At 46.5% G+C, this 57671-nt stretch carries 48 protein-coding genes (2 of these 48 running past the window's edge); 19 read left to right on the top strand and 29 right to left on the bottom strand.

Translation table 11 applies throughout. The annotated features are described in order from the left end of the window. The 7 genes from tolQ to Q335_RS0104305 all read left to right on the top strand — a co-directional run. Positions 1 to 600: the 3' portion of a protein TolQ gene (tolQ, locus tag Q335_RS0104340; protein ID WP_028357592.1), read on the top strand. It extends 84 nt beyond the left edge of the window; the window shows 600 of its 684 coding nt (coding positions 85–684); its start codon lies off the left edge, out of view; its stop codon occupies positions 598 to 600. Position 601: 1 nt separating this feature from the next. Beyond that, complete coding sequence (gene tolR / locus Q335_RS0104335) at positions 602 to 1039, top strand: protein TolR (protein ID WP_028357591.1); 438 nt, start codon at positions 602 to 604, stop codon at positions 1037 to 1039. A 2-nt stretch (positions 1040 to 1041) separates the two neighbouring features. Then, complete coding sequence (gene tolA, locus Q335_RS09205; RefSeq protein WP_051532292.1) at positions 1042 to 2121, top strand: cell envelope integrity protein TolA; 1080 nt, start codon at positions 1042 to 1044, stop codon at positions 2119 to 2121. 51 nt (positions 2122 to 2172) lie between these two features. Then, complete coding sequence (gene tolB, locus Q335_RS0104325; protein ID WP_245588278.1) at positions 2173 to 3459, top strand: Tol-Pal system beta propeller repeat protein TolB; 1287 nt, start codon at positions 2173 to 2175, stop codon at positions 3457 to 3459. Between the two features lie 20 nt (positions 3460 to 3479). Next, a complete protein-coding gene (gene pal / locus Q335_RS0104320; RefSeq protein ID WP_028357589.1) occupies positions 3480 to 3974 on the top strand; it encodes a peptidoglycan-associated lipoprotein Pal in 495 nt (164 codons plus the stop codon). 191 nt (positions 3975 to 4165) lie between these two features. Beyond that, positions 4166 to 4828 (top strand): tol-pal system protein YbgF, encoded by a 663-nt coding sequence (gene ybgF / locus Q335_RS0104310; RefSeq protein WP_028357588.1) that lies wholly within the window; start codon positions 4166 to 4168, stop codon positions 4826 to 4828. Between the two features lie 21 nt (positions 4829 to 4849). After that, positions 4850 to 5674 carry an alpha/beta fold hydrolase gene (locus Q335_RS0104305; RefSeq protein ID WP_038369379.1) on the top strand — a complete coding sequence of 275 codons (825 nt, stop codon included), beginning with the start codon at positions 4850 to 4852 and terminating at the stop codon, positions 5672 to 5674. A 124-nt stretch (positions 5675 to 5798) separates the two neighbouring features. Here Q335_RS0104305 and Q335_RS10195 read toward each other — a convergent pair whose 3' ends face one another. Further along, positions 5799 to 5972 carry a hypothetical protein gene (locus Q335_RS10195; protein ID WP_156929887.1) on the bottom strand — a complete coding sequence of 58 codons (174 nt, stop codon included), beginning with the start codon at positions 5970 to 5972 and terminating at the stop codon, positions 5799 to 5801. 74 nt (positions 5973 to 6046) lie between these two features. Then, the gene (locus Q335_RS0104295) at positions 6047 to 6283 is read right to left on the bottom strand and encodes a hypothetical protein (RefSeq protein ID WP_028357586.1); all 237 of its coding nucleotides are present in this window, start codon (positions 6281 to 6283) and stop codon (positions 6047 to 6049) included. A 303-nt stretch (positions 6284 to 6586) separates the two neighbouring features. Between Q335_RS0104295 and Q335_RS0104290 the strand changes: the two genes are divergently transcribed. Further along, a complete protein-coding gene (locus Q335_RS0104290) occupies positions 6587 to 8044 on the top strand; it encodes a DASS family sodium-coupled anion symporter (RefSeq protein WP_028357585.1) in 1458 nt (485 codons plus the stop codon). Between the two features lie 357 nt (positions 8045 to 8401). On the opposite strand, the gene Q335_RS10010 is transcribed toward Q335_RS0104290, so the two are convergent. Next, the gene (locus Q335_RS10010) at positions 8402 to 9007 is read right to left on the bottom strand and encodes a copper chaperone PCu(A)C (RefSeq protein WP_051532291.1); all 606 of its coding nucleotides are present in this window, start codon (positions 9005 to 9007) and stop codon (positions 8402 to 8404) included. A 332-nt stretch (positions 9008 to 9339) separates the two neighbouring features. Here Q335_RS10010 and Q335_RS09195 point away from each other — a divergent pair, with 332 nt between their 5' ends. Then, on the top strand, positions 9340 to 10425 hold the full coding sequence (locus Q335_RS09195) for a metallophosphoesterase (RefSeq protein WP_051532290.1): 1086 nt from the start codon (positions 9340 to 9342) through the stop codon (positions 10423 to 10425). 59 nt (positions 10426 to 10484) lie between these two features. Here Q335_RS09195 and Q335_RS09190 read toward each other — a convergent pair whose 3' ends face one another. The 5 genes from Q335_RS09190 to Q335_RS0104255 are packed head-to-tail and all read right to left on the bottom strand — an operon-like array spanning position 10485 to position 17010. After that, a complete protein-coding gene (locus Q335_RS09190) occupies positions 10485 to 11534 on the bottom strand; it encodes a glycosyltransferase family 2 protein (protein WP_084493539.1) in 1050 nt (349 codons plus the stop codon). Beyond that, positions 11531 to 11905: a GtrA family protein gene (locus Q335_RS0104270; RefSeq protein WP_245588277.1), complete on the bottom strand. Its 375-nt coding sequence runs from the start codon at positions 11903 to 11905 to the stop codon at positions 11531 to 11533. Before Q335_RS0104270 ends, Q335_RS09190 begins: the two co-directional genes overlap by 4 nt. A gap of 25 nt (positions 11906 to 11930) precedes the next feature. Continuing rightward, positions 11931 to 13865, bottom strand: coding sequence for an acyltransferase family protein (locus tag Q335_RS0104265; RefSeq protein WP_028357583.1), 1935 nt, complete (start codon positions 13863 to 13865; stop codon positions 11931 to 11933). 16 nt (positions 13866 to 13881) lie between these two features. Continuing rightward, positions 13882 to 15810, bottom strand: a complete 1929-nt coding sequence (locus Q335_RS0104260; protein WP_028357582.1) for an acyltransferase family protein — start codon at positions 15808 to 15810, stop codon at positions 13882 to 13884. A 12-nt stretch (positions 15811 to 15822) separates the two neighbouring features. Then, on the bottom strand, positions 15823 to 17010 hold the full coding sequence (locus Q335_RS0104255) for an acyltransferase family protein (RefSeq protein ID WP_051532289.1): 1188 nt from the start codon (positions 17008 to 17010) through the stop codon (positions 15823 to 15825). Between the two features lie 583 nt (positions 17011 to 17593). On the opposite strand from Q335_RS0104255, the gene glf reads away from it, so the two are divergent. Next, entirely contained in the window at positions 17594 to 18748 is a 1155-nt protein-coding gene (gene glf, locus Q335_RS0104250; protein ID WP_028357580.1) for a UDP-galactopyranose mutase, read from the top strand. A 7-nt stretch (positions 18749 to 18755) separates the two neighbouring features. After that, positions 18756 to 20033, top strand: a complete 1278-nt coding sequence (locus Q335_RS09185; RefSeq protein ID WP_051532288.1) for a polysaccharide pyruvyl transferase family protein — start codon at positions 18756 to 18758, stop codon at positions 20031 to 20033. Positions 20034 to 20101: 68 nt separating this feature from the next. Here the strand turns inward: Q335_RS09185 and Q335_RS10005 are convergent, their stop codons facing one another. The 13 genes from Q335_RS10005 to rfbC form a co-directional block, all read right to left on the bottom strand. Then, positions 20102 to 21508 carry a glycosyltransferase gene (locus Q335_RS10005; RefSeq protein WP_051532287.1) on the bottom strand — a complete coding sequence of 469 codons (1407 nt, stop codon included), beginning with the start codon at positions 21506 to 21508 and terminating at the stop codon, positions 20102 to 20104. A gap of 12 nt (positions 21509 to 21520) precedes the next feature. Then, the gene (locus Q335_RS0104235; protein WP_028357579.1) at positions 21521 to 22720 is read right to left on the bottom strand and encodes a glycosyltransferase family 2 protein; all 1200 of its coding nucleotides are present in this window, start codon (positions 22718 to 22720) and stop codon (positions 21521 to 21523) included. 312 nt (positions 22721 to 23032) lie between these two features. Further along, a complete protein-coding gene (locus tag Q335_RS0104225; protein WP_038369377.1) occupies positions 23033 to 25114 on the bottom strand; it encodes a glycosyltransferase in 2082 nt (693 codons plus the stop codon). A gap of 104 nt (positions 25115 to 25218) precedes the next feature. Further along, positions 25219 to 26535 carry a DUF6056 family protein gene (locus Q335_RS0104220; protein WP_028357576.1) on the bottom strand — a complete coding sequence of 439 codons (1317 nt, stop codon included), beginning with the start codon at positions 26533 to 26535 and terminating at the stop codon, positions 25219 to 25221. A gap of 51 nt (positions 26536 to 26586) precedes the next feature. Continuing rightward, positions 26587 to 27645: an acyltransferase gene (locus tag Q335_RS0104215; protein WP_028357575.1), complete on the bottom strand. Its 1059-nt coding sequence runs from the start codon at positions 27643 to 27645 to the stop codon at positions 26587 to 26589. 9 nt (positions 27646 to 27654) lie between these two features. After that, positions 27655 to 28683: an acyltransferase family protein gene (locus tag Q335_RS0104210; RefSeq protein ID WP_028357574.1), complete on the bottom strand. Its 1029-nt coding sequence runs from the start codon at positions 28681 to 28683 to the stop codon at positions 27655 to 27657. Between the two features lie 56 nt (positions 28684 to 28739). Then, positions 28740 to 29561, bottom strand: a complete 822-nt coding sequence (locus tag Q335_RS09175; RefSeq protein WP_084493538.1) for an ABC transporter ATP-binding protein — start codon at positions 29559 to 29561, stop codon at positions 28740 to 28742. A 4-nt stretch (positions 29562 to 29565) separates the two neighbouring features. Next, positions 29566 to 30354 carry an ABC transporter permease gene (locus Q335_RS0104200; protein WP_038369375.1) on the bottom strand — a complete coding sequence of 263 codons (789 nt, stop codon included), beginning with the start codon at positions 30352 to 30354 and terminating at the stop codon, positions 29566 to 29568. 153 nt (positions 30355 to 30507) lie between these two features. Then, positions 30508 to 31401, bottom strand: a complete 894-nt coding sequence (locus tag Q335_RS0104195; protein ID WP_211248243.1) for a glycosyltransferase — start codon at positions 31399 to 31401, stop codon at positions 30508 to 30510. Positions 31402 to 31432: 31 nt separating this feature from the next. After that, on the bottom strand, positions 31433 to 33454 hold the full coding sequence (locus tag Q335_RS0104190) for a rhamnan synthesis F family protein (RefSeq protein WP_169733495.1): 2022 nt from the start codon (positions 33452 to 33454) through the stop codon (positions 31433 to 31435). 54 nt (positions 33455 to 33508) lie between these two features. Next, positions 33509 to 35335 carry a glycosyltransferase family 2 protein gene (locus tag Q335_RS09170; protein WP_051532286.1) on the bottom strand — a complete coding sequence of 609 codons (1827 nt, stop codon included), beginning with the start codon at positions 35333 to 35335 and terminating at the stop codon, positions 33509 to 33511. 12 nt (positions 35336 to 35347) lie between these two features. Beyond that, a complete protein-coding gene (rfbD, locus tag Q335_RS0104180) occupies positions 35348 to 36220 on the bottom strand; it encodes a dTDP-4-dehydrorhamnose reductase (RefSeq protein ID WP_028357570.1) in 873 nt (290 codons plus the stop codon). A gap of 36 nt (positions 36221 to 36256) precedes the next feature. Next, positions 36257 to 36796, bottom strand: a complete 540-nt coding sequence (rfbC, locus tag Q335_RS0104175) for a dTDP-4-dehydrorhamnose 3,5-epimerase (RefSeq protein ID WP_028357569.1) — start codon at positions 36794 to 36796, stop codon at positions 36257 to 36259. A 188-nt stretch (positions 36797 to 36984) separates the two neighbouring features. Here rfbC and rfbB point away from each other — a divergent pair, with 188 nt between their 5' ends. Next, entirely contained in the window at positions 36985 to 38052 is a 1068-nt protein-coding gene (gene rfbB, locus Q335_RS0104170; protein WP_028357568.1) for a dTDP-glucose 4,6-dehydratase, read from the top strand. Between the two features lie 43 nt (positions 38053 to 38095). Beyond that, the gene (gene rfbA, locus Q335_RS0104165; RefSeq protein WP_028357567.1) at positions 38096 to 38968 is read left to right on the top strand and encodes a glucose-1-phosphate thymidylyltransferase RfbA; all 873 of its coding nucleotides are present in this window, start codon (positions 38096 to 38098) and stop codon (positions 38966 to 38968) included. 97 nt (positions 38969 to 39065) lie between these two features. On the opposite strand, the gene Q335_RS0104160 is transcribed toward rfbA, so the two are convergent. The 3 genes from Q335_RS0104160 to Q335_RS0104150 form a co-directional block, all read right to left on the bottom strand. Beyond that, positions 39066 to 40214 (bottom strand): glycosyltransferase family 4 protein, encoded by a 1149-nt coding sequence (locus Q335_RS0104160; RefSeq protein ID WP_038369372.1) that lies wholly within the window; start codon positions 40212 to 40214, stop codon positions 39066 to 39068. An 83-nt stretch (positions 40215 to 40297) separates the two neighbouring features. Then, positions 40298 to 41578: a sugar transferase gene (locus Q335_RS0104155; RefSeq protein WP_028357565.1), complete on the bottom strand. Its 1281-nt coding sequence runs from the start codon at positions 41576 to 41578 to the stop codon at positions 40298 to 40300. A gap of 23 nt (positions 41579 to 41601) precedes the next feature. Then, the gene (locus Q335_RS0104150; RefSeq protein ID WP_028357564.1) at positions 41602 to 42987 is read right to left on the bottom strand and encodes an O-antigen ligase family protein; all 1386 of its coding nucleotides are present in this window, start codon (positions 42985 to 42987) and stop codon (positions 41602 to 41604) included. Positions 42988 to 43087: 100 nt separating this feature from the next. Here Q335_RS0104150 and mnmM point away from each other — a divergent pair, with 100 nt between their 5' ends. Then, positions 43088 to 43672 carry a tRNA 5-(aminomethyl)-2-thiouridylate-methyltransferase MnmM gene (gene mnmM / locus Q335_RS0104145; protein WP_038369371.1) on the top strand — a complete coding sequence of 195 codons (585 nt, stop codon included), beginning with the start codon at positions 43088 to 43090 and terminating at the stop codon, positions 43670 to 43672. 74 nt (positions 43673 to 43746) lie between these two features. Here the strand turns inward: mnmM and ubiM are convergent, their stop codons facing one another. The 5 genes from ubiM to Q335_RS0104120 form a co-directional block, all read right to left on the bottom strand. Next, a complete protein-coding gene (gene ubiM / locus Q335_RS0104140; protein ID WP_028357562.1) occupies positions 43747 to 44937 on the bottom strand; it encodes a 5-demethoxyubiquinol-8 5-hydroxylase UbiM in 1191 nt (396 codons plus the stop codon). A 182-nt stretch (positions 44938 to 45119) separates the two neighbouring features. Beyond that, the gene (locus Q335_RS0104135) at positions 45120 to 47192 is read right to left on the bottom strand and encodes a UvrD-helicase domain-containing protein (RefSeq protein WP_028357561.1); all 2073 of its coding nucleotides are present in this window, start codon (positions 47190 to 47192) and stop codon (positions 45120 to 45122) included. A gap of 15 nt (positions 47193 to 47207) precedes the next feature. Then, the gene (locus Q335_RS0104130; RefSeq protein WP_051532285.1) at positions 47208 to 49379 is read right to left on the bottom strand and encodes a primosomal protein N'; all 2172 of its coding nucleotides are present in this window, start codon (positions 49377 to 49379) and stop codon (positions 47208 to 47210) included. Between the two features lie 5 nt (positions 49380 to 49384). Further along, positions 49385 to 50455, bottom strand: coding sequence for a uroporphyrinogen decarboxylase (gene hemE, locus Q335_RS0104125; protein WP_028357559.1), 1071 nt, complete (start codon positions 50453 to 50455; stop codon positions 49385 to 49387). Between the two features lie 282 nt (positions 50456 to 50737). Beyond that, on the bottom strand, positions 50738 to 51502 hold the full coding sequence (locus tag Q335_RS0104120) for a helix-turn-helix domain-containing protein (protein ID WP_028357558.1): 765 nt from the start codon (positions 51500 to 51502) through the stop codon (positions 50738 to 50740). Between the two features lie 697 nt (positions 51503 to 52199). On the opposite strand from Q335_RS0104120, the gene Q335_RS09165 reads away from it, so the two are divergent. From Q335_RS09165 to Q335_RS0104095, 5 genes are all read left to right on the top strand, one after another. Beyond that, positions 52200 to 53885, top strand: a complete 1686-nt coding sequence (locus Q335_RS09165; RefSeq protein WP_084493537.1) for a DEAD/DEAH box helicase — start codon at positions 52200 to 52202, stop codon at positions 53883 to 53885. Between the two features lie 186 nt (positions 53886 to 54071). Then, complete coding sequence (rpe, locus tag Q335_RS0104110; RefSeq protein WP_028357557.1) at positions 54072 to 54767, top strand: ribulose-phosphate 3-epimerase; 696 nt, start codon at positions 54072 to 54074, stop codon at positions 54765 to 54767. A gap of 29 nt (positions 54768 to 54796) precedes the next feature. After that, the gene (locus tag Q335_RS0104105) at positions 54797 to 55489 is read left to right on the top strand and encodes a phosphoglycolate phosphatase (RefSeq protein WP_028357556.1); all 693 of its coding nucleotides are present in this window, start codon (positions 54797 to 54799) and stop codon (positions 55487 to 55489) included. Positions 55490 to 55812: 323 nt separating this feature from the next. Beyond that, entirely contained in the window at positions 55813 to 57342 is a 1530-nt protein-coding gene (locus tag Q335_RS0104100; RefSeq protein WP_028357555.1) for an anthranilate synthase component I family protein, read from the top strand. 10 nt (positions 57343 to 57352) lie between these two features. Continuing rightward, positions 57353 to 57671 carry the 5' portion of an anthranilate synthase component II gene (locus Q335_RS0104095; RefSeq protein ID WP_028357554.1) on the top strand. 245 nt of this gene lie beyond the right edge of the window, so 319 of the gene's 564 nt are visible here — the first part of the coding sequence; it begins with the start codon at positions 57353 to 57355; its stop codon lies beyond the right edge, outside the window.

The raw sequence follows: 57671 nt of genomic DNA, 5'->3' as shown, positions 1-57671 counted from the left end.
CTGATCATCATGTCGATTGTGTCATGGGCGATTATCATCAGCAAATACATCATGATTAATCGCAATTATCAACAAACCAAGGCGTTTGAAGAGGAGTTCTGGAACAGTAACGATCTCGCTAGCTTATATCATCAAGTCTCTAAACAAGCCGATACCAGTGGTCCAGCCGCACGTGTCTTTAGTGCGGGGATGAATGAATTTCTTAAAGCTCACCGAAACAATGCCAGCGATGCTGAGTCACTCATTCACAATCCGAATCGTGCCATGAAAGCCACCTATCAACGTGAGCTCGATAGCATGGACCATCGTTTAAACTTCTTGGCCTCTACCGGTTCTGTCAGTCCTTACATCGGTTTGCTAGGTACAGTTTGGGGGATTATGCACTCCTTTATTGGCCTTAGCACTAACACGCAAGCGACCTTAGCGGCCGTGGCGCCGGGCATTGCCGAGGCCTTGATCGCCACAGCGATTGGTTTGTTCGCCGCGATTCCTGCCGTTTTAGGTTATAACTATTTCTCTAACCGCACCGATCAATTGGCGGGTCGCATCGATAGTTTCATGGACGAATTCATCAATATCCTGCAACGTCAGGTGCACTAATATGGCAATTTCTCGCAGAGGCGGTCGTCGTCAACGTCGCCAAAAAAACGAAATGAACGTCGTGCCCTACATCGATGTCATGTTGGTGTTATTAGTCATTTTTATGGTCACGGCTCCTATGATCACCCCTGGTTTGGTCAATCTACCATCGGTGGGACAATCGGCCGAAGTGCCTGCCACTCCTGTCGAAATTCAAATTCGCGAAAATGGTGAGCTTGCGGTACGCTTACGTGCCGCTGGCCAGGACTTCAACGAAATCTCCAAAGATGATGTAGTTAACCAGGTCAAACAACTAGCCCCCGATCCTAACACCCCCGTGGTACTTGCCGCCGATGGTAAAGTCCCCTACGAGGATGTCATGAAAGTAATGGACCAATTACGGGCTGCTGGTTTGAGCCGTCTCGGTCTTTTAGTTAATCAAAAAACCGATAATAAATAGTAATGTCCAACTACGAAAATCCTAACGAATACTACGAACGCCAAGATACGCGTAAGGGCTTAATCGGTACCCTTATTCTGCATGGCTGTCTCGTGCTAGCCATTGTGGTTGGCTATTTATGGGAGCCTGAGCAGGCGGCAGGCCCCATTCAGTTAGAGTTATGGGCAGAAGGTACCGAACAAGTTGTTAAGCCGCCTCCAGAAACACGTTCACCTGACCCCGCCCCAGAAGATACGGTGGCAGAAGAGTCTGATGAACCTGAGCCAACGCCTGCCGAAGAAGCCCCCGCTGCGACTCCGGATGCGGGTGGTGCGCCTCCTAAAAGTGACAATACATCGCCATCCGTCGCCGAACAAAAAGACGCCGACATAGCGTTGCAAAAAAAACAAAAAGCCGAACAAGAAAAACGTGAGGCTGAATTAGCACGCCAGGAGGCACTCAAGGCCGAAGCTCGCAAAAAAGCCCAAGAGGCGGCCAAAGCCAAAAAAGAAGCCGAAGCCAAGGCCGCTAAGGAAGCCGAGGAGCAAGCCAAAAAAGAAGCCGCCGCCAAGGCCGCGGCGGACGCTCGAGCCAAGAAATTAGCCCAAGAAAAGGCGAAGAAAGAAGCCGAAGCGAAGGCCAAAAAAGAGGCTGAAGAAAAAGCCAAGAAAGAGGCTGCAGCCAAAGCCAAAGCCGCGGCGGATGCCAAAAAAGCAGCTGAAACCAAGTCTAAAGCCAATACCAAGGGTGATAGCTTACGCGGTGCGATGCGAGGTGATATCAATAGTATTGCCGGCATCAAAGGCGGTCAAAACGATCGCAACCAACGCGGTGGTGGTGGCGGTAGCTCGGCCTATATTCGTGCGGTTCAGGCTTGCGTCGAACCACGACTCACCTTTAGGGGCGTGCAGCGTCTTAACTTGAACTACGAAGTCAAACTTGACGCTTCAATGCGCCCAATTAGTGCCAAAATTACCCGACGTTCGACGAACCCTGCCTTTGATAAGGCGGTACAAGCGGCCTTACTTAAATGTAACCCGTATCCACCGAACCCTCCGGGCGGTTCACGGACAATTAACGGTACCTTCCGCTTCCCTAAATAACAGTACAATTGCTAAAGTCATCAATACATTTTGCCTCTTAAGGAGAATTACATGGCAGCCATACACTCTTCGCTAATGCGCTTGGCAGCACCAACGCCCCTCAAAAAAATCGCTGCGGGGCTGGCCACCGCCACTATTTTAGGTCTTATCGGCTCACTACAAGCGGCACATGCCGACATTAATGTACCCTTAAGTGCGGGTCAGAGCAGCAACAAAATGCCAATTGCAGTGAGTGATTTTAGTGGTAGTAACGGCGTCAAGGCCGCCGACATTATTGCGGCTGATCTTGAGCGTTCTGGTATTTTTGAAGTCGAGCGCGTGCGTCAAGATTTTGCGACAGATTCTAATGGCGCCCCTAATTGGTCCGCCATTAGCGAAGCTGGCGTGAGTGCGCCAATAGCCATTGGTAGTGTTAACGGCAACCAAATCACTTATACCTTGGCCGATCCAGCACAACAAGCCAAGGTCGACAATAAATCCGTCTCTGAAAGCAATCAACGACGCCAAGCGCATCGCATTGCTGATGCTATTTTTGAGAGCCAAACAGGCGTACGCGGTGTCTTTTCTACGAAGATCGCCTATGCAGGTGGCAATCAATTAGTCGTCGCCGATGCCGATGGTGAAAATAAACAAGTCGTGGCGAGCAGTAAGTCGTCAATTATTTCACCCGCCTGGTCCCCAGACGGCAGCAAAATCGCTTATGTCGCTTTTGATGAAGGTAAACCTGTTGTTTATATACAAAACCTAGCGACGGGTCAGCGCAGTGTGGCGGCTAACTTCAAGGGTAACAATAGTGCTCCCGCATTTTCACCCGATGGTTCACGTTTAGCCGTCGCACTTAGTCGTGATAATTTGTCGAATATTTACACCATTCCCGCAAATGGTGGTACAAATGCAACACAAATTACCAACAGTCCCCAAATTGACACAGAGCCTTCATTTTTCCCAAATGGCAGCGGAATTGTCTTTACTTCTGACCGTGGCGGTAGTGCACAAATCTACAGAACGGGTCTAAATGGTGGTTCAGCCAGCCGAATTACCTTTAATGGTAAGCAAAATGTTTCTGGAAAAGTTTCCCCAGATGGTTCAAAACTGGTATATTCTAGTTTAAGGGGAGGTTCTTACTCAATTGCCATCTCAGGCATTGGTACTGGCTCGGATCAAGTCTTGACTTCGGGTCCTAACGACCTTTCCCCAAGTTTTGCTCCTAATGGGATGCAAATTTTATATGTCTCAAGCAGCGGCTTAGGCTTGGTAAATGCTGATGGATCTTTTCAAACCTCAATTCCAGCATCAGGCGGTCTAGTCAGCGCGGCTTGGGGGCCATTTGTTGATTAAACTTTTAAAAAGGAAATACTATGAGTTCTCGCATCGCGAAAACCTTGGCATTGGCTGCTATAGCTGCTTCTTTAGCTGCATGTAGCTCTACTAACGAAGACGCTGCAAACACTCAAGGCGTAAATACTGGCGCTGTTAACCAAGGTCAAGTTATGGATCCATTCAATCCTAACAGCCCGTTAGCTCAAAATCGTTCTGTCTACTTCGCTTTCGATAGCTACACTGTAGAAGCTCAATATCAACCACTTGTTCAAATGCACGCTCAATACTTGAGCAGCAACGGTCAACAACGCGTTCGCATCGAAGGTAACACCGATGCTCGCGGTAGTGCTGAATACAACTTGGCTCTAGGTCAACGTCGTTCAGTTGCTGTGGCTCAACAACTTGTTCAACAAGGTGTTAACCAAGCTCAAATCGAAGCCGTTTCTTTCGGTAAAGAACGTCCAAAAGCGCACGGTACTTCTGAAGAAGCCTACGCTGAAAACCGCCGCGCAGACATCAATTACATTCGCTAATTTGTAAGTCGTTACGGCCTCACAAAAAGCCACAGCATTTCGATGTTGTGGCTTTTTTTTAACATTGATTTTAGTGTTGCTCATAAAGCAATTCCAAAAAGCACTAAGCAAACTGTTAAAATGCAAAGAATATTTTTTATTTTTTGCTACTGCCACTCTCGTGGGCATTTTTGCCAAAAAGGAACACTCACATGCTTAAGCATAAAGTCTCATTCTTAGCTGTATCAGCCGCTATGTTGTTGGGTATGAGCCAACAGGCCCTGGCTGCTGAAGACGAAGACGCACGACGCGCCGTTTTAGAATTACGCTCACAACTCAAAATGGCGAATCAATCACGCATGGAGTTGTCCAACCAAATCAGATCCTTACAAGACGATGTTGCCAAGCTAACAGGCCAAGTACAAGCCCTTTCGCACGCGGCTAAGCAACAGGCACGTCCCGCAGACACAGAGGCAGAACCTAATCCACAAGTCGGTGACCCCGACCAACAAGATGATTACGACGCGGCACTCGATTTATTCCGCCAAGGCAATTACTCAGAATCTGCGCAAGCCTTGCATGAGTTTGTGTCACGCTATCCTAATACCCCTTTAACCTCTAGTGCCATGTTTTATGAAGGCAGTAGTCGCTATGCGAGCAGAGACTTTGGGGGCGCTATCAATACCCTTAATCAAATGATCTCCCGCTATCCCAAAGACGAAAAAGCAGGCGATGCTATGCTGGTGATTGCCGGTAGCCAACTCGAACAAAACGATATAGCGGCCTCCAAAACGACCCTCAAAAACATCATCGCTAAATATCCTAATAGCCCGGCTTCAGACACTGCGCAAGAACGCCTAAAAATGTACAAATAACGCTTAAGGCTCGACGTTTTTATGCCCGCTACAGACGATTTTCCCATTCAATATATCACCCTACCCCAAGGCGTAGAATACGCTTATATTGACCAAGGACAGGGTGAGGTCTTACTTCTTATTCATGGCTCCATGGTAGACCATCGTTTTTGGCGTTGGCAAATCCCAGCGCTCAGCCAGCATTATCGCGTGATTGCGCCCAGCTTACGCCACTATTGGCCCATTCCTATGGAAGTCAATAGCGCTGATTTTTCTAGTGAGCAGCATGCCAAAGATATGGCTGAGCTCTTGCGGGCCTTAGGAATCTCTAAGGCTCATGTTCTTGGACACTCTAGAGCTGGTGGCGTTGCTGTCAAAGTGGCACACTTGGCGCCTGAACTCACCAAATCATTAATTTTGGCTGACCCAAGTATTCGTACTCCCGACGAAGTCAAGCAAATCAAAGATTGGTTACAGCATTCTTGGGACCTAATTCAGACTCAAGGGCTCGAATCAGGCCTGGCGAATTTTATTGATAATGTAAGTGGCAAAGACACCTGGGATAGAATGGTAGAGTGGTTTAAGCAAATGGTGCGTGACAATGCTCATACACTGGCCATGCAACGCCTCGAAGAGCCTACGCTCTTTAAGGAAGACAAACTCAAAGCCATTGCAAAGCGTTGTCCAATCAGCCTGATTGGCGGGGGTATCAGCCCTGATCCTTATCCCGAAATCCTTCAAGCGCTACAGAACCTTATCCCAGAGGCTACGCTGAATTTTGTTGATAAGGCAACCCATGGGATGAATTTGTCTCACCCCAATAAATTTAATCAGTTAGTACTTGAGCATTTACAAAAATACGCCTGAAGTACGCTAGCTTTGGCACAAAAAACCGCTGATTTACCTGAGTCATTAGTATTATCTGCTTAGATCAGATTACCCCCCGCAGCTCCCCTAAACGCCGAGGCATCAAACGCAGACCTCAGCTCGTTTAAAACCCGCGTTCATAGAGGTAATCATTAAGGGCTTTTCTGAATTCATGTGGTTTTTCGAGTCCATAAATACTCACTTGGCTATTAATGGTAATCCCACCATAGTCGATGATACTACCCATGAGTGATTGATAAACATTGACACTGAACACCCTTCTGAGATCATAATCCATAGTATGATCAAACTCCCCCACTGCACTAAAAATAACCCGTCGATTAGTAAAGAGCAGCGCCCGGGTATTTGTGCTTAGGTAGGCCGAACCCCAAAAAAAAGGCCTAGCACGGCAATCACCACCCAAAATATCCAACCCTCCATTAGGTCATGAAAATCTGCTGTAAATATGCTAATTAGCAATTGAGCAATGCATATCGCGAATAAACACATACCGATGGTAAATCGCCAAAAGTAGGCAACAGGTGTAAATTTAGCCTTATAAATAACCTCTTCACCACGCATTAATTGATCCTCTAAATCGCTTGACATGGCTCCTCTCCCTAAATAGTGATTTAGCCCCATTAACCGTACATATACTGATCTGCACTGGCTATCAGTGCCGATTACACCCGTCGCACAATCAACTCTACGAGTGACTCCCAACAGCACGGGCCATACGAGCTCCCAACCCGCTTAAGCCAATAACGTAAGTTTTTGTAACTTTCTTAAGTTATTCAATATTATTGATTTATGCAAGAGAAAATATACAAAAAATGATTAAGTTAGTAGAAACCCTGTGCTATATTTTAAAATGATAGTTACTTAGATTTACAATTTCTAAAGGAGCATGTGATGGGGTTTAAACCAATTCCCGCAGCGATAGCTGTCGTCATTGGTCTAGTCATTTGGTTCGCCATTCCTATCCCTGAAGGGGTATCGCCTCAGGCATGGCACTTGCTAGCGATGTTTGTGGCGGTGATTGCCGCCATTATCGGTAAAGCGATGCCAATTGGTGCGATCGGTATTATTGCCATTATGTTAGTGGCAATCACCGGCGTGACTTCTGACAAGCCTAGCCAGGCCATGAATGATGCCTTAAGTAGCCTTTCTAACCCTTTGATTTGGTTGATTGGTGTAGCCGTCATGATTTCTCACGGTTTGAGTAAAACAGGCCTAGGCACACGACTTAGCTACATGACCATTGCCATTTGGGGTAAAACTACCTTGGGTCTTGGTTACTCATTAGCCTTTGCAGAATTGGTTCTCGCCCCTGTGACACCAAGTAATACTGCACGTGGCGGTGGCACGATTCACCCTATCATGAAGTCCATTGCGAATAATTTTGAGTCGCATCCAAACGACGACAGTCGTAACAAAATCGGTAAATATCTAGCCTTGGTGAACTACCAAGCCAACCCGATTTCTTCTGCCATGTTTATTACTGCCACAGCGCCTAACCCGCTAGTGGTGAATTTGATTGCCGATGCCACGGGTAGTCAAATTCATCTCAGTTGGCTGACTTGGGCCACGGCCATGTTCATCCCGGGCGTCATTGCCATGGCGCTCATGCCATTAATCATTTATTTGTACCAAAAACCCGAAATCAAAAAAACGCCGAACGCCAGCATTATGGCCAAGCAAGGTTTGCAGGAAATGGGGCCTATTAAACGCGATGAATGGGTCATGATTGGCGTATTTGCGCTCATGCTTTTCCTCTGGGCAGATATTCCTGCCATGATTTTTGGTGATGCCTACAAGGTCAACCCAACGGCCACGGCTTTCTTGGGCCTGAGCCTTTTATTACTCTTTGGGGTCTTAACTTGGGATGATGTTCTCAAACAAAAAAGTGCGTGGGATACCATTATCTGGTTCGGTGCCCTTGTGATGCTTGCTACCCTGCTCAATAAATCGGGGATTCTCGGCGTGGCCACTGATCAACTCACCAAATCCATTACCGGTATGGGTCTCGGTTGGATGTCTAGTTGTTTAATCTTGTTATTGATCTACTTGTACAGCCATTATATGTTTGCCAGTACCACGGCTCATATTACCGCGATGTTCACCATGTTCTACAGCGCTGGTGTGTTCTTACAAGCACCGCCCTACTTCTGGGCCTTGCTCATGGCAGCCGCGTCTAGTCTCATGATGTCAATCACCCATTACGCCACAGGGACAGCGCCGATTGTCTATAACTCTGGCTACACCACCCTCGGTGAATGGTGGAAAACCGGTTTTATTGTCAGTGTATCCAACCTCTTAATCTTTGTCTTTATCGGTGGTCTTTGGTGGAAAATCCTCGGCTACTGGTAGACAGTTAAGTTCAAAACGGCGCCCGATGGCGCCGTTTTTTTTGCCTTATAAGGCAGGCTAGGGACTCAACCTTTGTGACTTCAATAGCGTTACTAGACGCCTGTTTGATGTTTGTCTTTGTCCACTTGAAATTTACAGCTATCGGCTTTGTGCTGACATTAAGCGCCATTCGAAGGTTTGTCACATTGGGTTCGTGTGTAGTTGGCGTTGGCAAAAACAAAAACCCAGTCCTGCAAAGGGACTGGGTTTATCTGAGTATCTGCACTCAAAGAAGTGTCGCCTTAAACGCTTGAAACAAATAAAACGAATAAAGCGACGGTAGACAATTTAAGGCGACTTAAAATGCCAGAGAATGCCTTAGTATTTCAGAGCCCGATTAGAGTTGATTTTGCACTCACTCGTGAGTACGGTATCGTCGGCAAATTTAAATTTGGCTTTGACATGTTGACCCGCTTTTAAAGTCGCTTGCGGTTTAAACAACATTAAATGATAACTGCCTGGTTTAAAGCTTAGCGTTTGCTTAGGTTTGACGACGGCTTTTTCGACCATCTTCATGGAGGCTGTGTTATTTTCAGAGACGGTTTGGTGCATCATCGATGTGGCAAAACCATCAATTTGTGCGGCAATCAAAGCCCTATCTTTAGTGTCCTGATTGTGCAACTCAAAAAAGCCAGCCGATGGGATATCTTTGGGCATTAAGCGCACCCAACATTGATCTACGGCCACGTGACTTGCGGGCTTTTCGGTACCGGTAAATTTATTCGCTGCCTCTGCATTCGCGTGCATATCATGCATATGATGATGCATATGTTCGGCATGGTCGTGTTCAGCATGCGCTGACGTGGCTTCGGCCTGGTGATGATGCTCATGAGCCACATGGTCGTGGGCCTGTACTTGGCTAGCGAAGGCTAAACTAAAAGCAGCAAGAGCCGCAGCGCTTGCTTGAGTCATTGTAAATTTCATGGGAACCCCTGTAAAAACTTATCGATTTGATTATAGAGCTTAAGCTACACACTGCGAGCAGAATTTTTGTAAAAATCTTGACCCGTCCTACGCATTTGATTAGACACAAAACATCATGACACTCAATTAACTATGAGCACAGCGACAAGATTGGGTAATCGTAACCATTGATCATCTACAGCCCACAATTTCGTGCTACATACATCAACTACTTGCTTTTAGTAGCTAACTTGAATGACTAACCATCCGCGCGCTGGCGTGAGCATCGTAGTGATTTTGTCACATAATTTACCGTATACTAATCTATTAAAAATATAAAAAAAGGAGTCTGCATGCGCTTAATTCAAGCTTTGCCAGAGGGGCCTCTTGATATTGTGGGCGACATCCACGGTGAGTATCAGGCCTTACTCAATTTATTACAACAATTAGGTTACGATAAGGATGGCAAGCATGCGCAGCAGCGCACCCTAGTCTTTATTGGTGATATGTTCGATCGGGGCCCCCAATGCCCACAAGTGTTTGAGCATATTAGGCATCTTATCGATCAGGGGCATGCTCAAGCCATTCTCGGCAATCACGAACTCAATGTGTTACGGCACGACCCCAAAGACGGCACAGGTTGGTTTTTTGAACAACGCGTGCAATCAGATACCCCTAAGTATGCGCCTTTTGAGCGGGCATCTGCAGCACAACGTCAAGCCATTAACGAATGGCTCAACCAGCGGCCGATAGCCTTAGAACGCGAGGATTTACGCATTGTGCATGCCGCCTGGATTCCCAAGGCGATTGAGGCGCTCAGAGACGAGCCCATAGGTCAGATTGTGTCTGTCTATGACCAATGGATGAAGGTGGTCGAACAAAAACAAAACGAGCCCGATCTGCTTGCTCGTTTGCAACAAGAAAAAAAAGACTGGCCGCATAGCATAGAAGATATCACTGTCACTCCGCCGTATTCACCCGCGCGAGCGCAGACACAGGTGCTTAAGCAAAGTATGAATCCGATTAATTCTTGCTTATCAGGTTTAGAAGCCGAAATCCAAACGCCATTTTATGTGAGTGGTAAGTGGCGATTTACCGATCGATTAGCGTGGTGGGATCACTATGACGACAAGGTACCTGTCTTAATCGGTCACTATTGGCGTCATTGTCGCCCAGTACCACCCACCCCTTTTAATAGAAAAACGCGCGATATTTTTAAGGGCATTAGTCCCTTTGCGTGGCACGGTAAACACCATAATGTGTTTTGTATTGATTATTCAGTCGGTGGGCGATGGATTGAGCGCAAAGAAAATTGGCCGCTAGGTAGTTATTTTAGGCTAGCCGCCATGCAATGGCCTGAAAAACGCTTGGTGTTTGAAGATGGCGTGGTGATCGACACCCATCCGCAGCAGGCCAAGGCCGAAGAGTCCATTGGCTAGGATCCACTTGATGATCATAAGCTCTATATTTAATTGCTTAACCGCCACAGAGGTATTTACTACTCTGCCTTAGGTGCATTGACTACTGACACGGGACGAGCTTGTGTAGTCGTCCCTGCCCCCTCAGAGTGGCTAGATCTTTGTTCTACAGTGGTTTGAGGGGCGGCGCCAGCTTGCGCTTGCTTAGCAACCGTCAGTGTTTTAAGCACATAACGTGGTCGATGTTTGGTTTCTAAGTAAATACGACCAATATACTCACCCAGCACACCAATACCGATTAATTGCACTCCACCCAAAAATAAAATAGAGACTAAAAGTGAAGGATAACCCGGCACGGGGTTGCCCCAGAGTAATTTGCCAAGAATTAAATAAAATCCATACAAGAAGGACAGTCCAGCCACCACCGCGCCAATATACGTCCAAATCCGCAAAGGCGCTGTCGAAAAACTTGTAAAGCCTTCGAGGGCAAGATTCCATAACTTCCAGCCATTGAATTTAGAATGGCCTGCAGATCGCTCATGTCGGTTGTATTCGACAACAGCAACCTTACCCCCTACCCAGGATAACAGGCCTTTCATAAAAAGATTGCGTTCGGGCATTTGCTTGAGCTGTTCGACCACAGGGCGCGACAGCAATCTAAAGTCGCCGACATTCTCTTCAATTTTGGGCTGACTTATTTTATTGTGCAAGCGATAAAAACCGACGGCCGTCATGCGCTTTAAAAAACTATCCGAATGGCGATCCGTGCGTTTAGCCAAGACCACATCCGCGCCCTCATCTTGCCATTTGGTAATGAGGCGTGGAATCACCTCAATCGGATCCTGCAAATCGACATCTATTGGGATGACCGCCTCACCCGTCGCATGCTCAAGCCCTGCAAATAAGGCCGCTTCCTTGCCAAAATTACGACTGAAATGTAAGCCCATCACGAGCGGATCCGCTTGTGCGATTAACTCAATAGTGGCCTCTGTTTGATCCTTACTCCCATCATTGATAAAGACAATCTCGATGTCATAAGCCTTGAGAGCGGCATAATTTCGTACCGCCTGGTAAAACAGAGGAATCGCCTCCTGCTCGTTATAGACTGGAACAATCAAAGATATCTTCATTGTTCATCCCGCTCCTTGAACACTAAATAATTGGAGTATAAATAGCCCAATACCAAACTCAACGCCGAGAAAATAACCAAGGTCAATATCGGCGCCAGCTGCCATCTATCGGCGAGCCAACCTGTGACATAGCTCAAGCCACCCATAAATAAAGTAAAGGCCAAATAGCGAGCCATAGACAGTTGCGCCTTAAAAGTAAAACGTGCATTCAGCACAAAGGAAAGACTGACTGCCACCAAAAAAGCCCATAAATTGGCACAAGCTTGTGACAAATGAAAAACCCATGTCAATACCGCAAACACTAACCAATGGCTAAGCGTATTGAGAATCCCTACCGCTGCATACTTAATAAATTTTCTATCTATGCGCACCTACGTCTCCAAGTGAGCTCGCCTTTTAATTAAAAATAGCATCGATAAAACGGGCGTGATCCTTGACCCAGGCCGGATTTAAATGAGAACCATCTTTGTATACAGGCATCCCTTTGTCAGTCGTCACTTGACAGCGGCCGTCTGGACTGCAAATTTGCGCAAAAGCATCGAGCAAGATCGCTCCTGTATTTTGAATGACCTGTTTCGTCATCACATAAGCAGCAATTTCCTTGGCTTCTATTTGCAACGTCGAATTCGCATTAAAGTCGGTATTGTGTAATTTAAAGCGATTAATTTTTTTGAAAGAAGCTGGCTCAAACCCCGAATCTTGAGGCTGATCTAAAACAAAGTATACCTGCTTGCCTGCCTTTTTGAGTTGGGTAATTTTGTCACTCAACCACTGCAACACCAGCGTCTTACCTAAATCGGTATTCAGCGCAATCGTCTGTCCCGCTTGTTGGATATAAGCATCCTCCATATCAAAAAATATATTGATGGCCCCCGCAATCACGACTTTCTGATACTGCGCTTGTTGTGCCATCTCATAGGCTTTTTGGATAATGGGGCGCGGTCGCTGCGTTTGAGCATCGAGCACAGTCTGTACCGGCAAGGCGCCGCAGCTAAGCACCATCGTGACCCCCGGCAGGTCAGCGTCGCTTTGTAATTGTTGATATAAGCGAGGCGCATATTGCGCGGCATGAGAATCCCCCAAGAAAAGGATTGTCTGCGCACGTTCTGGCGCCAACTCATAAACCCCATCACAGGTTCGCTTGAAATGCTCTTTAAAAAACGACCATTCATTTTTGGCAGGGCTCTGAAATTTATTGAGACGTGGCGACCAAGCCCCTTGCCACATCAACAACCCTAGACTTAAGGCCATGACTAAGCCGCTCACGAGCCAAGGTACGGAATGCGTAGAAGACGTACGCAATGGTCTTTCGAGATAAGAAAAGACCAGATGTGCCAACGCAAAGGCCAGCAAAATACAGATGATAAGCGTGAGATAGCTTGGATGACTAAAGGCAATGCGGGCATAAGACAGTAGAGGCCAATGAAAAAGATAGAGCGGATAACTGATGAGACCGCACCAAACCATAAAGCGATTACACAAGCACCACCGAGCTAAGCGGCCCTGATGACCCGCACTTAGCAAGAGTAAAGTCGCCAGTACAGGCAGAAGCGCCCAAACCCCTGGAAAATGCTGTGAATCAATCAACAGACTCGAGACGATAATAAGCGCCAAGGCGATCGCCACACAACTATTATTAAAACGCTCAATACGCCATTGATATTTAAATTGCAACAACGCCAGGCTAGCGCCAGACAATAATTCCCAGGCTCGACTCAAGGGATGATAATAGGCTGCACTCAGGTCGCTTTGCAGCAAATACACGCTATAGGCAAAGGATAGCAGCCACAGCAATGCAAATAGAGTCCAGAGCGACCAATGCTTTTTGAAGCCCAACCAGAGCAGCACTGGCCAGACAATATAAAATTGCTCTTCGATGGCCAAGCTCCACAAATGCAAACTTGGCTTGAAATGGGCGGCCACATCAAAGTAGCCGACCTCTTGCCATAGCGCAAAATTCTCTATAAATAGCGCTGAAGCAGCGATGTGCTTGCCAAGACGTTGAAATTCTGGGGTGTACAGCACATACCAACCAAGAGCCACCATGAGCCCCATGGCCACTATTAAGGCTGGAAATAGGCGCCGAATACGCCGTTTATAAAAGGTCGTGAGCCGATAACGACCGTTCTGATTGTCTTTGAGTAAGATAGCTGTGATTAAATAACCAGAAATCACAAAAAAAATATCGACACCAATAAAGCCCGCGGGTAGGACCTTCGGGAAAGCATGCGTCATGATGACCAATAAGACCGCAATCGCCCGCAGGCCATCGATATCAGCACGATAGACCTTATGTGGGTGTAAATTTTTGGCTTGAGCGATTAAATCCACTCCGCTGCCCTACTTTTTATTCAAAAATCTTATCAAGAAAACGTGCATTGTCTTTGACCCACTCGGGATTGAAATGGTTATTGTCACGATATACAGGCCGACCATCGATATCGGAAACCGAGCATTCAGCGTCTTTACATAAATAACGATAAGGGTCAATAATGATCGCTGGTGTATTGGAAATAGCCTGCAACATGGCCTGATGAAGACTGATTTGCGGGCCACTAATATGAACTCTAGAGTGATTACTAAAGTCAATATTATCCATATGAAAACGGTTCATCCCCTTAAAGGAGGCTGGATCAAATCCTCTACCAATGGGTTGATCGAGCACAAAATACACTTCTTTACCTAATTGATGCAGGCGCTCGATTTCGTCCATCAGCCATTTAATACTTAGGACTTGACCCGCACGACTTTGTAACTCGATGCCGTCAGCGCCATCTGGGTACAAATAGTGCTTATTCAAAAAAGCCATATTCCACGCGCCCGCAATCACGATTTTTTTGAAAGGGCCCTGCTCAGCGACTTGGTATGCCGCTTCGATCAGATCGTTTTGTTTTTGCTGAGGTCCTTCGAGCACTGGCGCCACCGGCAAGGCATCGATACCAACAGCCAGGGTCAGACCAATGGCTTGGTGTTGCTTCGCTAGCTCATGCAATCGCGTAGTGTATTGAGCCATATGCGAGTCACCAATAAAAAGTATTTGCTCAGGACTTTCGGCATTCATTTCATAGAAGCCCTGCGAATTCTTTTGGAAGCTTTTTTGTAAAAACGCCCATTCGTGAGTGGTAGGTACATGTAATTGATTGAGCCGTGGTGCGATCCATTGCAAACTGATCGCACCAGCTACCAGCATCAACACCAGCGCGCCGGCACTGAAGGGTCTAATGATCGGACGTTGCTTAAGTCGAAGCGGCTTTTCGAGTAAGTAATGAATCAAATGGCCAATAAATAACGACCATAATAAGCAAATCAAAATAGTGATAAAACGTACACGGTCGATCGCAATATGGGCAAAGCTAAATAAGACCCAGTGCACCAGAAATACGGGATAACTGATAGCGCCTAGCCATCGCATCACAGGATTTTGTAAAAACCATCGCGACAAAAAGCCCTGATGGGCAAAGGTTAGTAAGAGCAAGGTGCCGAGCACAGGGATGAGCATCCAAAAACCCGGCAGATTGCGATCCGTATTGATAAAAATAAGAGCAATCACCAGGCACAAAAATCCCAAAAACGTCCCTAGATTGTTGAAACGTTGTGGCAGTTGCTTGTAATGAGCGACGCCGCAGGCCAAGACGGCCCCCGCGAAGATTTCCCAGACACGCCCAAACGGCAATAAGAAATTAAAGGTGGGATTATCATAAGCGCCATAGATATTTAATGCAAAAGACGCCAATACTAGACAAATACAAAACCAAGCAAAAGGCCATTTCAGGCGCTGACTGAGCTTAAACAGCCAGGGTAAAACGAGTAAGAACTGCACCCCTACGGCCATACTCCATAAGTGGATGGTCGGCTTTAGGTCTGTCGCCTGAAAATAATTGAGCTCAAAGGCCTGATAAAAATTCTCAATAAAAAACAAGCTGGCGACTACATGTTTACCAAGTCGTATAAATTCCTCGGTAAACATGACATACCAGGCTAATAGCAAGACCAACAATAAGACAACGGTATAAGCGGGCAGGATGCGCTTGATACGATTCGAATAAAAACGCTTAACAGAGAGCTCTTGATTGCGGCTATCTTTGAGCAACATCAACGTGCTTAAGTATCCAGACACCACAAAAAATAGATCTACCCCCACCAAACCGCCAGGCAAAAGCTGTGGATACGCCGTAAAGAACAACAACATAACAATCGCTAAGGCTCGGATACCTTCGATATCGGCGCGATAGGTCAGTTGTGTTTTTTTGCGACTGGTTTCTAGATAAAAAGACATAAAAAGACGCTCTTAAAAAGATTTGCTCGTGTTATCGGCGCGATTGACACGATTAGCAAATTTATTGGCCCATTTTATCGCTGGTTGATCGACCCAGCGTTCATAGACAATGGACAGACCAAAACAAATTGCCAGCGTCAAGATTACCAAAAAGACAAAATCAAGCGCGCCAATATGATCAAAATGCGGCATGACGACAGTCTTTATGCCTTTAACAATGACAAAGTGCAATAAATACAAAGAAAAAGATATCCGTCCTAAGAACTGCAAGAATCGCAAATCAAAAAAACGTTGGGCTAAGGTCGAGCCCAAGATAGAAGCAAATACCAACATGGCGCCAGGCAGAACGATAAAGGCCCATTGCGGTTCATGTGGATTGAAATGAAAAAGCTGTAAATAACTATAAATACCTTGATAAACAGACTCACCCTCAGTTCGTACCATAGGGGTAGAAACCAAAAACATGCCCAAGGCAAACCATATAAAACGCCAGATCGGAGACATAGTAAAGCCATGACGATGGATATAAATGTCACTCAAGATCAAGCCAAAAATAAATAAGCCATACAAACCGTAAAAATGTGATAACTCACCATCTTTACGTAGATAAAAGAAGAGCAGCACAATACTATAAAAAATAAAACGGTGCTTTTGTTTGCCAAAAAAAGCTAATAAAGCAAATACCAGAAAGGAGCCATACATCTCATAAGAGATCGACCACAACACGATATTAGCCACTGGCTTGTGCTCAAACGGCGCAAAATACACGCCCTGCTTAATCGCCTTAAATAGCTTGAGTTCGAACTCAGTGCCATAAAAAACGTCCAAGCCTTTAAAGACCAAAAAGGTAAAAATCATGGAGCCTAGCACCGGCAAAATCAAGCGTGGATAACGCTTAATGCTTGCCACGAATAAGTCGTTGTAATTTTGGCTTTTGATGAATTTACGCGATAACACAAAACCGCTAAGAATAAAGAAAATACAGACGGGGACAAAGCCGTTATAAATGATATTGAGCGGCGACCAAGCGACAAAGCGTCGCACGCTGCCCCAAAAAGTCTCTATATCTGTGAAACGTAAATCTGGCTTAAAGTCGGTAATCATGTGTTCGAACACAACGATTAAACAGCACAGACCGCGCAAGCCTTCGAGATAGGTAATTTTGGCTTTATTTGCAGGCAAACGGGAGGCATTATTCATGAATTAGCATACCTAATGGCGCTGCGCCTATTGCGTGTCAGAATGGGCGCAGCCTATTGAATTTATTCTTGGGGGTATACGTATTTATAGACTGACTAGAGCAAAGACATTAGCAAGCCTCTGGCTTTAGGGGTTACACAATCGCTTGGCCACTGCCAGCAACCGAAGCGGTTTTTTGGTGAACGAACATAAGCGGGCCCCTACTCCAGAGCCGCCAATCAAGACATTCGCGCCAACTATGAATGCCAAGGCAAAAAACGTTAGTGCGAGCGCGCCCACTGGATGTGAGATATGAGCCCCCAGCGATTGTCATAAATACATAGATCCTAAGGTGCTATATTAACAAACCCTTGCCTCAAAAAAAAAGATACAGATCACTCTAAGCGCTAATTTTTGCACGATAGTAAACGTGCTCGACGCCCGAGTAACGCCACTTCTGAGACGGTTTGTTGAGTATTGTAGGATAATGTAAATCCTATATCTAATGGGCAGTGCAATCGTTATAATGAACTCATTTAAGGGCTGATGGTGGCGTTAACCATTAGCGGTATGGTTTGTTAATTTTGTCTTTAATCACGGTTTTATGAAGAATATTTTAATTGTGGGCGCTGGTTTTTCTGGTGCCGTTATCGCTAGAGAATTAGCCGAAGCCGGCCATCGTGTGAAATGTTTAGATGCACGTGCACATATTGCAGGTAACTGCCATAGTGAGCGTGACGCCGATAGTCAGGTGATGGTGCATGTATATGGACCGCATATTTTCCATACAGATAATACCCAAGTGTGGGAGTATATTAATCGCTACGGAGAAATGATGCCTTATGTCAATCGCGTAAAAAGCACCGTCAATGGCCAGGTCTTCTCTTTGCCAATTAATTTGCACACCATTAATCAATTCTTCCACAAAACATGCTCGCCAGAAGAAGCCAAACAACTGATTGCCGAAAAAAGCGACCAAAGCATTACAGAGCCTAAATCCTTTGAGGAACAAGCACTTAAGTTTGTGGGCAAGGAGCTTTATGAGGCTTTCTTTAAGGGTTATACCCTCAAACAATGGGGTATGAGTCCAAGCAAATTGCCAGCTTCTATTCTGAAACGCTTACCAGTGCGTTTTAATTATGACGACAATTACTTTAATCACAAATATCAAGGGATGCCTAAGGATGGTTACACCAAAATTGTCGAAAATATTCTTAAGCACCCCAATATCACAGTAGAGCTCGGCACAGAATTTGATCACGCCCAACGCGATCAGTTTGACCATGTATTCTATAGTGGTTCCTTGGATGGCTTTTACCAGTACAAATTAGGTCGTTTGGGGTATCGCACTCTTGACTTCGAAAAGTTCACCACCAAAGAAGACTTCCAAGGTTGCGCGGTCATGAATTACGGTGAGCAAAGCGTGCCCTATACCCGTATTACCCAGCATAATTATTTTGCACCGTGGGAAATGGATCAACAAACCGCCTCTGTCTGCTACAAAGAATATAGTCGCGAATGCGGTCCAGAAGATATCCCTTACTACCCAATTCGCTTAGTCGACGAAAAAGAGCTGCTCAATAAATATTTAGATTTGGCCGAAAAAGAACAAAACATCACATTCGTGGGTCGTTTAGGCACTTATCGTTATTTAGATATGGACGTGACAATTGCCGAGGCACTCAAAACCGCCGAGAAATATCTAGAAACGCTCAACTCTGAAGAGGCGATGCCGGTCTTTACTGTCAACGTTCGCTAGCTTATCTATGAAAATCTACTTAATCAGCCCTGCTGGGTACCCTAATTTTGGTGACGAGCTCATTTTGCAAAATTGGGTCAGTTACTTAAGACGCCATCTGCCGGATGCCGAGATCTGGGTTGATGTACCATTTGTGGGTAATGTCCTGGCTTATTTAAGCCAGTACAAAGTCACCGTCACTAATACCTTATGGCGTTTAGTCCATGAACGTTGTAATGAAGACATCGCAGGCTCATTTGCCTATGTCGATCGCTCCATTAAACAGCTAGGTTCACCGCATTTAGATATCTCCTTATTAACGCTACGCGATATCGATGTGGTGCATATTGTCGGCGGTGGCTATATTAATTCCAAATGGGTCAGCAATATGAGTTTGCTACAGTGTGCCAAAGCCATTAAGGAGCTTAACCACTGCAAGGCCTATATCACAGGTACAGGTTTTTTGCCGATCTACAACCCCGCAGATGTCGCCCTCCTCAAGGAGGTATTGACGCACTTTGATTTTGTAGAAAGTCGTGACGAACCCTCAGCACAATTGCTGGCTGTCGAACACGGCAGTGATGATGCGTTTCTGGCTCTCGATACCATCACCGAAGAGACGCATCGCCGCGATCAAGACGTGCCAGAGATCATGGTTTGCTTACAACGTGACCAAACCGAAGAAATTACGTTCTTTAGCCTGCTGAGTGCACTGACGTGCCGCCTCAAAAGCTTAGTCGAAGCGGGTCATAGCATCGGCTATATTGAAGCCATACCTGGCCAAGACAGGCTGGCCTACGAGCTCTTAAGTCAACACATTGAGCACATTAAGTTCTACCCGGCCTCCGATTCGATTATGGCGGGCTTGCCTATCAAACCTGATCAACAATGGTATAGCACGCGGTTTCATCACCATTTAGTGGCCGCGGCCGCGGGTTGTCGGGGGGTGGCATTGAGTATTTCTAATGATTATTACGATATCAAGCATCAATTAGTGATCGATAATGGTTCGGGCTGGTCATTGTGGAGCAATCGTGACGCCCTTGAGTTACCTCAACCGACATGTAGTGACAACGTACATAGCCGATTTATGACCCTTTGCAAAGAAAAACAGGCTTTGGCTCTACGTTTATACGGCGTCACACCCACCGATACACAAAATACAGAAACGCCCCAGCCCGAAGAGGTTGAGGCGCCAGTCATCTCGCCCGAGTCCACACTCGATTGTGCCGCCCCTGCAGAAGCAGAGACTAAGCGAGCGTCCAGCCCCGAAGCTGAAGGCAGCGCACCATCTGAAACTGACTAAGTCCGTCTGAGAACTCAACAAAAACGGCGTCTGAAGTTACACACCTCAGACGCCGTTCGTTGATCTTCTTAAAACTGCGTTGGACTGCTGCCGCTGAGGAAACGATTGTATTTTTTCATACTGGCGTTTGCCTTGCGACGATATTCTTCTTTGAATTGAGCGTCAATAAAGCTAAGGGCCCAGTTGTGAGCATTGGCTTCCACTTTTTCGAGTTCAGGTATATTGAGATTGCTGTACTGCTTAGTTAGCACGTCAAACATATAATTGAAAATATCGAAGTGAATGAATAAACGATCATCACTAAAGGCAACGTCTTGGCCAGGACGACCCAGACGGTAGTAATAATGACAATCTGGAATCACCATAACGCTATTGGCCAAACTCAAACTAAAGAAGTTAAACGGCAAATCATCAAAGCGTTTGAGGCTTTCATTAAAGCGTAGTTTGTATTGATCCACAAAACTGCGATGATGGATGCGGCGCCAAACAGTCGGCTGATTAAAAATATAATCGTTGATATGATTGAGCTCGTACGGCTCACGAGTGTCTGGTGAGTGATGGTCGTAAATTGGATTGCGATCACCCGTTTCGAAGGCCTGAATAAAACCACATTGGGCGATATCCACCATATTAGGAATGGCCGCATTAAAGAGGTCTTCGAACATATAGATAGACACCCAATCGTCACCGTCAACAGTGCCAATATAGATCCCCGTCGCGGCCTCTAAGCCAGCATTGCGCGCTGAGGCGCAACCACCATTAGGTTTGTGGATGACTTTGATTTTTTGTGGGTATTTGGCGGCCCATTGATCAGCGATCTCTCCGCTACGGTCTTTGGCACCGTCATCCACCACAATAACTTCAATCTCTTCGAGGGTTTGGTGCGCTAAGGTCTCTAGGCATTGATCGAGATATTTCTCGACGCCATACGCCGGCACAACCACAGAAACAAACGGACGTACAGCGGCCTCGGTTTTGGACAAGGCTTTGAAGGTTTTGAGGTTCTTAAAGCAAAAACGTGTCGCTAACTTAACGAGATAACGGTAAATTTGATAGCTAGACAGAAGAATTGATTCATACGCACCGCAAGCATAATCGATGGCAATACCGCTCTCGAGCAAGGATTGCAATAATTCTTCAGAAAAGTACTGCTCACTAATACGGCAGTAACTGATACGTTCTAGATTTGAGAGCTGCTTGAGATCATCAATCTTGGCGATGTATTCGATACCTTCCTGAAATTTGGGTTCCAGGTCGTCACATACAATGATCCGAGAGTCTGGTTTTTGTTTTCTGAGCATGCGAATTTCAAGCTCAGACTTTTTGCCAATAATTAGGATGGCACCCTCATCGAGAGGTGACTGAATTGGCCCATAGAAAAAGTTCTTGAAGCGCCACAAGTCATCGCCACTGCAGTCCAGTAACGGGTTAATTCTTTGCTGCTGCGCCGTAATAGTTTGTAAACTCATAGACATTTCAGACCCCTTCTACTTTAAGATTTTATTCTTGAGATTGTATTTAAGATACGAGACCGAGCGTTTTAAGGTCGATTCAGAGGCGAGTTTGAAACGAGACGAATATCTACGAAGATTTTCGTGGTTATCAAGAAGGGCTGCCGTCTTTTCGGCCAACATACCTGGCGCTTGGTGTTTGGCAAATAAGGCGGCGAGATGGCTAGGTTTGTTCTCGAGCGAGTATTCACAAAAGCGTTGTTCTAATTCGTTTTCAGCATACTTGTTGAGGCTAGTTTGCCACCACTCACTCGGAATCTGGTCGATATTTCGGGTATATTGCACAAAAAACTGAGCGAGATCATCCTCATGCAGGGCGGCAGCGCACCACAACACAAATTTAGCTATCTGATTGCACAAAATCGCACCCGCTTCTTGGTTAAGGGTGCGGATGCTTTCGTCCTCATTGATGCTTTGTACCACTTTGATGATATCAAAACGGCTTTTGCCTTTGGTACCGGTAATTTGGCCAAGGCGCGCCATACGATAAATCAATAATACATCATCATAGAGGCCAACTCTCTGCGCCTTGGCCATGGCTAATGAGTGCGGATATAAATCCTCAAATAAGACTTTTTCGGGGAAGCCTATGAGTGCTTGCTCAAAAAAGTCTTTGGCAATAATCCGTACACACGCGTTTGGCTCGACACGCAACAATAAGGGTTCACGCACAGCGTTGGTGACGACAGCAGGCCTGGATCGGAGAATTCTGTCAATAATCGCCTTATCATTAAAATCGCCACACTGATAATTCCTGTTACTAAACGTTTTGGCGCGTGCAATGGCAATTTGGATGTGATTGGCTTGCATGAATTTAATCATGCCCGCGTAAGTGCCGGCCTGACATAAGTCATCACTATCCATAAAGGCTAGATAATCACCGCGGGCAAACTTGACGCCCGAATTACGTGCAGCCCCTAGACCACCATTGGCCTTGCTCAGTAAAAGCGCTGAAACTTCTGCGTGCTGACGAAGCCATTGAGTGATGACTTCTTGAGCATTATCTGGGGATTCATCGTCAACAATAATCAGCTCATACTGGCTGGTATTGTTACTCACAAGGGAGTTAAGGGTGTCTAAAACGTAGTCTTGAGTGTTATAAACAGGGATAATAATAGAAAGATCGGGTTTGCTGTCCTTCCTATTGTCTACAACAATATGTTCGAGTGCAGTCATTGAAATCTCTTGTGTCTCTCAAAGAAAAATTAAACCGTATACCAATATTTCTGAAATACCTTAGCGATAATGACAGCAGCGCCAAGGCAAATAGAGACAACCCCAATATCCGAAACAAGTGCAGGCTCAAAGGCAAAAAAGCCAAAGAGTCGACAAATCAAGAGTAATATCCCAAAACAAAACAAAGTGAATCCAGCGCGAATCGACATGCGTATAGCTCCCATAAAATATCAGCAAACATTATAAGCTATTACCTTAGTAAAAGCACATAATTACTCCGCTGGATATAACGTCGAGCCAAGCATGCCGAATTTAGGCTTTTGGGGTAGATTTAAAGGCACAATGCCGCAATTTAGATTTAACTCGGTACCAAATAGATTGTTTTTTGCGCATTTCATCCAAATCCATGGCTTGCAGTTCATTAAAGTAACCCAACCCTAGGCTAACGCCGTAAGCGAGGCTGCCAAACTTCTGTAAAAATGGTCTGAAATTGCGATAATTATTTTTTTTGAGGTCACCAGACAGCAGCATCCCCTCCTCTGAGATACGATACCAAAATAAGGTTTCGGGGACTAAGGCGAATTTAGCATCCGCCAAGGCCGCCTTATTAAAGAATTCCCAATCCTCATGGCCAATCCCATAATCCTCAGTAAAGCCGCCTAACTGATCAAAGAAACTTTTTTTGATTAAGGCATTGGCATCCCCATAACAGTTGGTCAAAATCCCCAGCGTCAGGCAGGCACCTATCGGTAAGCCTATTTTGTGACTGATGCGATGCTCACGAAAATCCTCCTCGGGAGAGAGATCCACTAAACAGGTGAGCACATCGGCGTCGGTATTTAGCGCTGCTTTGACAAAAATCTCCACCTCTTGTGGATGGGCCAGATTATCATCGTCCATAAACAATAAATACTCACCCTTGGCGTGGGCGGCGGCCATATTGCGTGCCGCGCCTAAGTATTGGTTAGGCGTGCGGATCACCTGAATCGGCGTTTTAGAATGTGTGTCTTGTTGTAATTGATTAAGATACGCTAGCGTGGCTTGATCACGACTACCATCATCGACTAGCACAATTTCAAGATGATCATAACTTTGTGCTTGAATAGAGGCGACTGCTTGCTTAAGTAGATGGGGCCGCTCAAAATGCGTGATACAAACCGTCACCAAGGGCAAGGGGCTGTTATCCATGAGCCGAGCTTGATAGTCCTGCTCAAGAATATTGTGCACTTGCTGAGTTAAGGTGGTGAGCTTGGCTTGCAGTTGCACAGGCACCGGGCTGGCCTGGAGGCGCTGCATAATTTGTTGTGCCATTTGGGCTGGATTGAGTGCGCACCACAAGGCCGGATCGGGCTGCGCTAAAATCTCACCCGCCCCCGTTTGTGGCGACAATAGCAGATTCACACCTTGAGTCACGCAATCGAACAAGCTACTCGTCAAATTGGCCTGTGGAAAAGGCATAATCACCAAGGGTTGATGTTGGCACACGTAGTCCAATGCTTGCTGTCGACTGTAATCATTAATAATCTTGATAGTGCAATCTAGGTGCTTGGCTTTTTGGCGAATGAGTTCACTGTTTTGGTGGCTGTCACTGCCTATAAATGTGATTTGCGTCAGACCACACGCCTTCGCATCTAGGAAGCGAAAAGCACTCAGCAGTAAATTCAGGCCATTGCGTGACTCGAGCGCCCCCAAAAACACTAATTCACGGCCAGACGTTGCCGTCGCCTGCGGATTGACAGAGGGTAGCGCGGCGGCGGCCGTCTGCGTTAGGCATTTGTAGCCAACGCGCCTATCCTGCGGCAAGTCCCAGCCTTGTTGTTGTAACCAGTCGATGAGCGCCTCTGAAGAGCAAATTAAACTGTCAGCCCCTGTCACCACCGTTCGTTCATAAAAATACTGGATCACCCGCTCAATATTGGACGGTAATAAATGATTACCTTGATCTAAATACAGCAACGGTGCATAAAGCGTCACAACAAAGCGTATATTTTGAAAATGCAAACCCTGTTGTTTAGCCAAAACGCTATAGTACAAATCCCCCTTGTAAGCACTACTGATGACCGTATCCCAATCGTTATTTTTGAGCAGCCAACGATAAACCGCATAACTGCTTTTTTGGGTTTGCGTGCCTTGGATAATTTGATCTGCCGGTTCACTAAATAACAATTGATTGCCCACATAGTGGGTGATTCTGACCAAGTCAATGCCCTTAGCTTGGTAGGTCTGTACACAGGCAGCAAAGCTATCCTCTTGGTAAGATTCACCTGTATAGAGCACCGTCACGTGATGACCACTTTGTTGCAGATCGACAGCGAGCGCCATGAGAGCACTCGAAACGTGAGAACTATTATCTAATCCGCTTAACTCAGGCGCCAAAATGAGGATACGTCGCATATGAATGTTTATTGGAATCCCGTTGTAATTATTATGTAAACTGCTGCTCAAGACTCCTCATTCTACTATTAGTTGAGCCAGCAAAGCGTTTTTAATTGTTACATTTATTTTGCAAAATCTGCTTGGCTTTCTATGGTAATAATGCGTTTGACACCATAGTACTGACTGATGGTGTATTCCTGCATAGAGGTATCGGGTGAATCACCACCTCGTAGAGATCGAGGCCAATAAAAACCAGGGATAGCGAAGACTTGATCTCCCGCGTTGAGATGAGCCTGAATCAGCGCCTGGCGAATTTGTTCTTGTTTGTGAACTTGAATGGTTGAGCGCAGCATTAAGCTATAGGACACAATAACCCCTAAACTTAATGGCAGCAGCAAGACATACATGAATCTGCGCATCCGTACGTCAGCCCTAGCCTGCCAAATTGAATTGACTGAAAACGACACTGAAATCAGCATAAAAAACATCGGTCCCATCAGGGCACGACGCGGAAACGTCGGGCTCAATATCATGATCCCTAGACTCAAGAAAGCTGCCAACAAAAACAAAACAGCCCCCTGCGTGGCCAGTGCATTACGAGATGGATGATATTTATAGTTAACTACCAGTAAGAGCACTGCCGTCAAAAAAACAACAGCCAGTTCTCTGAAAGCCCAAAACAGTTTTTCGGATAAAAAATAACTCATCTTGCCAAATAAAGTCATGTCATTCCATTCGGCATAAAATGGTTGATTGGCACGATTAAAACTACCCGGACAAAGATAAAGAATGGCCGCCCCTAACAAGACCAAGCCACAAGACACTAAAATGGCTTTAGACCTTGATCTTTGTAGACTATAGACGCTACTGCATAAAGCAATGAAAACCACAATAAAAGCGGTGTTTTCGTTGCTAAGACCAGCCAAAAAAGAAAACAGCAATAAGCCTGCATAATAGCGCCCATGACAGATGTAACTCAGCAAGCAAGCTATATATAAGCTGACAAATAAAGTGGTGTACAAATAATTAGCCGAGCCCACCACCCAAAAAACCGTTTCCCCTAGCGCCGGGTTACCGACCCAAAAGAGCATCAACATAAAGGCCACGACCAAGGCCGATGTTTGATTTTTGTGGGCCGTGGCTGCTGGCGCGACGATCCTCGGTATATAGGTGATGGTCAGCATCAATAGTATCGTGGCCAATGCGGTCAAAGCGGCGATGACTGGTTTATTGAGCAACACCAACATCAATGAGCTGATATAGTCGGACACCACACGACCGCTCCAAATCAAATAATGTTGCCAATGGCTTTGCAGGCCCAACCCCGTATTGGCATAGGCATAATCATCCGACTGCATCGGCATTAAATAAGCAATCAAATAAACGGCAACAAAGGCGATCACCGTCACACCAAGAAGACGAAGGGTTTGTGTAGACATAGGCAGTGCTTACATCCTAATCAGCAGCACGGGTGAGGAAAACTGGCATGATTAAATCACTTTTTGTAGAGGTTTCAGCCAACTTAACACATAAACAATCAGACAAGAGAGTGCATAAGTCATGACGATCAGTAACAGCATCCCAATAAAACCATAGCTCAGATGCGTATATTTAAACCAAGGGGCGGTGATTTTGTCTAGCACGACGACATGAACACAATAAATGCCCAAGGTGTAATTAGAAATACGACGAATATTGGTGTAGGTTTTGTCGGAAAAATCGTGATAATGCTTGCCAATCAAATAAATCAGACCTGCAAAAATAGCCACTGAAGCAAGCAAAACTAACAGTCCTGTGTAATCAAAAAATGCTTCGGACGGAGCAATAGGATCATGCGAAAAACTAATCGTAAGATCCGCCGTAAACAAACTTAAGAGCACATAAATCAAAAACCCATACTTAAAAAAACCATGACTATATTGGGGTTGCTGATAAATATCGACAATAAAACGCCCGATTAATAAATAAATATTCAACCCGAACAACCAACTGACTTGGTAGATCGCCACTAAATTATTTTGCAATAAGGTATTGCCTTGTAAACGATCTATCAACACCATGAGCGAATACAGCACCCATAACACTAAATAAATTAACAAGGTTTTGGGAGTGAGTGTTTTATACATAGCACTCAATATAGGCATCGCCATATAAAAGCCCGCCATGGCATATAAATACCAAAAGTGATACATCACATTACTACTGAGTAAATCAGTGATGGGTTGGTACCAATGCGCGATGTCTTTAGGCCACAGCTTATAGGCCAAGATGTAAATCACCCCCCAAAAGACGATAATTTGCAGCAAGCGTTTTAGTCGTCTTGAGGTTTGCGCAAAGCTGAGAGATTTGTCATTGATCAGCAAGGCCCCAGTAATCATAATGAAGAGCGGCACCGCTACACGCGCCAAGGAATCTACCGTCACGACTTTCCACCATTCGGGGCCTGGACTAAAAAACTGAGTCGCTGAAACATGCACCGCCACCACCAAAAAGCTGGCCAAAATACGAATGCAATCTATGGCAAAAGAGACTTCCTTACTAACTGGCAATCTGAGGTCCTAAACTTTTTTAAAAAATAATTTCTTGATGGCCGCAGCCGGTGTATAGGTTAAGTAAGAAATAAAATAACTGATAGCAATCGTTGAGACGATGATATAGGTCATGTGTATAGGCGCAAACTCCTTAATTTGCAGGTGATTGAGCAAGAACAACAAGACTTGGTGGTGATACAAAAACGCCATAAAGGAGTATTTAGATAAGACTTCAATCACACTATAGGCACGCTCACCGATAGGAATGGCCTCAATAATCGCGAGCAATACAATAAACGTAGCGACCCAGATACTCAAAGCAAACAGATCAAGATTAAGCAAAAAGCTTTTTTGCAAAACAAAAACGGCAATGAGCACATACAGTAAGCACAGTACGGCCACCAGTCGCAGACGCTGCGGATGATGTATTAAATACAACGTAATCAAAATCCCTGCCACAAACTCAAACATTCTTGAGGTTGGGTTCCAGAGCCCGACCTGACTCCAGATGCGTACATAATGGTTTACAAAACCACTGTAATTAATGGACAGCCAGCTTATGACAGTAACGATGACCAAGGTCATCACCGGTCTACGTTTTGAACCCTTGATCAGTAATGGGCTAAAGAGATAAAGCAGAACAATAAAGCCGGTAAACCATTCTCCTACCAAATAATAGGTACTTCGCGTCGAAGACATATAGCCATCTAGCGCAAACACAGAAAGCAGGATTTTGGTGATTTTGCCCTCCATATGGGTTTCGCCCTGGGTAACAAATAAAAACACCAAGACAAAGACATAAGCCACCCAATAAAAGGGCAAGATGGATGAAAAGCGACGACGGTAAAAATCCCCAATAGAACTTTGGCGATGGGCGCTCAGCGCCAAAGAACAGCCCGAAATCACAATAAAAAATGTGACCCCAATGCCGCCCAAATTCATCCACTCCATCCAGTCAAAGTAACCGTAATGCTCGGCCGTGTGAAACTGACTGTGATAGATCACAATACAAAGGAATGATAGGACTCGTAAACAATCATAAGATTTAATTCGCATCTAACATTCCTTGGGCTTGTGGGTGATTGGACTAGGCTGATAAACAACTATCGGCCCTACTCAGTGGCGGCTAACAATTCCTTCTGTTCTTGTTTAGTTTCTTGTAAGGCTTTTTGGATTTTGTCTGCTTTTTCTTTTTTGCGAGCGGCGCGCAGCTCAGGCGTTACTTCTTGAATACTTTTGATTTCGCCATGTTCTAAGAAGATCACCTTATTACATGTATCGTAAATTTTGTCGATATCATGATCCGCAATCACCAGAATTGAGGAGCGATCCACCATGTTCTTGAGACGGTCGGCTGCTTTTTTCTTGAAGCTCTCATCCCCTACGGATAACCATTCGTCCATAAGAATAATATCGGCGTCAAAACTGGTCACAATCGAAAACGCGAGACGTAAATTCATACCGCTAGAATACGTTCGAATGGGCATGTTTAGGTATTCGCCTAATTCACTAAATTCTGCGATCTCATTGACGCGAGGGGCGATTTGACTCGGCGAATAGCCTAATAACACGCCGCGTAACATAATATTTTCAAAGCCAGTGAACTCACCATCCATACCCACATTGATGTCTAGCAATGACACCACTCGGCCCTCGATGTCGACCTCACCACCTGACGGAGAATAGGCGCCCGACATAACACGCAACAAGGTCGATTTACCTGCACCGTTATGGCCATACAAGCCGACACGATCACCTTTTTTGAGGTTGAGATTAATGCCGTTGAGTGACTTAATGAGCACCTTATTACCAGCAGAACTGGCAATCCGCCCTCCCGTGGCCATATTAATAAGCTTGTTTTTGATAGAGCGATTTGAAGAGTTATAAATCGGAAACTCTACCGATACGTTTTGTAAGTCTATTTTTACAGTCATAGTATTAGAGCCAATAAGAAATTCGACTACGGGTTTTGCTAAGTAACCAATAGGCTAAATAGCCAATGAGAATGCAGACACCGATGGAATACCACCAGTTAAGCGCACTTGGATATTCGTCTAATAAAGGCTTGCGCACAAGATCTAAGAGATTAGCCGCCGGGTTTAGGTCGACCACCCAACGAACTTTTTCTGGAAGAATGCTTGGTTTCCAAAGAATTGGCGTTAGGAAGTAAGCAATTGTCACCACGTTTTCAATGATAGGCACAAGATCGCGATAACGAGTACATAAAATAGCCACAATGAGAGAGACCAGGTAAGTAGCCACGATCAAAATAGCCGCGCCAGGTAAAGCAATGAGCGCTTTCCAGGTCCATTCGGCATTGGAATAAAAGACCACCGCCACAATAATCACTAAGTTATGCGCCAAAATAATGACGTTACGAGACATGATGCGCAAGATATAACTCGGATACGGCAGCCGGTGCTGCTTAATGACGTTTTCGAATAGACTAAAGCCACGGGCAGCCTCGTTGAGTTGCGTGGCGATCAAGACCCAAATAATATTACCGATGGCAAAATGCGGTAAGTAGTCACGCGTATCCATCTGGAAGATGGTTGACCACAAGACCCCCATGGTAAGAATAAATACCGCCGTACTAATGGTAATCCAGAACGGCCCCAAAAATGAACGGCGATAACGTTGTTTGATGTCGAACCAGGCCAGCAAGAACCACTGGTGGGGATGCTTGATCGCATACCAAAACTCTTCGAGTGTTGTCTTAAAAAACATGTGTATTTTTACCTAATAAAAGCCTGATCTGCTTACAAAGCAGTCGTGGAGCAAAACGGGCTAACCTGTTAGCAGCTGCTTATTTTAACGCAAACTAAAAAAAGCGTGCTTTTAAGTTTTATTTTCATTTTAAAACGCCTCGGCCAGCCCAAGTTATAAACGATTTCTCAACACATAACTTAAGGTGGTCAAGCCGCCCAAGCAATGTTGATGATAAAGTCCCGCTTGACGCATTAATTGTAGTCGTTGCCAAAGATTAGCCGAACGCATCGCTTTAAAGCATTGTAATTGCTCAGCAGCGCGTGGACTCATATGCTCGCGTACTTGTTCAAGTACGTGAATATTGATACTGTTCCATTCTCGACTTCGACCCTGATGAACCGCCAGAAAGTTTTTGATACGGCGCTGTAAAGCCATGCCGTTGCCCACCACGTTTTGTGAATGCTGACGATAAAGCACCGTCGGGTGACTATCAAAATAAACAGCACCCTCACAAGCCGTGACAATTTGATAGAGCGACCAGTCATGAAACACCATAGGCACATGACACGCCTGCACAAACAAGTGACGCGCCGCTTTATTAAAGACCATGGTATTACCACTGGCGATATTCTGAATTAAGGCATTGCCAAAACCAGGCGCTTTGGTGTTGTTAGGCGAATAGCCCGTCACGACATTATGCTCATTAATCAACTGGGTGCGCGAACAATAAAGTGCCGGTTTTGTACGATCTTGTTGCTCGAGCCATGCGACAGCACGTGTCAATTTATCGCTACAAAAAATATCGTCTTGATCGGCAAAAGCATAATAGTCAGCCTCTATTTGTGGCAATGAGGTCAGGCTCTGAAAATTTTTGGCAAAGCCTTGTTTTGGACCCTGCACCACCTCGCCTACCACCTGATGACGGCGCATGAAATCCTGCACCTGCTCGACCGTCTGATCGCTTGAACCGTCGTCTGAAACCCATAGACTCCAATGGTTGTTATTTTGGGCGGCAAAGGAGTCTAATTGCGCTTGGATAAATTCTGCACCATTATAAGTGCACATTAAAATGGCTACGGAAGGCGTCTCTATCATGCTATGCCTGAGAATGGTCTGTTGCTGTCGTGGCCGCCGGCGCTTGATCGCGGCTGGCGTGCTCTAGAATGGGGCTTAAACCGTCCAATATATATTGCGCCACTTCATAGTGGCTAACAAAATCGGGTAAGACTTGCCGGATGGCTTTGACACGGCCAATGTAAAACAACATGCCACTGCGTAAATTACTAGAAATATCGTATGTCTTTAGATTGGGCTGAGCTTGCAAATAACTAAGGGTCTCTCGGATAGCGCGTTTCAGCCGTTTGAGTTCAGGGCTATCGTCCATATGGATCTGGTGTAACTCAGCCACTGATAAATGGGGAGCTTGCTCTGCTAATTCATGTGTTACGCAAGCGGCAGGCCCCAAAATATTAAAGCCTAAATACCATGGATGCGGTGCATACAAGCTTAGTTGTTCTGCCTTGAATTCAGCGATTTGATTAAAGTTATGTTGAATCAAAATTCCTAGGGTCAGCTCGGCTTCTACATCGTCGAGTTCTGTCACATAACGACTGACCCGGCCATAATCTGAAAGCGTAGGCGCTAAATGGCTGCCCTTAAGAATATGAAAACTCTTGATATTGAATTGGCTATAAGGCAGATGAACATCCAGGTATTCATCATCACCAAATACTAACAACTGCTCAGTACTGACTTGCTGCTGTTGGCATACTGTTTGAAAAATGGCGCCTGATGCTTTGGCGCTACCGTCGGCAGGCTCCACAAATAGCTGTTCCCAGCCCTTGACGCCCAAGCGTTTGAGAAGTGCCTCAATCTGCGCTTGTGCACAATCGCTATCGGCGATGAGCACCACCTTTTTGCCAGCCTCTTTGGCCATATGCATAAGCTTATGCACGTCTTCATTCAGACTCCAGACATCCAGCACATGCTCGGCACCGACTTGCGCCTTAATGTGCGCTTCAGTCGATTGCATAAAGGCGGTATTGAGTAACGTATTAAAGACATCGACCACAATCACTTGAAAGCGCTTTTTATTGATCAAACGCTGATAGTGTTGATAACTACGATGCAAATAAAATTGATCAAAACGGAAGTAATTCCATGCTGGAAATTGCGTATCTTTGAGAACAATGGTCTGATAGCCTTGAGCATCTGGCACGATGCCAATTAAACGCTCCAATGTATGACCGAGTGTGCCGTCTTTTTGAGCGTCTTCATCGGGAAAATCTTGCAGCTGCAAATTGAGGTCAAAAATCGGTTTGAGTGCTTGCGTGCGTGCCCAAAACATGGAACCCGCCGGGAAATATAAATAACCGTGAGGCATTGGCAGGTTCATTCGACCTAAAAGACGTTGTGCTTCGGCCTGATTGCCTAACCAAGTTAAGGGCAAATAAGACAAGCTAATGAAAGGCTGTGGATAGACAATCCCGAGTTTAGGATTATGGATAAATTGCTCAAAAATACGACTGATATTGGCACGACTACCAAATAAGGCATTCAGTAAATACTCCCGCCAACCCGCTGAAATTCCTTGGTGATGCAAGGATTTTTTGCTTTGTAAATGAGCAATATAATCGTATTGGCTTAAAGCCTTACCAAAGTGCGCAAACATCGGCGCAATATCTCTGCCAATATTAGGCACAATATCAACGTATAAGTGTTTGATTTGCACAATGCTTTGGAATTTTTCTTGGCATTGTTGCTTGGCCTCGGTATCAGTGACCGAGACATAAAGATCCGCCTCGAACGGAATCTCTTTGATTTGCTGCACAAACTCATCGAGCAAATCAACATAAAAGATATGGCAGTGGATGGCCACTCGGCCAGGGTGACTGGGGCTCGGCGCGCTGGCGTCAGTCACCGTTTGATCGTAAGTGGCGAGCTCTTGCCCCGTCAATAAAGCGACATTCCCATTTTGATAATTATAGGGGGAAGGATTGGGGTTCTCTTCCTGCGCAATATGCGGCAGAATGAAGATCTGATTGAGACGAGTGCGAGTAACAAACTCAAGTGCCGCTTTTTTTTGTGGATCTGGTAATTTATAGTATAGTTTTTTCAAAAAGCTCTTCATCGCGTCTACCCCAATAATTAATAGCTCAGCTCGACCTAAGCGCTAAGCAATTTCAAAACTCGCCTGGGTTGGCTGTAAATTAGGACTAAAAAATGGATCGAACCCTTTAAAGCTAGGATGAGCCGCCAACAACGCTTGCTCTAAGTCGCTTTGTGCAGGGTCAAATACACGGCTAGACTTTGGCGCTATGGCCATCAAGGCCTCTCGGGTTTGAATCATACTATTAAAATAGCCTTGCTCGTAAAGCTTAAACCCCAAATCGATACTACTTAGTTCCGTATCTTGTTGATGAGCCGCTGCATCAAGAGCCGGCCAGGTACATGTCAGTCCTTGGTTTTGTTGCAATAAGGTCTTTTTGAGCATGAAACAAGCCGCACTCACAGCCAAGTAGTTACATTCTATTAGGTTGCGCAACATATAACCATAGGCATTTTTGTGCATACTTGCAAAAGCATGATGTAGACCGTCTTTTAGACTCAAAATCCCGGCACTGACCATGAGGTCCGTGTCTGCCTGCACGAGCTTAATGCCCACCACACCGCTATGCGGCAAGCTGGCATAGCCAGCCATGCGCACTAAAGCATCCTCTTGGGGCAGCTGCACCTGCGGCGCAATAAAGCCGATCAAATCACCTTGGGCTTGCAAAGCCGCGGCTTGGCGCAATTGACTAAAAGTCGGTGTTGTCTCAGCCAATACCAACCAGCGTACCGACGCATGCTCAGCCTTGTCAGTTTGCAATTCAGGGTGGGACTGCAAATACTGTGCACTGCTGACTACGATGACATCTATCGGCAATTCAGATCGTGCATTAGCCAGTACAGAGGTCACGCATGGCGCAATGCATTGCGGTGTTTGTTGGGCTTCATCGGCCACCACAATCACTGTCAATCGCTGCGGCGTCGTCAGTAAATAATTAACACTAAAATAGCCTTTGAATCCAGGCAGTGGCTCTATCTGCGCTTGCAGTTGGCGTCGCTCTAAGGCGCTAAGGCGTACTGCCTGTGCCGCTTCAAGCACATAGGGCTTGGCCTCGAGTGAACTCGAGGTTGAGCTAGGGATTTGATTCCAGTGGTAGAGAACCTTAGGGAGATGGACGATTTTTTGGGCTTGTTCGGTCACACGCAAAACAAAGTCCCAATCCTGGGCGCCATTAAACGCTGAGCGAAAGCCTATTTGTTGGGCTAATGCGCGCTGTACGCAACACACATGACCGGTATACATGTAGCTCATGAGCGTATCAGGCGACCAATCGGGCTTAAAATGCGGCTCGATAAAGGTTTGCTTAGCCGTTTGTTTATCTTCATCACTATAAATAAATTCCGGCTCACCCTGCTCATGAATACATCGGGCCAATTCAAATAAGCAATCCGCCGTCAGACTATCATCGTGGTCTAACAACACAATATAATCACCCTGGGCCGCTTTGAGACCCGCATTGCTTGCCCCAGAAATGCCTTGATTCTCGGGTAAATTCAGCGCCAGAATTTGCGTTTGTGATTGCGCCAACTCTTGCAACAGCGCTTGGATCTGTGGGTCTGGACTACAATCATTGACCAAGATTAATTGCCAATCGCGATACCATTGCGCTTGCACTGAGGCCACCATGGCCTTGAAAACGTCCAGAGGTGGATTGTAGACAGGCACAATAATAGAAAATACAGGTCGCTTAGGCCAGGACTGCACAATGGTCGCCAAATCCTGAGGGGCGGTGGCGGCCACAAATTGATAGGATTTTTTTTGGATACCCAACGCTGATCCCATCCCCATACGATTGGCAAAGCGCACCAGCTTGGCTTGCTGTGTATTTGATAAGCGATGAAAGGCTTTTTGTGCGAAGGCGCGCAGTTTTTGTTTGAGGCTTTGGGTCATAGCGTCGTATCTTTAGTCCTGATAAGGTGCTAGGTGCGCAAGCACACGTCGCCAATTAGAAGGGGGGATCGCAAATTCAGCCTGAATTTTTTGGCAATCCAGACGCGAATTGAGGGGGCGTTGAGCCGGAGTCGGATATTCGGTCGTAGGAATGCGCTTAATCTGTGGAGCCTGAGCGATAAGTTTTTGTTGCATGGCCGCGTCAAAAATTTCTTGAGCAAAATCGGCCCATGTGACATAGGGAGCGCCACTATAGTGATAAATACCCCAAGCGCTTGAACCTTTGTGGGCCAGCTGACGCGCGATCGTTAGTAGTGCTTGCGCAATATCGGCGGCATAGGTCGGGCTGCCGTGCTGATCGGCGACGATGTTAAGTTGCTCTTTGCTCGCCAACCGTAACATGGTTTTGACAAAATTATGTCCATGCTCCCCAAAAACCCAGGCGGTGCGCAAAATAATGTGCTGTTCACAATGACGCGCGATGGCCTCTTCGCCCGCTAATTTACTTTTGCCATACACACCCGTGGGGCCTACGGCATCCGTCTCCTTATACGGCGCTGTGTGATGGCCATCAAAGACATAATCGGTTGATATATGCAATAACGCCGCACCTACCGTCTGACAGGCCTTGGCTAAATACTCGGGCGCTTGCGCATTAATCGCATAGGCGAGTTCCGGTTCGCTTTCGGCCTTGTCGACAGCCGTATAAGCCGCGGCATTGATGATAAAGTTAGGTCGTAGGCTTTGCACCACCTCTTGGACATGAGCGGCTTGGGTAATATCCAATTCTTGGCGACTCAATGCAATTAATTCTGCATCAGTGGCTGTTAATCGACTGAATTCTTGACCGACTTGTCCTGCCGCACCGGTGATTAGAATTTTCATGGGGTTCCTTACGCTCGCAAAAATGACAAGTCTGTGCTAGCCGGCAAATAATTCTTGCCACGTTTTGCCCTTAAGATCTTTTTCGGAAAGAATGGGCTCTTGGATTGGCCAATCAATATTAAGGCTAGGATCATTCCACAATAAGCTAGCTTCAAATTCGGGATGATAATAATCCGTACATTTGTACTCAAAATCTGCCACTTCAGAAAGCACCACGAAACCGTGAGCTAAACCCGGTGGTATCCAAAACTGTTGCTTATTGTCAGCAGACAAAATCACACCTGCCCATTGTTTGAAGGTAGGAGAATCGGGTCGAATATCGACCGCCACATCAAACACCTCACCCTGTACAACGCGAACCAGCTTGCCTTGGGCATGCTGAGTCTGAAAATGCAAACCGCGTAGCACCCCTTGGCGCGAACGTGAGTGATTATCTTGCACAAAATCGTAAGTGATCCCTAATGCCTCTTGATAACGTTTTTTTTGGAAAGTTTCTAGAAAAAAACCACGCTCGTCGCCAAATACTTTGGGTTGGATAATTTTGACATCATGAATCTTGGTATCGATTATCTGCATGATAGGTAAACCTTGGGTGCTGAAAGGGTAGGACGAAATTAGAATAGCTCAAGCGCTCGTGACAGCAACCGCGCCAATTAACGCTTGGCAGCAGCTGAGAACTCTGTAAATTATAAACCTTTACTATAATAGATGTTTAGTTTATAGCAAACCCAATCATTTGTAGAATCACGATCACAAGGTCCAGAATGAACATACTAGTTACGGGCGGTGCGGGCTTTATTGGCTCGGCTGTCGTGCGCTTATTGATCAATCATACCGAGCATCATGTCTTGGTCTTAGATAAATTAACCTATGCCGGTAATCTCGACTCGCTCGAACCCGTCAGCCAGAGTGAGCGTTTTGAATTTTCCCAAACCGATATCTGTGATAGCGCCGCTGTCAGGGCAATTTTGGCGCGTTTTCAGCCACAAGCCATTATGCATTTAGCGGCAGAAAGTCATGTTGATCGCTCCATTGATGGACCGGGTGAGTTTATTCAAACCAATATTGTCGGTACCTATACCCTGCTAGAAGCTGCCCGTCAGTATTACAAACAATTAGATGCTGAGCAGCAAGCACAGTTTCGTTTTCATCATATTTCTACAGACGAAGTCTACGGTGATCTGGATGACAATAGCGATGCGCTCTTTACCGAGACTACGCCTTATGCGCCTAGCAGCCCATACTCAGCCTCTAAAGCATCAAGTGATCATTTAGTGCGTGCCTGGCATCGCACCTTTGGTTTGCCCGTCTTGATCACTAACTGCTCCAACAATTACGGTCCCTATCACTTTCCAGAAAAACTCATTCCGCTAATGATTCTTAATGCCTTAGCCGGCAAGCCTCTCCCTGTCTACGGTCAGGGTTTGCAAATTCGCGATTGGTTATTTGTCGAAGACCATGCACGCGCACTATATACTGTTGTCACCAAAGGCGAAATCGGTCAAACCTATAATATCGGCGGCCACAATGAGAAGAAAAATATTGAGGTGGTACGTACTATTTGCACTATCTTAGACGAGATCGTACCCCAAAAGCCCAATGGTTTGGCATCGTTTAGTGAGTTAATTACTTTTGTCACCGATAGACCAGGTCATGATATGCGTTATGCGATCGATGCCAGCAAAATCCAACGTGAATTGGGCTGGACTCCCCAAGAAACATTTGAAAGCGGAATTCGTAAAACCGTAAAATGGTATCTGGATAACAAAGCGTGGTGGCAACGAGTCCTAGATGGCTCTTATGCAGGTGAGCGTCTCGGCTTGCAATCGTAAGAGCAGTGCCATCGCCATTACCGAGTAGCAATAAGGAAACTATATGAAAGGCATAGTCTTAGCGGGTGGATCTGGTACGCGCCTCTACCCTATTACGCGCGGCGTTTCTAAACAATTATTACCGATATACGATAAACCGATGATTTATTATCCATTATCGATCTTAATGTTGGCTGGCATCCGTGAAATTATGATTATTACTACCCCCGAAGACAACGAAGCCTTTAAACGCTTATTGGGTGATGGTTCACAATTCGGGATTGAACTCAGTTATGCCATTCAACCGTCACCCGACGGCCTGGCTCAAGCCTTTATTATTGGTGAAGATTTTATCCAGGGTGATCGTTGTGCGCTCGTGCTAGGCGATAATATCTTTTTTGGCCAAAGCTTTGGCCAAAAACTCAAAAGCGCCGGTCAGGCGAGTAATGCCACTATTTTTGGTTATCAAGTCGTGGATCCTGAGCGCTTTGGTGTGGTCGAGTTTGATGATCATTTCAGAGCCCTCTCCATCGAAGAAAAACCCGCACATCCTAAATCTAATTGGGCCGTGACGGGCTTGTATTTTTATGATCAAGACGTGGTCAAAATGGCCAAAGAAGTCAAACCTTCAGCCCGTGGTGAACTCGAGATTACGACACTCAACGAGATGTACCTCAAGGCGGGTAAACTCAATGTTGAGCTGCTCGGACGGGGCTTTGCTTGGCTCGATACCGGCACCCATGACAGCCTCATAGAAGCTTCCCAATTTATTCATACCATCGAAAAACGTCAGGGTATGAAGGTGGCCTGCCTCGAAGAAATTGCCTGGCGTTTGGGATGGTTAAGCGATGAACAAGTGCTCGCTGAAGCCAACAAAATGAAAAAAAACGATTACGGTCAATACCTCATTCGCCTCATCAATCAGCAACGCAAATAAGCGACTCACGCTTTTGCTAGCGTAATGCGCGTAAAAATCACCAAAAAGCCGCTGAATCCAACAGCGGCTTTTTGTTTGGGCTCGGCTTAAAACCACACTAATGATTGTTGGGCTGGGTCCTAGCCCTTAGGACCAGTTCATAAATGCCAAGGGTTTTGTGGAGCATTTGCTCAAAACTAAACGCTTGCTCAAATTTAAGACGTGCCTGCACTCCCATACGATGCCGTAGGCGCTCATCACAAATCATTTCTTGAAAATAGCGCTGCATACCGTTTAGATCGTTGTTATCTAATAAAAAGCCTTGCTGACCTGTGGTTATTTGTTCGCGTATACCGCCCACATCGGAGGCCATTATAGGCAGACCAGCACGCATCGCTTCTAGGATGCTGATGGGGAGGCCTTCCCAATTAGTTGTCAGAACAAAGACATCAGCTCGTGCTAACCGTTGTGCTACGTCATCACAACGACCCGCAAATGTCACCTGCGGCGCTAAACCCACCGCTTGAGCTTGTTGCTTCACCTTATCTAAGGTAGGTCCGTCACCAATAAAGCAAAGATGCCAGGGTAATTGTTTCAGAGAGGCCAAAACCTGCAGTGCCAGGGCTTGATTTTTTTGCTGGTCAAAGCGAGCCACCATAATGAGTTTAACGCTGGAATCCTCATCGTCTACCCGCTGATTTATGGCACTTGACGCTTTGTCAGATGGGGCTAAATCATGGATGCCATTATGGACCGTAGTGATGTTTTGGGGCGCAATAATGTGGCATTTAAGCCCTAATTCACGGTCATAGTCTGAGACGGTAATAATATGATCTGTGTAAGCCCCAAGAGTGCGCTCTAAGATTTGATAAAAGCGTTTTTTGGTGCTACCGCTGACCCCTTCCGTAAAGGCCCAACCATGCACTGTAAAAATAACAGGCAAGCCCACACTTTTGGCGGCTAAACGCCCTAAAATTCCGGCTTTTGAAGAATGAGCATGAACCAAATCAGGCTTTAAGCGCTTTAGGACGCGGCGCAATTCTAACAAGGCTTGGAGGTCTTGCCAGGGTTTAATAGGCCGTACTAAGTGCTTAAGAGAGATCACCTGTAAACCCTGTTGTCTAAATTTTTGGCTGACCTCGCCTTCACCCCCAATTAACACCGTCACTTCATGACCCGCGTCTTGCATACCCACAGCAAGGTCTAATAAATGAATATTAGCGCCTCCAATCACATCTGAGCGAGTAATGACATAAACAATTTTCATAGCATGACAATTAATTGAAATGGCGTACAGACCTCGCGACTAGCCCTTAACGGTGACAAAAGTCGCCGCATGACTGGCATGCCTCAGCGAGCGCCGAAGCCTGTCAGCATAGTTTTAATGGTTTTAAAAATGATTAATAAATCAAGCCATAAAGAGAAGTTTTTAATGTAATAAAAATCATGTTCGATTTTTATTTGGGTATCATCCACGTCTGCCGTATAACCTTGCGTGACTTGAGCCCAGCCAGAAATACCAGGACGTACAATATGGCGGTAATTATAGAAGGGAATTTGTTCTTCAAAGGCATCCACAAAGATTTTTTGTTCGGGCCGCGGGCCAATTAAGCTCATATCCCCCTTTAGCACGTTGACGAACTGTGGTAATTCGTCTATGCGCATTTTACGGATAAATTTGCCCACACGGGTGACGCGACTGTCATTGCTCTGCGCAAATTGCGCACCTTCGGCTTCGGAGTTCAATGCCATGCTTCTGAATTTATAGATACGAAATTCCTTACACCCCTTACCGACACGATTTTGGGTAAACAATACCGGCCCCGAGCTCTCGCAACGAATGGCAATAGCGGTAATGATAAGGATAGGAATCACTAGCGGTGCCGAAACAATGACTAAGAACAAATCGATAAGCCGCTTCAGCGTGGAGTACACCGCCGAAGGTAGCAAAGAACCAAGCTCATTTTCGTACATGTGACGAATACGCACTCGTCCAGTTAGCGATTCCTCGACCTGTTTGGCGTTGTACACAGGGATGCCACTCAAGACGCAATGGGCTAAGAACTTTTGCCAATTTTCGTCCAGCTGCTCGGAATGTAAATCCGCCACAATCATATCGATACGGGTATCGCATAATAATGCCGGTTGACGCAATGGATACCAAAGTGCGTTCCCCGTGTTGAGTAGATTTTGGGCATAACCAAAAGGCGCCACCGCGATTTTTGGGATAAACCAGCGGCGCCCAAAAAAATGTCCAAAAAACGCATACACCACTGCTATCGCTAGACAAATAGCAATATACACTGTGGAGTAATTCAGACGTGTAATAAAAAACAAGGCCAGCAATAAGGTATACCAAACCACTACGGGGGTCATGATAAACCCATAACCTCGATTACCCGGGAACTGAAAGATATGTCTGAGGGTGATCAAAATACCCATATTGCAGATCACCACCCCCACTACAGAATTAAGTCGGGTATGACTTGGATGTTCATAAAAATTCAGCCCCCACAATAAGACCGCGGGCAATAAAGCACATACGACTGTCGCAATCAAGATTTGCACCGTAGTGCTAAAAAAGACGCGTTCATACCATTTGGAATGGCGTTTTTGTGAAGTTAAGTCCATGCCTTAATTTATTGACCTTCGCATTAATAAGTGGAGGGTTGGGTTTTATTGAGTAATTGCTGTAACAAACGTTTTTTATCATTATAAACAGCCCGCAAATTGTATTTTTGGACCAATATAAAAAAGATCACAATCATTTCGGTATAAAAACTCACGGTGCGCATGCCACGGAACATCAGCTCAAAAAAGCCCGCCATCGAAAAGCCTACACAAAAGGCCAGCCCCATCGCCGCAAAAACGCGGGCACGGCGGGAGCGCGCACGCAACAATTGCACTAAAAAGTACAGCGCTGGTACAGCACAGAGCATCAACTGACCAATCAAACCAAACAGCCCAAAACTACTGACGGCTTTAAGATAATCGTTATGAGGCTCGCCCCAGTTGTCGGCGACAAATTGATTGACCTCGTGACGCGGCACATAATAATCTTTGAGCTCTTGCTGATATTGGCGATCGGCTCCCGTGCCAAAAATCGGATAACGTTTCCAGATATCCAGTGCAGAATGCCACAGCTGAAAGCGAATACAAATAGAGGATAAAGTCGTAGGCGCTTGTTGGCATTGCACGGTTTCTTGCTGAACCAATTCCAGCCGATCCCGAAAGCCATGCATACTAAAGGCTAATACGGCCGCTAAGCCACATACCAGTAGGGCGACCAAGACGATGCGCCACCAATGCTTGCGCCCCCACCACAAAAACAAACCAATCAATAAGAGCACAGGCATTAGCAATAAGCCTGTGCGCGTTTGAGTCAAAAAATACGCATAGAAACCGCAAAGCGCGATCAGCAGTTTGATGATAAATTCGGTCCAGCGGTAAACGCTTAATTGAATACCGAGGGAATAGAGCGCGCAAAAACTCAATACTAAAACGATAATGCCATAGGAAACCGCATTGTAATTGTAGTCACCCGTCTCGGGCCGCAGATTAAAATCAGGCCAAATCAGATAAATCATCCACCCTAGCGCAAATAACAGCGCAATAGGCATGCCCCAAATAACTTGTTGAATTCGGCTCGCAGGCAAGTAGCGTAAGCCCATATAGAGCAGTGGTAAGCCCAACGAATAGCGCGCGGTTCGCTCGATTTCTGAACCATGAAAAAAGACCCCGCTACCGATTTTGGCGATGATGACGGTGAGCAGATATAGGCTGGCACAGAACCAGAATAGTTTATGTTGTCCGAACCGCAACTCAGGCAAGAGCGGTAGGCGTTGAAATTTGGCATAACCCCATATCATCGCCGCCAGCACCAGGCTGACATAAAACATAAGACTGGGTAGCGCTGGCAGGCTTAAAGAGGCTAAGGGCATCAGTCCTATGCTGAGCAAGAAAATCGCAGATAACCCCCATGGCACTTGCTGCTCTGGCTCATGTGGATAATTTTCAATGTCTGCGATATACGTACCCATGTACTGCCTTTCTGTCACTTAAATAATCAGTGTTTACGCCTATTTAGTAAGACTCAATTGTATACTAGTTGATTATGGCTTTGATAGAGAGCAGCGCTTGATGCCCCAGCAATCCGTCCCCCGAATTTTAGAATTTGTTCATGATTTACTGCAGCGCTGTGTGCAAGCAGGCGACACGGTCATCGATGCCACGATGGGCAATGGCCATGACACCTTGGCCTTAGCACAGCATGTAGGTAGCACGGGGCAAGTCATTAGCTTTGATATTCAGCCCCAAGCCCTAGCCAATACCCTAGGCTTGCTGCAGCAAGCCGGGCTCGAAGCCAACGTACAACTGCGCTTAGAGAGTCACGAACACCTGGCACAGAACTTAAGTCCAGAGTTACATGGGGCAATCAAGCTAGTGATCTTTAATTTAGGCTATTTACCAGGTGCCGATAAGCGCATCACTACACGAGTAGACACCACGCTTACTGCTTTGGAGCAAGCACTCAGTGTCTTGCGTCCACAGGGACTTTTGATTGTCGTTGTCTATCCTGGCCATGCCCAGGGGCTTGAGGAGCACCAGGCGCTAACGACTTGGGTCAAAGCGCTAGATAGCCAATACTATATTGCGGCGCATTATGGTTTACTTAACCTAGCCTTACGCGCACCCTATGTATTGGCCATAGAAAAAATCAAATAAGCCGTAAGCCACACCAAGAAGGATAAGCAACCTTTATCAGACAAGCCGTCGACACAAGCCCCAACTGACAAGCGCTAGCCGGTTAATTGACGGCTAATCAGAAATTTCACAGGCGCCATATTATTACTCAAGCGCACGACCGCTTTACGCAAGAAGCGCGCTGGCGAGGTTTCGTTGGTAAAGAGCTTAACAACCACATTAGTGCCGTGATACATAATACGTGTATGGGCTTGGTGGCGCAGATTATAGCGCTGCAATAATGTGCTATTACCGATGTCTTGACCAGCGGCCGCGGCTTCGAGCACTAAGTTACCCAAGATGTGAGCGCTCTCTAAGCCCAAATTAAAGCCGTGTGCGGTCACGGGGTGCATACCGACAGCAGCATCGCCAATCAAGGCGCTACGATGACTACAAAAACTGCGCGCATGCACGCCCACTAAGGGATAACTGTGAATATCGCTCAGCACCTTCATGTCGCCCAAGCGATTCTTGAGCAAGGACTGCATATGCGCTGCTAATTGTTCACGATTAAGGTCCAGCAACTCATGCGTGCGGTTAGCATCGATAGTGACCACGCAATTGGTCATGTGTTGACCCAAAGGTAGACAGGCCAGGGTACTGCCATAAAAGAAACATTCGGTCGCCGTTAAACCATTAGATTTCGTGTGCTCCGTGCGAAACACCATCACCGTCCGACCAAAATCATGCATATCGCAAGAAATGCCAAGTTGTCGGCGTGTATTCGAAAAACGGCTATCGGCGGCGACCAGTAATTGTGCAGTCATTTCGGTGCCGTCTTGTAATTTAACGATAGGCAAATGGCCATCGTTACTCGCACTTTCTACGCCTATACCGGTGACAAAGTGAATATTAGAAAAGGCTTGACAGGCTTCGTAGGCACTGCGGCGAATATTATGATTAGAAATCAAATAGCCTAATGTGTCAGCTGGCTTGCCTCTAGCCGTGTGCGGTTGCGGAAAATGCAAGGTGTAATCGGAGCGACCATTTAGCACTTTGGCTTCTTTAAGTAAGTAAATCTCGTCTTCGGGGATTTTGGACCACATATCTAAGTGCTGCATAATTTCCTTAGATAAGTGGGTTAAGGCAATTTCACGACCGTCGTAAGGAGGATTAGCGAGTACCTCCTTCGAGCTTTTTTCTATGATGGCGATTTTTTTGCCACTAGGGGCGATTTTGCGGGCAAAGCTCAGTCCAGCTGGACCAGCGCCAATAATCACAACATCGTATTGCTCTGAAATAGACATACCATCACCTTCTTTTTTGGGAATCAACTCGCTAAGCTGAGCCGTCAAATCAAGCCCCAGCCTTCACTTAGTAAATAGTATTATGATAATGCAAAATACCCCTGTGCTAAAGCTTGGCACCGCCCTTTACTGCATTTACAAGGACTTATTTGGTATTTATCAAGATCAGAGAATTAGGGGTATCAATGGTCTTTTTCACGAAGCATTTCTTTGAGACGCGCGATACGCTCTTTGGGACTCATATGCTGAAAAGGATCGGCTTTGCTATTGATTTCTTCGAGACCCATTTCTGCAATAAAACGGGAACGTTCTCGAATGATTTGTTCGCGCGCCCGCTTACGTTTTTGGCACCAGGTTACCGTTAGATGCTGTCTAGCGCGAGTGATGGCGACATACATCAAGCGCCGCTCTTCTTGCACGCGCTCGGCATAACTATCTTCCTCTTTGTTGGGATCGCCATACTCATCATCCTTGCCCAGATGCGGCAACAACCCCTCTTCGGCGCCAATTAAATGCACATAGTTATATTCCAAGCCCTTGGAGGCGTGAATAGTAGTGAGTTTAACCGCATCGCCCTCTTGCTCATCTTGCCGCTCCAGGCGAGTGATCAAGGCAATGTGCTGCACTAATTGCGCTACGTTTAAATTTTCTTCTTGGACTTTGCGTTTGAGCCATTGCCATAGCTCTTGGACATTTTGCCAGCGATTATTGGCCGACCGTTCTTCATGAACCTCATACAAGTAACGCTCATAGTCAATAAAACGCATAATTTCATCGAGTAGACTTTCAGGCGCCATTAACTCGGGCGTAAAGAGTTCATTACTGGCCAGCGCTTGACGCCCATTATCCGCTTGCCAGCGTAACCGTTCGAGCGCCTGAATAAAGCCTTGTAATAATTCGGCTTGTCGCTTACTTAATTGCGCTAAGAGTTCAGGATGCAGCGCGGCCTCAAACAGACTGGTTTCGTGGTACGCGGCAAATTCACCAATTTTGTGTAATGTCATTTGGCCAATGCCTCGTTTGGGCGTAGTGATGGCACGAATAAAAGCGGGATCATCCTCCTGATTCGCCAAAATCCGCAAATACGCCAACATATCGCGAATTTCAGCTTTTTCAAAAAAACTTTGGCCACCAGTCAACACGTAGGGAATGCGTAATTCCCTAAAGGCTTGCTCTAATGCTCTGGCTTGATGATTACTTCGATACAGAACGGCAAAATCTTGCCAATTCGCACGCCGCTCAAAGCGTGCCGCAGATATCCGCATGGCCACCGTTTCGGCTTCGGCAAGATCGTTTTCCATCACCATGACCTGAATTGGACTGCCTTGGCCTAACTCTGACCATAAGGTCTTACTGTAAAGATTGGGGTTTTTGGAGATGACATTATTCGCCGCGTGCAAAATACTACTGACAGAGCGATAGTTTTGCTCTAATTTAATGACCTTCAACGTGGGATAGTCTTGCGGTAAACGCGCTAGATTTTCGATCGTGGCACCGCGCCACGCGTATATCGCTTGATCATCATCGCCCACCGCTGTAAACATTTGGCGCAAACCACTTAATTGCTTGAGCCACTCATACTGACAGGTATTCGTATCTTGATACTCATCGACCAAGAGATAGCTAAAGCGTTGCTGCCAACGCTCCCTAACCTCGGTGTTTTCTTGCATCAATAAGACCGGCAACAAAATCAAATCATCAAAATCCACCGCTTGATAAGCCCTCAGCGTCGCTTCATAACTGCGATACAGCTGCGCCGCATCTTTTTCATCGGGCGTTTGTGCAATTTTTTCGGCCTGGGCTGGTAACAATAATTGATTTTTCCAAAGCGAAATCGTTTGCTGCACGCTTTTAATGCGTCCTCTATCGGTGGTACTCAACAGCTCCTGAATAATAGCGCCGGCATCGGTACTGTCTAAAATTGAGAAATTGCTTTTGAGTCCTAGGGCCTTGGCCTCTTGGCGTATAAAACGCACGCCCAGTGCATGAAAGGTACAAACGGTCAAGCCCTTGAGTAGGCTTTTGTCCACGAGGGGTTTAAGCCTCTCGGTCATTTCTTTAGCGGCCTTATTGGTAAAGGTCAGTGCACAGATTTTGTGCGAACGATAACCACAGTGATTAATTAAATAGGCGATTTTTTGGGTAATGACACGGGTTTTGCCACTACCTGCGCCGGCCAAGACAAGACAAGGGCCGTCTAAATATAAAACGGCTTGTTGCTGGGCGGGGTTAAGCCCTTGAACCAATAAGCTCATACAAAATTCAGTTAATTAGATTTCTTGGGGATCGATCTCGATCGTATATTTAATGCGCTCTTGTTTGGCCGCTTGACTGACTAGATCGAGCCAAACGTTTAGAAAGCCCTGCAGATGCGGTCGTTGCTCAGCTTCAATTAATAACTGAGCACGCTCGACGTTTTGTACACGCATAATCCGCAGCGGGATCGGATCGTATAAAGTCACTGCAAACGCTCGACATTCGGGGCTTTGCGCCAAGGCCTTAGTCTGCTGTAAAAAACCAATCGCCTGCTCGAGTTGCTTGGCTTGAGCCGTCAATAGAGCCTGAAAAGAATATGGCGGTAAGCCTGCTATCTTGCGATCCAGGAGGCTCTGATTGGCAAAAGTCTGAAAATCTTGCTGCACTAAGGTACGGTATAACATATGATCTGGCTGCTCAGTTTGCAATAACACTTTACCGCCAGGCAGATGACGACCCGCGCGGCCGGCAACTTGTAATAATTGCGCAAATAAGCGCTCGGGCGCCCGAAAGTCTGAGGCATATAAGCTATTGTCAGCATTGACAATGCAAACTAATTGCAAGCGCTTAAAGTCATGGCCTTTGGAGACCATTTGTGTGCCCACCAAAATATCAACCTCGCCATCGTGCACTTGCTGAAACAATCGTTGTGCCGAGCCCTTGCGGCGGGTATTATCCGCATCAATCCGCTGGATCCGCGCTTGCGGGAAGTACTGACCGAGAAACTCCTCAATTTTTTGTGTGCCTGTGCCCAACGGCCGGAGATCTTGATTACCACAATTTGGGCAACTACGGGGCACACGCGCTTGCCAACCACAGTGGTGACATTGCAATACATATTGATTATAGACCCGACGCTGCTGGGCTGTTTTGTGTAGCACCGTAGCCACCGAGCAACGTTGACATTGACTGGTCCAAGCACATGCCGGGCAATGCAACACGGGCGCGTAACCACGTCGATTAATAAACACTAAGGCCTGGTGCCCCTGATCCAGACAAGTTTTTAGCTGTTCGAGTGCTGGCTCGCTCAGACCTTCGATTAGTTTGCGCTGGCGACAATCGATAATCTCAAATTGCGGTTGATAGCCGCTCTTGACCGCTCGAGCGGGTAAGCTAAGCTTGCGATAACGGCCTTCTTGCACATGGTGCCAGGTTTCAAGGGACGGTGTGGCCGAGCCCAAGACCACAGGAATTTGCAACTGATGCCCGCGCCAAACGGCCAAATCTCGAGCCGAATACCGTAGTTTTTCCTGCTGTTTGTAGGAGCCATCATGCTCTTCATCTACGACAATCAAACCTAAATTTGTTAGAGGCGCAAAAATACCTAGTCGAGTGGCAAGAACAATTTGGGCTTGGCCAGTGTGGATCGCTAACCAATTCGTGAGCCGCTCGCCATCGGATAAATTACTATGCATGACCACAATAGCGCTCTCGTCAGGTAGGACATCGGCAAAACGTTGCTTGAGTTGTTGTTCAAATTGCGGCGTAAGATTAATTTCTGGTACCAGCATCAATACTTGTTGCTGCTGTTGAATAACACGGCGCATCAAGTGTAAATAAACTTCAGTCTTGCCACTTCCCGTTACACCATGCAATAACCAAGTCTGATACCCCGACTGGGCTTGAATTTGCGAGATCGCCTCTTGCTGGGCTGTATTAAGATCAAGCCATGATACGGTAGGACGAGGTTCTGCACCTGTTTGCGCAATTTCAAGGCCAACCTGAGCCTTTGTGCTCGTTTCGGTTGCGGCTGCCTTTGCAGCAGAACACTTATTTTTTTGGGCTTGTGCAGCTTTTTGCTGACGGGCTTGCAAGCGCGCTACTGGGCCGCCAGCGGCTTTGGCACTGGTGTACATGGCTGGTTTGCGCAGCATCACTGGCAGTGCTGACATCACCACCTCACCCAACGGTCGATGATAGTATTGGCTTGCAAATTTCGCTAAGTCTAGCCACTGTGCATCTAACGGTGGCACATCATCCATCACTTGTAATACCGTTTGGATTTTGGAGGTGTCGTAATCCGGCGACTCAGGCTTGTGAATCACCATGCCGATGGCTTGTTTGGCACCAAATTGCACCCTGACGCGCTGTCCAATCGCCACCTCCTGACCGGGAGCCAATTGATAATCAAATAAGCTCGGTAGCGGAACCTCAAGTGCGACTTGCAGCCAAACGGGATCGCCCATCGGATTTATTGATGAAACTGGCGGCTATAAGAATGGACTTCGTCGACCAACACCTGCACTTGCTCTGGATCGACAAATTGATTAATACCATGCCCTAGATTAAAGACATGACCGCCAGCACCGACCTGACCAAAATCATCGAGCACACGCCGCACTTCAGCACGCAGCGATTGCTCACTACCAAGTAAAGCCATAGGATCCAAATTGCCCTGTAAGGCAACCTTGTCTGCCGTCAGTTGGCGTGCTTTGGCAAGACTCATGGTCCAATCAAGACCAAGCGCATCCGCGCCCGATTTAGCCATATCCTCAATCCATAAGCCACCCCCTTTAGTGAAGAGAATAACGGGAATGGTTTGACCATTGTGCTGGCGTTCTAGTTGCTCCATCACCGCCCGCATATAAGCCAACGAAAACTCTTGATATACGCCATGGGCTAAAACGCCACCCCAGCTATCAAAAATCATCACGGCCTGCGCTCCAGCTTTGATTTGCTCGTTTAGATACAGGGCCGTGGTCTGTGCAGTGACATTGAGAATTTGATGCAGAAGTTGAGGCGTTTTGTAGAGCATGGCTTTGATAGTGCGATAGTCCTTCGATGACGCTCCCTCTACCATGTAGCAGGCGACGGTAAATGGACTACCCGCAAAACCAATCAAAGGGACTCTGCCATCCAGCTCGCGACGAATCATACTGACCGCATCAAATACATACTTCAGCTTGTTCATGTCTGGCACTTGTAACTGCGCGGCCGCCTGTGCCGTTTGGATCGGACGCTCAAACTGTGGCCCCTCACCCGTCACAAAATGCAAGCCTAGCCCCATGGCATCAGGAATCAATAAAATATCTGCAAATAAAATCGCCGCATCGAGAGCATAGCGATCGATGGGCTGGAGGGTGACTTCGGTCGCAAATTCAGGATGCTGAGCCAAGCCCATAAAAGAGCCTGCCTGAGCGCGAGTGGCTTTGTATTCTGGCAAATAACGACCGGCTTGACGCATCAACCAGACTGGCGTGTAAGGCACCGCTTGGCGTTGTAATGCTCTCAGAAAGACATCATTTTTAAGCTCGGCAGACATGAAACAATCCTCTAAATTTACTCATATTAAAGGCTGATTTTAACCGATCTGCGGCCGGTCTTTAGTAGGTTACGTCAAACACCCTAGATTGCCAGCTAGCCTATGTGGACGTACTCGTTCAGTCTTTATTAAGGCCTAACAGCGCCATTAATCATTCAAAAATAACAGTTTATTGCGCTAGTGACCTAAGCGGCACGACTCACTGAAAGCCAGCTGACACCTAAAGTCCTCGAAGCGACACTCCAAGCCTAGTCAAACCAACTCGAACAGCGTGGCCACCGACTACGCTTCATCTTTGTAGGCCTCCGCCTTGATATTGTATTTTTTCATGAGTTGCCAAAAAGCACGGCGATGCTTTTGGACATTTCGTGCTGCCAAGGCAATATTGCCATGACTGCGACGTAGGGCTTCGGCAATATAACGCTGCTCAAACTCGTTCACAATTTCTTGTTTAGCTGATTTAAACGTTTTGCGATGCCAGTCTGCGTATTTGAGGGTAAAGTAAGCACCTTGATGCTCTTGTAGTTGTGGTGCTTGAGCGGGTGTCAGCTCATAGTGTGCGGACGCCGCTGGTGTTAAACCGTAGGTGCCCAGCCGTGATTTCTTGGGGCCTGCATGCTGGCCGCTATGCCACTGTTGTTGCTGTTGGTGTTGATCGAGCGTCTGTAAAAGTCGTACTCGCATTTCTTGGTAAGCATTATGCATATCACAATAACCATGTAAACCCAAGCGCAATAAATCATAAACCGCAATGGGTGCGACTTGATTGGCGACGGCAAACATGGCGGTCGCTTTGAGGGGCGATTGCTGAGTGTGGCTGAGCATCAGCCGCGCCCACGGTAAGTCCTTGACCGTTAAAGGTAAAATCACGGCATCAAAACGCATCAGGAGCCACGACATATCTGCCACAATGTTCGGTTTAGCCTCCGGCTCTAATTGAAATAAGCTAAACTGCATTTTTTTAGTGGTGTGGCGCTCTAACCATGGATTGACCCAATCGAGTTGCGCGGCATTCGCAATGACCGCGGCTTCTAGGTAGTCTCTCATAACAGTCCCCTTAAATAATCAATTTTTATGAGTGCAGTCACTGTTATAAAGAGTTAATGGCTCCTATCGTATTGGAAGAAACCGAGATATGGCTATAACTTAAAAACAACAATTTAAGTAAAAACCGTTGTTTCAGGCGCAAATTTATAGGTATTTCATACTAAAACTAGACAAATTCAACTATAATGACGTGCCTATCAAATTGTCTTAATCGCGGCGGCGTGATTACTTTTAGGGGCACTCTCTAGAGAGCTTCTACGAGGTCAGGCAATTGCCCGCTATTTTTGCTTTTTTAACTTCTTAGCCTCCTCAAAATAAATTTTACTTTGAGCGAGAAGCCGCGCCAGATGGCGTTTGGCAGCCGTTTTTGGATGGCTGAATCAGCATGTAATCAGCCCTCAATAACTCTCATAAATTATGGCTTTGCTTTCTTAGCGCTCGCCAAAGCAGCATTCTAGCAGGCACCGTGAGCAACAAACTCTCATATCGCACCTACCCCCAAACCCGATAGATTCTATCGTTGCTTGATTCGGTCGGCTCGATATACCGATCAACCAACTAGGGACTAACCCGCTTGCGAAAACCCGTATTTTGTGCCTTGCGATCAATCGATAGCACTCTACGAGGTAGCCAGTCTTTTTAGGTCCCAAGTATGCGCCTTGTCCAAAGGCTTGGCGCCTTCATGAATAGGATACTTATGTCTTTCGAATCATTGGGTTTGCACCCGACAGTCTTATCTGCTCTTCAAAAAGCTGGCTTTAAAGAGCCAACCTCGGTACAAAGTGCCGCCATTCCGGTCGCCCTTGAAGGTCATGACTTAATCGTCACTGCACAAACGGGAAGTGGCAAAACTGCGGCTTTCATGCTGCCCACATTACATCGCTTCGCACAACAAAAAGAGCCTCATCATCGCCATGCGCAAATGTTGATTCTCACACCCACTCGGGAACTGGCCTTGCAAATCGCCGACGCTACAAAAATGCTAGCCGCCGGTCTTAAGGATCTACGCGTGGTCACCGTGGTTGGGGGCATGCCCTATGGCAAACAAATCAACGCCCTGAGTAAGCGCGTCGATATTTTGGTCGCGACGCCAGGTCGTTTATTAGACCACCTGAAAGCAGGCCGCCTAAAACTTAGCGCCATTCAAACCTTGGTGCTAGACGAAGCCGATCGCATGTTGGATATGGGGTTTATTGATGACATTGAAAGCGTCGTCGCTAAAACCCCAAGCAGTCGCCAAACACTGATGTTTTCAGCGACTTTTGAGGATTCCGTGGCGAAGCTTGCCGAAAAAATGTTGCGCCAACCTAAGCGCATTAATATTTCTAACCAAAAACAAAAACACACAAACATCAAACAACGCTTATTTTATGCGGACAATGCCGGCCACAAGTACCGTCTTTTGGACCATATTCTAAGCAATCAACCGGTCTATCAAGCGATTGTGTTTACCAGTACCAAACGAGGTGCAGAAGATCTCACTGACCGTCTCCAAGACGCTGGCTATACTGCCTCAGCGTTGCATGGCGATATGAACCAACGCCAACGCAATCGCACCCTCAAGCTCTTACAAAACGGCCGTTTACAAGTTTTGGTGGCTACCGATGTCGCCGCTCGCGGCATCGATGTCCAAGGGATTACGCATGCCATTAACTATGATTTACCGATGCAAGCTGAGGACTACGTACACCGCATTGGTCGTACCGGTCGCGCAGGTCGCGATGGCACGGCCTATAGTTTTGCGACATTTACAGAAAAACACAAGGTGCGGCGCATTGAAGACTTCACAGGTCAAGCCATTGAAACCTCGGTCATTGAAGGCTTAGAGCCAATCCGCCAAAGTACTAAAGTTAAGCGCACAAAAGGAACGAAGCTCGCCAAAGAAGCTAAAGGCACTAAAAGAACGAAAGGCGCCAAAGACAAATCCAATAAAGCTTCGGTGAGCAAAAAGGACCCATCCCTTAGCACCCAAGCCCCTGCTCATACCCGCCCTAAGGTCAAAGACGGTGCTAAACCTGAGTTCACGGCATCCGCTAGCAAGCGCTCGCAACCTCGTCACCAGGCCAATGCCCAAGAGCCTGCAAGCGCCCGGCAGGCGCAAGCGACTGCTTGGCGCGAGCCTGGCGGCCTTGCCAAGCATAAAGGCCACAGCAGTCCGCAACGTAGCAAATCGAAACCATTTGCCAGCGAGGTCGCCGAAGAATTTATGAGTGCTGGCGAATTTAAACGTCAGCAGCGTCAGTCCGTGCCGTCTCGTCGCGCGGCACCAACAGCTGTCGCGTCAAAAACACCCATTAAACCTAAAAAAGCTAAGCCATCACGCAAACCACAGGATTTGGTGGCCATGGTAACGCGTTCAGTTAAAAAACGTCAGCGCGCGTAAGTCGCTTGTGACTGAGCTCAACGTTGACAGAGCCCTCCTCTACCATTGATCAAGCCCAGCCCCTTTATGGCTGGGCTTTTTTGTAAAATACAGCGCAAAGCTCTTTGCGAAGTATCGCCCCAATTCAAACATAAGACGGATGCAGTTTTTTATAATAGAACTTATTGCTCAAAAAGAAGGTTTTGTATGCGACAACACCCCGCTGTCATCGCGCCTAGTATTTTATCGGCAGATTTCGCGCGTCTTGGTGAAGAAGTGCAAAATGTCATTAAAGCTGGTGCCGATTGGATCCACTTTGATGTCATGGACAATCACTTTGTGCCCAACCTGACCATGGGTCCCATGATTTGTGAAGCGATTCGCCCCTGTACCGAGGCGCCCATCGATGTGCATTTAATGTGTCAACCCGTCGATGCCTTAATCCCCATGTTTGCCAAAGCTGGCGCCAATCTCATTACCTTCCACCCCGAAGCCTCTGCCCATATTGATCGTAGTTTGCAATTAATCCATGACCATGGATGCCAGGCTGGCTTAGTGCTCAATCCCGCGACACCGCTGCAAGTACTCGACTACGTGCTCGACAAAATCGATATGATTTTGCTGATGTCAGTCAATCCAGGCTTTGGTGGACAGTCATTTATTCCTTCTGCCTTACAAAAAATCAAAGACACCCGCGCCCTTATTGATAAATGGGTGCAACAAGGGGGTCAAAAAATTCGCCTCGAAGTCGATGGTGGCGTCAAAATCGATAATATCGCACAAATCCGCGCCGCAGGTGCCGACACTTTTGTGGCGGGTTCTGCCGTCTTTGGTGCTTATGATTATGGCGATGTGATCTCGCAAATGCGCGCCCAAATTTATCAAGTCGACCACGCTAACTAATTAGATTCCTAGGAAGTTCTCCCATCACCATGAGCCAAGTTTCACAGCCCATCACCACTGTTTTATTTGATTTAGATGGTACGCTCGTTGACAGTATTCCTGATCTCAGCGATGCCTGTAATGCCATGCTGCACGACCTGGAGCGGCCAACCCTTGAAGAAGCAAGAATCAGTCAATTTGTAGGTAAAGGCACCGATCTATTGATCAAACGGTGTTTGGCCAATGATAGTAACCCCGAAGAGCCGCCTTCTGAGGTCTTTAAACTTGCCAAAGCGCTCTTTGAAAAGCACTACCACAAAACCAATGGTCAACGTAGCCAATTATTTCCCCATATTGTTGAAGGCTTACAAGCCCTCAAACAACAAGGTTATCTTTTGGCGGTGGTCACCAATAAACCCATGCAATTTACTGAGCAACTGTTACAACACAAGCAGCTTAAACAATTTTTTGAGCTGATCGTTGCTGGTGACAGCTGTGAACGCAAGAAACCGCATCCGGATCCAATTCTTTTTGCCTGTAAACAATTGCAGGTACGGCCTTCAGAAGCCGTTTTTGTGGGCGATTCCAACAATGACGCCCAGGCAGCGGCGGCCGCGGCTATGCCCTGCTTGATTTTGCCCTACGGTTATACCGAGGGTGAAGACGTGCAAACTTTTAAAGTTAGTGCTATAGTAAACAATATCTTAGAAGTCATAGACTGGCTTGGGCAGCACTCATCTTAATCCATAGACTACATGTGCGATGACATGGGCCTTAGCCGTAGTTTATTACTAGTTTAATCGGTTAACTTTTTTATGCGTTGTTGCAGTATATAGTCGTTTTATGATGCTGATTGCCCCTTCATACCTTACTCACACTTACGCTTATTCCTATTGGCGTACTTGGTCTATGGGTGCTGGGGGGAGCTCTGCAAGTCACACAGTATAAAAACGTCTTAGTTTTATATTCGCACAGCAAAGTCAATTCAACCCGGCAACCTTCTTGGTGTCCGGGTTTTTTTGTAGCAGGCTCGGTCACCTAGAACATAACAATTCAGAGATAACTTATGACGACAGAAATAGAATTTAATGCCTTAGCCGCTCAGGGCTACAACCGCATTCCCATGATCAAAGAAACCTATGCGGATTTAGACACCACGCTAGGAATTTACCTAAAGTTAGCGCACAGCGACAAAAGCGGTGGCAAAATGAGCTGTTTACTGGAATCCGTGGTGGGCGGTGAGCGTTCAGGGCGGTACTCGTTTATTGGCTTGCCCGCTCACACTTACATTAGAACTCGAGATGGCGTCACCGAAGTCGTTAAACACGGTGAAGTCATCGAAAGTGATGAAGGCGATCCATTAGAATTTATTCGTCTATATCGGGCGCGCCTCAAGGTAGCCAATCGCCCAGGTATGCCGCGTTTTACAGGTGGTTTAATCGGTTATTTTGGCTACGATACGATTCGCTATATTGAACCCAAACTCGGTCCACAAACCAAGCCGTTCCCACATGGTATGGGAGAAGACGGTGTCCCTGATATTCTCTTAATGCATACGGATGAATGCGTGATTGTAGATAATGTCATCGGTCGCACCTACTTATTAGTCTATGCTGATCCAAGTGAGCCTGAAGCCTATACCAAGGCCCAAAAACGCTTACTTGAGTTGCGTACAAAGCTGCGCTCACCCGTTGAAATTCCTTATAGCCTCCCTAGTCTTGTGACTCAAGAATCCAGAGACTTTGCCAAAGAAGACTACAAAGCGGCCGTCCGTAAAGCGCTTGACCATATTCATGCTGGTGACCTCATGCAAGTCGAGGTCGGTCAAGTGGTCTCTAAACCGTTTGCCGATTCACCGTTATCTTTGTATCGCTCTTTGCGTTCATTGAACCCTTCGCCTTATATGTACTTTTATAATTTTGGGGATTTTCATATGGTGGGGTCTTCACCAGAAATTCTCGTCAAAGACGAGCCGGTGACCGCTGCTGATGGAAGCACGCAACATATGGTCACCATGCGCCCACTGGCGGGCACGCGCAAACGCGGTGATTCGCCCGCTCGTGACCAAGAATTACGTGAAGAATTACAAAACGATCCTAAAGAGCGGGCTGAGCATCTCATGTTAATTGATCTTTGTCGCAATGATATTGGTCGTATCTCAAAAACAGGCTCAGTTAAGGTCACAGAAACCATGGCGGTGGAGAAATACTCTCATGTGATGCACATGGTCTCAAATGTTACGGGGATTCTTAAGGAGGACATGGATGCCATCGACATCCTCCGTGCGACCTTTCCTGCGGGTACACTCAGCGGCACCCCAAAAGTCAAATCCATGGAAATTATCGATGAGCTCGAACCGGTGCGTCGCGGAGCATACGGCGGTGCGGCGGGTTACCTCAGTTATAACGGCTCCATGGATTTAGCCATCGTCATTCGCACAGCCATCATCAAAAACGGTATGCTATATGCCCAAGCCGCGGCGGGTATTGTGGCCGATTCCGACCCCGAAGCCGAATGGCAAGAAACCGAAGCCAAAGTACGCGCTGTGCTACGCGCCGCCGAACAAGTACAGTATGGTTTAGACCAACCTATCTAGAGGACCGTCCATGTTATTGATGCTCGATAATTACGATTCATTCACCTATAATTTGGTGCAATATTTTGCGGAGCTAGGCCAAGACGTTACCGTCTTACGAAATGATCAAACCACAGTTACCGAAATCGAGGCCCTTAATCCGGAGCGCATTTGTGTCTCGCCGGGCCCTTGTGATCCTGCACAAGCTGGCATTTCGATCGAATTAATCCAACACTTTGCTGGCAAAAAACCTATCCTAGGTGTTTGTTTAGGCCATCAGGCCATTGGCGAAGCCTTTGGCGGCAAAACCATTCGTTCCAAGCAAATCATGCATGGTAAAACTTCATTGG

The organism is Brackiella oedipodis DSM 13743, from assembly GCF_000621025.1.
GTDB classification, from domain to species: domain Bacteria; phylum Pseudomonadota; class Gammaproteobacteria; order Burkholderiales; family Burkholderiaceae_B; genus Oligella; species Oligella oedipodis.
The sequence above is the reverse complement of the archived record's forward strand: the minus strand, read 5'-3'. Positions and strand labels throughout refer to the sequence as shown.

Coding starts and splice junctions, on each gene's coding strand:
- tolR (WP_028357591.1), top strand. CDS start 602: ATGGCAATTTCTCGCAGAGGCGGTCGTCGTCAACGTCGCCAAAAAAAC.
- tolA (WP_051532292.1), top strand. CDS start 1,042: ATGTCCAACTACGAAAATCCTAACGAATACTACGAACGCCAAGATACG.
- tolB (WP_245588278.1), top strand. CDS start 2,173: ATGGCAGCCATACACTCTTCGCTAATGCGCTTGGCAGCACCAACGCCC.
- pal (WP_028357589.1), top strand. CDS start 3,480: ATGAGTTCTCGCATCGCGAAAACCTTGGCATTGGCTGCTATAGCTGCT.
- ybgF (WP_028357588.1), top strand. CDS start 4,166: ATGCTTAAGCATAAAGTCTCATTCTTAGCTGTATCAGCCGCTATGTTG.
- Q335_RS0104305 (WP_038369379.1), top strand. CDS start 4,850: ATGCCCGCTACAGACGATTTTCCCATTCAATATATCACCCTACCCCAA.
- Q335_RS10195 (WP_156929887.1), bottom strand. CDS start 5,972: ATGGATTATGATCTCAGAAGGGTGTTCAGTGTCAATGTTTATCAATCA.
- Q335_RS0104295 (WP_028357586.1), bottom strand. CDS start 6,283: ATGTCAAGCGATTTAGAGGATCAATTAATGCGTGGTGAAGAGGTTATT.
- Q335_RS0104290 (WP_028357585.1), top strand. CDS start 6,587: ATGGGGTTTAAACCAATTCCCGCAGCGATAGCTGTCGTCATTGGTCTA.
- Q335_RS10010 (WP_051532291.1), bottom strand. CDS start 9,007: ATGAAATTTACAATGACTCAAGCAAGCGCTGCGGCTCTTGCTGCTTTT.
- Q335_RS09195 (WP_051532290.1), top strand. CDS start 9,340: ATGCGCTTAATTCAAGCTTTGCCAGAGGGGCCTCTTGATATTGTGGGC.
- Q335_RS09190 (WP_084493539.1), bottom strand. CDS start 11,534: ATGAAGATATCTTTGATTGTTCCAGTCTATAACGAGCAGGAGGCGATT.
- Q335_RS0104260 (WP_028357582.1), bottom strand. CDS start 15,810: ATGTCTTTTTATCTAGAAACCAGTCGCAAAAAAACACAACTGACCTAT.
- Q335_RS0104255 (WP_051532289.1), bottom strand. CDS start 17,010: ATGAATAATGCCTCCCGTTTGCCTGCAAATAAAGCCAAAATTACCTAT.
- glf (WP_028357580.1), top strand. CDS start 17,594: ATGAAGAATATTTTAATTGTGGGCGCTGGTTTTTCTGGTGCCGTTATC.
- Q335_RS09185 (WP_051532288.1), top strand. CDS start 18,756: ATGAAAATCTACTTAATCAGCCCTGCTGGGTACCCTAATTTTGGTGAC.
- Q335_RS10005 (WP_051532287.1), bottom strand. CDS start 21,508: ATGTCTATGAGTTTACAAACTATTACGGCGCAGCAGCAAAGAATTAAC.
- Q335_RS0104235 (WP_028357579.1), bottom strand. CDS start 22,720: ATGACTGCACTCGAACATATTGTTGTAGACAATAGGAAGGACAGCAAA.
- Q335_RS0104225 (WP_038369377.1), bottom strand. CDS start 25,114: ATGCGACGTATCCTCATTTTGGCGCCTGAGTTAAGCGGATTAGATAAT.
- Q335_RS0104220 (WP_028357576.1), bottom strand. CDS start 26,535: ATGTCTACACAAACCCTTCGTCTTCTTGGTGTGACGGTGATCGCCTTT.
- Q335_RS0104210 (WP_028357574.1), bottom strand. CDS start 28,683: ATGCGAATTAAATCTTATGATTGTTTACGAGTCCTATCATTCCTTTGT.
- Q335_RS09175 (WP_084493538.1), bottom strand. CDS start 29,561: ATGACTGTAAAAATAGACTTACAAAACGTATCGGTAGAGTTTCCGATT.
- Q335_RS0104200 (WP_038369375.1), bottom strand. CDS start 30,354: ATGTTTTTTAAGACAACACTCGAAGAGTTTTGGTATGCGATCAAGCAT.
- Q335_RS0104195 (WP_211248243.1), bottom strand. CDS start 31,401: ATGTGCACTTATAATGGTGCAGAATTTATCCAAGCGCAATTAGACTCC.
- Q335_RS09170 (WP_051532286.1), bottom strand. CDS start 35,335: ATGACCCAAAGCCTCAAACAAAAACTGCGCGCCTTCGCACAAAAAGCC.
- rfbD (WP_028357570.1), bottom strand. CDS start 36,220: ATGAAAATTCTAATCACCGGTGCGGCAGGACAAGTCGGTCAAGAATTC.
- rfbC (WP_028357569.1), bottom strand. CDS start 36,796: ATGCAGATAATCGATACCAAGATTCATGATGTCAAAATTATCCAACCC.
- rfbB (WP_028357568.1), top strand. CDS start 36,985: ATGAACATACTAGTTACGGGCGGTGCGGGCTTTATTGGCTCGGCTGTC.
- rfbA (WP_028357567.1), top strand. CDS start 38,096: ATGAAAGGCATAGTCTTAGCGGGTGGATCTGGTACGCGCCTCTACCCT.
- Q335_RS0104160 (WP_038369372.1), bottom strand. CDS start 40,214: ATGAAAATTGTTTATGTCATTACTCGCTCAGATGTGATTGGAGGCGCT.
- Q335_RS0104155 (WP_028357565.1), bottom strand. CDS start 41,578: ATGGACTTAACTTCACAAAAACGCCATTCCAAATGGTATGAACGCGTC.
- Q335_RS0104150 (WP_028357564.1), bottom strand. CDS start 42,987: ATGGGTACGTATATCGCAGACATTGAAAATTATCCACATGAGCCAGAG.
- mnmM (WP_038369371.1), top strand. CDS start 43,088: ATGCCCCAGCAATCCGTCCCCCGAATTTTAGAATTTGTTCATGATTTA.
- ubiM (WP_028357562.1), bottom strand. CDS start 44,937: ATGTCTATTTCAGAGCAATACGATGTTGTGATTATTGGCGCTGGTCCA.
- Q335_RS0104135 (WP_028357561.1), bottom strand. CDS start 47,192: ATGAGCTTATTGGTTCAAGGGCTTAACCCCGCCCAGCAACAAGCCGTT.
- Q335_RS0104130 (WP_051532285.1), bottom strand. CDS start 49,379: ATGGGCGATCCCGTTTGGCTGCAAGTCGCACTTGAGGTTCCGCTACCG.
- hemE (WP_028357559.1), bottom strand. CDS start 50,455: ATGTCTGCCGAGCTTAAAAATGATGTCTTTCTGAGAGCATTACAACGC.
- Q335_RS0104120 (WP_028357558.1), bottom strand. CDS start 51,502: ATGAGAGACTACCTAGAAGCCGCGGTCATTGCGAATGCCGCGCAACTC.
- Q335_RS09165 (WP_084493537.1), top strand. CDS start 52,200: ATGTCTTTCGAATCATTGGGTTTGCACCCGACAGTCTTATCTGCTCTT.
- rpe (WP_028357557.1), top strand. CDS start 54,072: ATGCGACAACACCCCGCTGTCATCGCGCCTAGTATTTTATCGGCAGAT.
- Q335_RS0104105 (WP_028357556.1), top strand. CDS start 54,797: ATGAGCCAAGTTTCACAGCCCATCACCACTGTTTTATTTGATTTAGAT.
- Q335_RS0104100 (WP_028357555.1), top strand. CDS start 55,813: ATGACGACAGAAATAGAATTTAATGCCTTAGCCGCTCAGGGCTACAAC.